At 39.4% G+C, this 57,671-nt stretch carries 51 protein-coding genes (1 of these 51 running past the window's edge); 26 read left to right on the forward strand and 25 right to left on the reverse strand.

Annotation, left to right across the window (positions count from 1 at the left end; all coding sequences use genetic code 11):
* From dnaA to gyrB, 4 genes are all read left to right on the forward strand, one after another.
* Positions 1–1,383, forward strand: a 1,383-nt coding sequence (gene dnaA / locus CC99x_RS00005) for a chromosomal replication initiator protein DnaA (protein ID WP_305790512.1), incomplete at its 5' end; no start/stop codon positions are given.
* A gap of 14 nt (positions 1,384–1,397) precedes the next feature.
* Positions 1,398–2,522: a DNA polymerase III subunit beta gene (gene dnaN / locus CC99x_RS00010; RefSeq protein ID WP_057624405.1), complete on the forward strand. Its 1,125-nt coding sequence runs from the start codon at positions 1,398–1,400 to the stop codon at positions 2,520–2,522.
* 1 nt (position 2,523) lies between these two features.
* Positions 2,524–3,621: a DNA replication/repair protein RecF gene (gene recF, locus CC99x_RS00015; protein WP_057624406.1), complete on the forward strand. Its 1,098-nt coding sequence runs from the start codon at positions 2,524–2,526 to the stop codon at positions 3,619–3,621.
* Between the two features lie 709 nt (positions 3,622–4,330).
* Positions 4,331–6,748: a DNA topoisomerase (ATP-hydrolyzing) subunit B gene (gene gyrB / locus CC99x_RS00020; protein ID WP_057624408.1), complete on the forward strand. Its 2,418-nt coding sequence runs from the start codon at positions 4,331–4,333 to the stop codon at positions 6,746–6,748.
* Here gyrB and CC99x_RS00025 read toward each other — a convergent pair.
* The 5 genes from CC99x_RS00025 to glyQ form a co-directional block, all read right to left on the reverse strand.
* Positions 6,745–7,410 carry a lysophospholipid acyltransferase family protein gene (locus tag CC99x_RS00025; protein ID WP_200953442.1) on the reverse strand — a complete coding sequence of 222 codons (666 nt, stop codon included), beginning with the start codon at positions 7,408–7,410 and terminating at the stop codon, positions 6,745–6,747. The genes gyrB and CC99x_RS00025 overlap by 4 nt on opposite strands.
* Positions 7,411–7,610: 200 nt before the next feature.
* Complete coding sequence (locus CC99x_RS00030; RefSeq protein ID WP_057624410.1) at positions 7,611–9,047, reverse strand: cryptochrome/photolyase family protein; 1,437 nt, start codon at positions 9,045–9,047, stop codon at positions 7,611–7,613.
* Entirely contained in the window at positions 9,022–9,591 is a 570-nt protein-coding gene (gene gmhB, locus CC99x_RS00035) for a D-glycero-beta-D-manno-heptose 1,7-bisphosphate 7-phosphatase (RefSeq protein WP_057624464.1), read from the reverse strand. Before gmhB ends, CC99x_RS00030 begins: the two co-directional genes overlap by 26 nt.
* An 8-nt stretch (positions 9,592–9,599) precedes the next feature.
* Positions 9,600–11,678 carry a glycine--tRNA ligase subunit beta gene (gene glyS / locus CC99x_RS00040; protein ID WP_057624411.1) on the reverse strand — a complete coding sequence of 693 codons (2,079 nt, stop codon included), beginning with the start codon at positions 11,676–11,678 and terminating at the stop codon, positions 9,600–9,602.
* Positions 11,679–11,687: 9 nt separating this feature from the next.
* Positions 11,688–12,593, reverse strand: a complete 906-nt coding sequence (gene glyQ, locus CC99x_RS00045; protein WP_057624412.1) for a glycine--tRNA ligase subunit alpha — start codon at positions 12,591–12,593, stop codon at positions 11,688–11,690.
* 190 nt (positions 12,594–12,783) lie between these two features.
* Between glyQ and CC99x_RS00050 the strand changes: the two genes are divergently transcribed.
* Entirely contained in the window at positions 12,784–13,995 is a 1,212-nt protein-coding gene (locus CC99x_RS00050; protein WP_057624413.1) for a hypothetical protein, read from the forward strand.
* 73 nt (positions 13,996–14,068) lie between these two features.
* Here CC99x_RS00050 and CC99x_RS00055 read toward each other — a convergent pair whose 3' ends face one another.
* The 3 genes from CC99x_RS00055 to CC99x_RS00065 form a co-directional block, all read right to left on the reverse strand.
* Positions 14,069–15,178, reverse strand: coding sequence for an MvdC/MvdD family ATP grasp protein (locus tag CC99x_RS00055; protein WP_057624414.1), 1,110 nt, complete (start codon positions 15,176–15,178; stop codon positions 14,069–14,071).
* A gap of 10 nt (positions 15,179–15,188) precedes the next feature.
* Positions 15,189–16,163: a HEAT repeat domain-containing protein gene (locus CC99x_RS00060; protein ID WP_057624415.1), complete on the reverse strand. Its 975-nt coding sequence runs from the start codon at positions 16,161–16,163 to the stop codon at positions 15,189–15,191.
* A 193-nt stretch (positions 16,164–16,356) separates the two neighbouring features.
* The gene (locus CC99x_RS00065) at positions 16,357–16,545 is read right to left on the reverse strand and encodes a bacteriocin (RefSeq protein ID WP_057624416.1); all 189 of its coding nucleotides are present in this window, start codon (positions 16,543–16,545) and stop codon (positions 16,357–16,359) included.
* 344 nt (positions 16,546–16,889) lie between these two features.
* Here CC99x_RS00065 and CC99x_RS00070 point away from each other — a divergent pair, with 344 nt between their 5' ends.
* Positions 16,890–17,765, forward strand: a complete 876-nt coding sequence (locus tag CC99x_RS00070; RefSeq protein ID WP_057624417.1) for a phosphatase PAP2 family protein — start codon at positions 16,890–16,892, stop codon at positions 17,763–17,765.
* Here CC99x_RS00070 and CC99x_RS00075 read toward each other — a convergent pair.
* From CC99x_RS00075 to def, 5 genes are read right to left on the reverse strand one after another with little or no spacing between them, the layout of a single operon-like run.
* Positions 17,742–19,193 (reverse strand): TrkH family potassium uptake protein, encoded by a 1,452-nt coding sequence (locus CC99x_RS00075; protein ID WP_057624418.1) that lies wholly within the window; start codon positions 19,191–19,193, stop codon positions 17,742–17,744. The genes CC99x_RS00070 and CC99x_RS00075 overlap by 24 nt on opposite strands.
* A 6-nt stretch (positions 19,194–19,199) precedes the next feature.
* A complete protein-coding gene (gene trkA / locus CC99x_RS00080) occupies positions 19,200–20,573 on the reverse strand; it encodes a Trk system potassium transporter TrkA (RefSeq protein ID WP_057624419.1) in 1,374 nt (457 codons plus the stop codon).
* Positions 20,574–20,617: 44 nt separating this feature from the next.
* Positions 20,618–21,919 carry a 16S rRNA (cytosine(967)-C(5))-methyltransferase RsmB gene (gene rsmB, locus CC99x_RS00085; protein ID WP_057624420.1) on the reverse strand — a complete coding sequence of 434 codons (1,302 nt, stop codon included), beginning with the start codon at positions 21,917–21,919 and terminating at the stop codon, positions 20,618–20,620.
* A 6-nt stretch (positions 21,920–21,925) separates the two neighbouring features.
* Positions 21,926–22,855, reverse strand: coding sequence for a methionyl-tRNA formyltransferase (fmt, locus tag CC99x_RS00090; protein WP_057624421.1), 930 nt, complete (start codon positions 22,853–22,855; stop codon positions 21,926–21,928).
* A gap of 29 nt (positions 22,856–22,884) precedes the next feature.
* Positions 22,885–23,382, reverse strand: coding sequence for a peptide deformylase (def, locus tag CC99x_RS00095; RefSeq protein ID WP_057624422.1), 498 nt, complete (start codon positions 23,380–23,382; stop codon positions 22,885–22,887).
* A gap of 142 nt (positions 23,383–23,524) precedes the next feature.
* Here def and CC99x_RS00100 point away from each other — a divergent pair, with 142 nt between their 5' ends.
* From CC99x_RS00100 to CC99x_RS00140, 9 genes are all read left to right on the forward strand, one after another.
* Entirely contained in the window at positions 23,525–24,613 is a 1,089-nt protein-coding gene (locus tag CC99x_RS00100) for a LysM peptidoglycan-binding domain-containing protein (protein WP_057624423.1), read from the forward strand.
* A gap of 54 nt (positions 24,614–24,667) precedes the next feature.
* Entirely contained in the window at positions 24,668–25,846 is a 1,179-nt protein-coding gene (dprA, locus tag CC99x_RS00105; protein WP_057624424.1) for a DNA-processing protein DprA, read from the forward strand.
* Positions 25,847–25,851: 5 nt separating this feature from the next.
* Positions 25,852–26,331 carry a Smg family protein gene (locus CC99x_RS00110; RefSeq protein WP_057624425.1) on the forward strand — a complete coding sequence of 160 codons (480 nt, stop codon included), beginning with the start codon at positions 25,852–25,854 and terminating at the stop codon, positions 26,329–26,331.
* A 40-nt stretch (positions 26,332–26,371) separates the two neighbouring features.
* A complete protein-coding gene (gene topA, locus CC99x_RS00115; RefSeq protein ID WP_057624426.1) occupies positions 26,372–28,660 on the forward strand; it encodes a type I DNA topoisomerase in 2,289 nt (762 codons plus the stop codon).
* A 63-nt stretch (positions 28,661–28,723) separates the two neighbouring features.
* Complete coding sequence (gene hemF / locus CC99x_RS00120) at positions 28,724–29,644, forward strand: oxygen-dependent coproporphyrinogen oxidase (protein WP_057624427.1); 921 nt, start codon at positions 28,724–28,726, stop codon at positions 29,642–29,644.
* Positions 29,645–29,819: 175 nt separating this feature from the next.
* Entirely contained in the window at positions 29,820–31,256 is a 1,437-nt protein-coding gene (locus tag CC99x_RS00125) for a hypothetical protein (protein ID WP_057624428.1), read from the forward strand.
* 97 nt (positions 31,257–31,353) lie between these two features.
* Positions 31,354–32,181 (forward strand): shikimate dehydrogenase, encoded by an 828-nt coding sequence (aroE, locus tag CC99x_RS00130; protein ID WP_077065397.1) that lies wholly within the window; start codon positions 31,354–31,356, stop codon positions 32,179–32,181.
* A 2-nt stretch (positions 32,182–32,183) separates the two neighbouring features.
* The gene (locus CC99x_RS00135; protein ID WP_057624430.1) at positions 32,184–32,498 is read left to right on the forward strand and encodes a hypothetical protein; all 315 of its coding nucleotides are present in this window, start codon (positions 32,184–32,186) and stop codon (positions 32,496–32,498) included.
* A gap of 15 nt (positions 32,499–32,513) precedes the next feature.
* On the forward strand, positions 32,514–33,221 hold the full coding sequence (locus CC99x_RS00140) for a polysaccharide deacetylase family protein (protein WP_057624431.1): 708 nt from the start codon (positions 32,514–32,516) through the stop codon (positions 33,219–33,221).
* 261 nt (positions 33,222–33,482) lie between these two features.
* Here the strand turns inward: CC99x_RS00140 and CC99x_RS00145 are convergent, their stop codons facing one another.
* Positions 33,483–34,022: a gamma carbonic anhydrase family protein gene (locus CC99x_RS00145; protein ID WP_057624432.1), complete on the reverse strand. Its 540-nt coding sequence runs from the start codon at positions 34,020–34,022 to the stop codon at positions 33,483–33,485.
* A gap of 32 nt (positions 34,023–34,054) precedes the next feature.
* Positions 34,055–35,401 carry a glutathione-disulfide reductase gene (gorA, locus tag CC99x_RS00150; protein WP_057624433.1) on the reverse strand — a complete coding sequence of 449 codons (1,347 nt, stop codon included), beginning with the start codon at positions 35,399–35,401 and terminating at the stop codon, positions 34,055–34,057.
* Between the two features lie 95 nt (positions 35,402–35,496).
* Between gorA and CC99x_RS00155 the strand changes: the two genes are divergently transcribed.
* From CC99x_RS00155 to CC99x_RS00165, 3 genes are all read left to right on the forward strand, one after another.
* Positions 35,497–37,539, forward strand: a complete 2,043-nt coding sequence (locus tag CC99x_RS00155) for a M3 family metallopeptidase (protein WP_057624434.1) — start codon at positions 35,497–35,499, stop codon at positions 37,537–37,539.
* A gap of 306 nt (positions 37,540–37,845) precedes the next feature.
* On the forward strand, positions 37,846–38,037 hold the full coding sequence (gene rmf, locus CC99x_RS00160) for a ribosome modulation factor (protein ID WP_057624435.1): 192 nt from the start codon (positions 37,846–37,848) through the stop codon (positions 38,035–38,037).
* Positions 38,038–38,364: 327 nt separating this feature from the next.
* Positions 38,365–39,984, forward strand: a complete 1,620-nt coding sequence (locus CC99x_RS00165; protein WP_057624436.1) for an ABC-F family ATP-binding cassette domain-containing protein — start codon at positions 38,365–38,367, stop codon at positions 39,982–39,984.
* Positions 39,985–40,309: 325 nt separating this feature from the next.
* Here the strand turns inward: CC99x_RS00165 and bioC are convergent, their stop codons facing one another.
* Together bioC and bioB are read right to left on the reverse strand one after the other, a co-directional pair.
* Positions 40,310–41,149, reverse strand: coding sequence for a malonyl-ACP O-methyltransferase BioC (gene bioC, locus CC99x_RS00170; RefSeq protein ID WP_057624437.1), 840 nt, complete (start codon positions 41,147–41,149; stop codon positions 40,310–40,312).
* The gene (gene bioB, locus CC99x_RS00175) at positions 41,139–42,134 is read right to left on the reverse strand and encodes a biotin synthase BioB (RefSeq protein ID WP_200953445.1); all 996 of its coding nucleotides are present in this window, start codon (positions 42,132–42,134) and stop codon (positions 41,139–41,141) included. Before bioB ends, bioC begins: the two co-directional genes overlap by 11 nt.
* A gap of 78 nt (positions 42,135–42,212) precedes the next feature.
* Here bioB and CC99x_RS00180 point away from each other — a divergent pair, with 78 nt between their 5' ends.
* From CC99x_RS00180 to modA, 4 genes are all read left to right on the forward strand, one after another.
* The gene (locus tag CC99x_RS00180; protein ID WP_158003206.1) at positions 42,213–42,923 is read left to right on the forward strand and encodes a ComFC family protein; all 711 of its coding nucleotides are present in this window, start codon (positions 42,213–42,215) and stop codon (positions 42,921–42,923) included.
* 56 nt (positions 42,924–42,979) lie between these two features.
* Entirely contained in the window at positions 42,980–44,434 is a 1,455-nt protein-coding gene (locus tag CC99x_RS00185) for a hypothetical protein (RefSeq protein ID WP_057624440.1), read from the forward strand.
* A complete protein-coding gene (locus tag CC99x_RS00190) occupies positions 44,431–44,766 on the forward strand; it encodes a J domain-containing protein (RefSeq protein ID WP_057624441.1) in 336 nt (111 codons plus the stop codon). Before CC99x_RS00185 ends, CC99x_RS00190 begins: the two co-directional genes overlap by 4 nt.
* Before the next feature lie 122 nt (positions 44,767–44,888).
* Positions 44,889–45,665 carry a molybdate ABC transporter substrate-binding protein gene (modA, locus tag CC99x_RS00195; RefSeq protein WP_057624442.1) on the forward strand — a complete coding sequence of 259 codons (777 nt, stop codon included), beginning with the start codon at positions 44,889–44,891 and terminating at the stop codon, positions 45,663–45,665.
* A gap of 214 nt (positions 45,666–45,879) precedes the next feature.
* On the opposite strand, the gene CC99x_RS00200 is transcribed toward modA, so the two are convergent.
* The 7 genes from CC99x_RS00200 to ftsY form a co-directional block, all read right to left on the reverse strand.
* Positions 45,880–46,632, reverse strand: a complete 753-nt coding sequence (locus tag CC99x_RS00200; protein ID WP_057624443.1) for an SIMPL domain-containing protein — start codon at positions 46,630–46,632, stop codon at positions 45,880–45,882.
* 14 nt (positions 46,633–46,646) lie between these two features.
* Entirely contained in the window at positions 46,647–47,093 is a 447-nt protein-coding gene (locus CC99x_RS00205) for a VOC family protein (RefSeq protein WP_057624444.1), read from the reverse strand.
* Positions 47,094–47,177: 84 nt separating this feature from the next.
* Positions 47,178–47,792, reverse strand: a complete 615-nt coding sequence (locus tag CC99x_RS00210; RefSeq protein WP_057624445.1) for a class I SAM-dependent methyltransferase — start codon at positions 47,790–47,792, stop codon at positions 47,178–47,180.
* Positions 47,776–48,984: an amino acid permease gene (locus CC99x_RS00215; protein WP_057624446.1), complete on the reverse strand. Its 1,209-nt coding sequence runs from the start codon at positions 48,982–48,984 to the stop codon at positions 47,776–47,778. Before CC99x_RS00215 ends, CC99x_RS00210 begins: the two co-directional genes overlap by 17 nt.
* Positions 48,985–49,011: 27 nt before the next feature.
* On the reverse strand, positions 49,012–50,022 hold the full coding sequence (gene ftsX / locus CC99x_RS00220; protein ID WP_057624447.1) for a permease-like cell division protein FtsX: 1,011 nt from the start codon (positions 50,020–50,022) through the stop codon (positions 49,012–49,014).
* A complete protein-coding gene (locus CC99x_RS00225) occupies positions 50,015–50,716 on the reverse strand; it encodes a cell division ATP-binding protein FtsE (RefSeq protein WP_141651896.1) in 702 nt (233 codons plus the stop codon). Before CC99x_RS00225 ends, ftsX begins: the two co-directional genes overlap by 8 nt.
* 134 nt (positions 50,717–50,850) lie before the next feature.
* Complete coding sequence (ftsY, locus tag CC99x_RS00230; RefSeq protein ID WP_057624448.1) at positions 50,851–52,173, reverse strand: signal recognition particle-docking protein FtsY; 1,323 nt, start codon at positions 52,171–52,173, stop codon at positions 50,851–50,853.
* 148 nt (positions 52,174–52,321) lie between these two features.
* Here ftsY and CC99x_RS00235 point away from each other — a divergent pair, with 148 nt between their 5' ends.
* Genes CC99x_RS00235 through CC99x_RS00250 form a run of 4 tightly spaced genes read left to right on the forward strand, consistent with a single transcriptional unit; the run spans position 52,322 to position 56,826 of the window.
* Positions 52,322–53,593, forward strand: coding sequence for a M16 family metallopeptidase (locus CC99x_RS00235; protein WP_158003207.1), 1,272 nt, complete (start codon positions 52,322–52,324; stop codon positions 53,591–53,593).
* An 11-nt stretch (positions 53,594–53,604) separates the two neighbouring features.
* Positions 53,605–55,011, forward strand: a complete 1,407-nt coding sequence (locus CC99x_RS00240) for a M16 family metallopeptidase (RefSeq protein ID WP_057624450.1) — start codon at positions 53,605–53,607, stop codon at positions 55,009–55,011.
* A gap of 14 nt (positions 55,012–55,025) precedes the next feature.
* Entirely contained in the window at positions 55,026–55,568 is a 543-nt protein-coding gene (rsmD, locus tag CC99x_RS00245) for a 16S rRNA (guanine(966)-N(2))-methyltransferase RsmD (protein ID WP_235528079.1), read from the forward strand.
* A gap of 1 nt (position 55,569) precedes the next feature.
* Positions 55,570–56,826, forward strand: a complete 1,257-nt coding sequence (locus CC99x_RS00250) for a multifunctional CCA addition/repair protein (RefSeq protein ID WP_057624452.1) — start codon at positions 55,570–55,572, stop codon at positions 56,824–56,826.
* 44 nt (positions 56,827–56,870) lie between these two features.
* On the opposite strand, the gene CC99x_RS00255 is transcribed toward CC99x_RS00250, so the two are convergent.
* On the reverse strand, positions 56,871–57,671 hold the 3' portion of the coding sequence (locus CC99x_RS00255; RefSeq protein ID WP_057624453.1) for a class I SAM-dependent methyltransferase. 372 nt of this gene lie beyond the right edge of the window; the window shows 801 of its 1,173 coding nt (coding positions 373–1,173); its start codon lies off the right edge, out of view — the gene reads right to left on this strand; the stop codon is at positions 56,871–56,873.

Here is a 57,671-nt window from a genome sequence, read left to right on the forward strand (position 1 = left end):
GTGTCAATTTCACTTTGGCAACAGTGTGTGCAGCGATTAAAAGAGGAGATAGCGCAATCTTCCTTTAATCAATGGATCAGCCCCTTACAAGCAGAAGAGTCTGGTTTGGGGTTAACCTTGTGGGCGCCCAATCAATACGTTTTAGATGGTGTCCTGCAAGAGTATTTGGCACGGATTACGCAGCTTTTAGGTGAGCTGACTCAGGGCAAAGCCCCAAGAGTCATGGTAGGTATTGGGGAAAGACAACATAGTGCTGTTAGCGCTGCACCCAGTGCCGTAGAAGAGGCTGCTTCTAGTAGTGCAGAAGAAATTGCAAAGGTTGAGGTTGCTCATCAGCCAGCCGCGCCAGCAGCGGTATCGCATCAAAGTAATTTGAATCCCAATTATGTCTTTGAAAATTTTGTTGTGGGTAAGTCCAACCAATTGGCTGAGGCTGCTGCAAAGCAAGTTGCTGAGAATCCAGGAGGGGCTTATAACCCATTGTTTCTTTACGGGGGCGTAGGATTGGGAAAAACCCACCTTATGCATGCAATTGGTAATGCCATTTTAGCCAAGAAGAAAAACGGGAAAGTTATTTATCTACATTCTGAGCGTTTTGTTGCAGATATGGTAAAGGCATTGCAGAGCAATACGATTAATGAGTTTAAACGTTTTTATCGTTCAGTAGATGCCTTATTAATCGATGATATTCAATTCTTTGCTGGAAAAGAGCGCTCTCAAGAAGAGTTTTTCCACACCTTTAATGCTTTATTAGAAGGCCAACAGCAGATTATTTTGACCTCTGATAGATTTCCTAAAGAAATCAATGGAATAGAAGAGCGCCTAAAATCTCGTTTTGGTTCTGGTTTGACGGTTGCTGTAGAGCCTCCAGAACTGGAAACACGGGTCGCTATTTTGATTAGCAAAGCAGAGCAATCTAACATTCTACTTCCGCATGAGGTTGCATTTTTCATCGCAAAGCGCATACGTTCAAACGTACGTGAGCTAGAAGGTGCATTAAAGCGCATTATTGCGAATGCGCAATTTACGGGTAGCCAGATTGATATTGCCTTTACTCAAGAATCACTGAAAGATGTTTTGGCAGTGCAAGATAAACTTGTATCGATCGACAATATTTTGAGGACAGTCGCTGAATACTACAAAATAAAGGTATCAGATTTACTGTCGAAAAGACGTAATCGCTCCGTGGCAAGACCACGACAAGTTGCCATGTCTTTATGTAAAGAGCTAACCAATCACAGCTTACCTGAAATTGGTGATGCCTTTGGTGGGCGAGATCATACGACTGTGTTACATGCCTGCAAAACCATTAAAAATTTACGTGAATCAGATGCAGATATGGCTGAAGATTGTTCAAATCTGCTTAGAATTTTATCAACCTGAGGAAGTAGAAAGTAATGCGGTTTTTGATTCACAGAGAAGCACTGCTTAAACCTTTGCAGCGTGTGGCAGGTACGGTTGATAAACGCCCTGTGCAAAAGCCAATTTTATCTAATATTTTAATAACCGTTAAAAGCCAATTACTTTCTTTAGTGGGTACTGATTTAGAAGTTGAATTGATCTCTCGGATCCCGCTTGCAGAAAATGCTGATGCGGGAGAAGTAACCGTTGGTGCAAAAAAATTAATTGATATTTGCAAAGCGCTTCCTGAGAATTCACAAATTGAATTTAATTATCAAAATAATAAATTAAGCTTAAAAGCAGATAGAAGTCGCTATAGTTTGGCTTGCTTGCCAGCGGATGATTTCCCACAAATTGAGCAAAGTTCAGCGGATATAGAAATTTCTTTGTCGCAATCCATATTAAGACAATTATTATCTTCTTGTGGTTTTGCCTTATCTCAATCTTTAGACACAGCACGTTATTATTTAAATGGAATTTGTTTAAGTTTTGAGCCTGATGGTCTTAGGGTAACCGCAACAGATGGGCATCGATTAGCAACCTTAAAAGCGTCTTGTGCCTTAAATATGAGTGAAGCACGAGAAGTGATTATTCCTAAAAAAGCAGTGCTTGAAATGCAGAGGCTCTTTGCTGAAGGTGAAGAAGAGGTTGGTATTGTAATTGGCAAAAACCATTTAAGAACCATCACAACAGGTTATAGCTTTGTTACAAAATTAATTGATGGAAAATTCCCAAGTTATAAAGCAATTCTGCCATCTGCGCCTGGAGAAACTGTTGTTTTAAACAGGGAGCTTTTCAAAAATGCTTTAACCCGTGTGTCCGCTTTATTGTCTGAGAAGCAAAGGGGTGTTCGCTTACATTTTTCGCACAATCTTTTGAAGCTTATTACCATTAATTCAGATAAAGATGAAGGCGTTGAAGAAATGGAAGCAAGCTTTTCTGGAGATGATATCGAAATAGGTTTTAATGTTAGCTATTTGCTCGATTATTTAACCGCTATGCACACTGAAACCATTACAATGACCGTCATTGATCCTAACAGCAGCGCGTTGTTTTCTTGCGCAGAAGGTGAGGGCTTTGCTGACGCTCATTTGTATGTTGTTATGCCCATGCGAATCTAAAATGCGTTTGCAGCGTTTGCGTGCAGAAGGCTTTCGAAATTTAGAAGATATCAATTTTAAACCACATCCATCCTGTAATATTATCGTTGGCGCCAATGGCAGTGGAAAGACCAGCCTTCTTGAAGCTATTCATGTTTTAAGTCTGGGGCGATCTTTTCGAACGCGCGAATTACAACCCGTTATTAATCACCAAAAAACAAGATTGGTTTGTTATGCTGAGGTTGTAGAAAAAGATAAGTTATTTCCTTTAGGGGTGGAGAAGCGCACTGCTGAAACCTTAATTTTACAAGCAAAAGGTGAAATAGGGGTTAAGCTAAGCGATTTTATTGCTAATATGCCGGTTCAGATTATTACACCAGATAGCTTTGATCTCTTAACTACAGGCCCTGAAATAAGAAGACGCTTCATTGATCTCGGGGTGTTCCACGTGGAACATTCTTTTGTGGGATTGAGCATGCGCTTCAAAAAAAGCTTAAAGCAACGTAATGCAGCCCTTAAACAGCAGGCGTCTCCTCAGATTATTAAAGCACTTGATGAGGGCTTTGTATTGAGTGCCGAAGCCATCTCTACGATGCGTCAGCATTATTTAAACGAATATATTCCGATTTTCTATGATATTTTAGCTATTTTTTTACCCAATCTTTGCATTCAGTATGAATATGTACCGGGGTGGGCGCACAAAGGCAATGGCGGCTATGGTGAAGCTTTGCAGAAAGCACTTGAGCAAGATTATCGTTATCGCTCAACAAGCGTTGGACCGCATCGAGCCGATCTTAAATTTACTGTAGAAGGTTTTCCTGCCCAGCATATTCTTTCCAGAGGACAGCAAAAATTATTTGTAAGTGCTTTAATCTTAGCGCAATCTGTTTATTTATCTCGGCAATCATCAATCAAAAGTATCTTTTTAATTGATGATCTTGCTTCTGAATTAGATAAATACAACCTGAGTTTAATCTTAAATTGGCTGCTTGAGAGGGAGCATCAAGTATTTATTACTTCTGTAGAAGAAGATATATGGTCAGAGTTATGTGATGGTGCGGCGCATGAGATGTTTCACGTGAAACATGGTCGTGTTGCTATTCGTAGCTTAGTGAAGTAAGTTGTCACCCATGATCTAGAGCTAATACTTTTGAAGCCATTCATTTATCCACGAAAATATTTCACATATCTGCTCTCATATCTAACATCTTATTCACATAGTTATCCACAAGCGTTGTGGGATAAAATCGATCTAATAGCATGATTCAAAAGAAATTTTTTACTTAAAGCTTGGAAACAGCCAAAGTTATTAAGTGGATCAAATGCTATTTGCTAGACTTAGGTTCATCTTCTTGTTCGTTGGCAAAGCTGTCTCTTCTAAACAAGGGTGCTTAACTGAATAATCAGAGTTTATTTTTATGCTTTATCAGCTATCCTTGCTTCTTGTTGTATATATCCCCGTGTAATGCGTTGCTACAAAAAAGAAGTACTGATTCTTCAGCAAATGAAGATGTGACTAAGAGTTAACGCTGGTAGCAGTAAGAGCCATTAGGTGTTCCACGTGAAACATTTTTTATCCACGCTGACCTAAACATAAGCTTTCTTTTTGCTCATGATGCTTCTTAGACAAATTGTGATTTTAGTTATTTGGGTAATTGTTGCTAAAGCACCAGATTTAGAGACTTTTAGGCTAAATTTTACATAAAGATCATTCGTTTCAGTGAGATATGGGGGAAATATGGTAAAATAGGCTATTAATTGTTTCCACATCCCAGACACGTTTAGATACTTAAGATCTCTGCATGAGATGTAACTTTGGGGAGCCATGAATGACATCTGAAGCAACATATGATTCATCAAATATTAAAGTTTTAAAAGGCCTTGATGCGGTTAGAAAACGTCCTGGTATGTATATCGGTGACACTGAAGATGGCACGGGCTTGCACCACATGGTGTTTGAGGTCGTTGATAACTCGGTAGATGAGGCTTTAGCGGGGCATTGCACGCTTATTGAGGTCACCATTCATCCTGACGAACGTATTTCCGTTAGGGATAATGGTCGCGGTATACCTGTAGATATACATCCAGAAGAAAAGCGTTCTGCGGCTGAAGTTATTATGACCATCTTGCATGCGGGTGGTAAATTTGATGATAACTCCTATAAAGTGTCCGGCGGTTTGCACGGTGTAGGTGTTTCGGTGGTAAATGCATTGTCCGAAGAGCTGAGAATGACCATCCGCCGAGGCCAGAAAGTATATTATCAAGAATATCATCATGGCGAGCCTAAATTTGCGCTTAAGGAAATTGGTGATACAGATACGACTGGCACAGAGATCAATTTTAAACCCAGCGCGAATACCTTTAAGAATATTGAATTTCATTATGATGTACTTGCCAAGCGTTTAAGAGAACTGTCTTTTTTAAATTCAGGTGTGAGAATTAGGCTAACGGATGAAAGAACAGCCAAAACAGATGAATTTTGTTATGAGGGCGGTATTAAAGCCTTTGTAGAATATTTAAATAAAAATAAAACACCTGTACATTCAAAAGTTTGTTATTTTTCTGTTCAAAAAGATAGTGTTCATGTTGAGGCGGCTTTGCAATGGAATGATTCTTATCAAGAGAATTTTTATTGCTTTACCAATAATATTCCACAGCGTGATGGTGGAACACATTTATCAGGCTTTAGAAGCGCACTGACGCGTACATTAAATAATTACATGGAAAATGAAGGCTATTTAAAAAAATCTAAAGTGAGTACTGTTGGAGATGATGCGCGCGAAGGATTAACCTCTGTTTTATCGGTTAAATTGCCGGATCCAAAATTCTCTTCTCAGACCAAAGATAAATTAGTCTCTTCCGAAGTGAAAGCCGCTGTAGAGTCTTCTTTAGCTGAGTTTTTAAATGATTTTCTGATGGAGAATCCTGCAGAAGCTAAAGCCATTGCGAATAAGGTTGTTGAAGCTGCTAGAGCCAGAGAAGCTGCTCGTAAGGCAAGAGAAATGACGCGCCGTAAAGGTGCTTTAGATATTGCTGGGCTACCGGGTAAATTAGCGGACTGCCAAGAGCGCGATCCTGCTTTTTCAGAATTATACTTGGTAGAGGGGGATTCTGCGGGTGGATCTGCTAAGCAGGGACGTAATAGAAAGACGCAAGCGATATTACCGCTCAAAGGTAAGATTCTGAACGTTGAAAAAGCACGCTTTGATAAGATGATTTCTTCACAAGAGGTTGGTACCTTGATTACAGCCTTGGGCTGCGGTATTGGCCGAGAAGAATTTAATGTCGATAAGCTTAGATATCATCATATTATCATCATGACCGACGCGGATGTGGATGGTTCACATATTAGAACCTTATTGCTCACTTTCTTCTATAGACAAATGCCAGAACTGATTGAGCGAGGACACATTTATATTGCACAACCTCCTTTGTACAGAGTAAAACGTGGCAAGCAAGAAAACTATGTGAAGGATGATGATGCGCTTGAGGCTTATTTGCTTCGCATTGCTTTGGAAGATGCAAGTTTGCATGTGAATGATGCTGCCCCCGCTATCCAAGGGACTGCGCTTGAGCATTTGGTCTCTGAATATAGTAAGGCAATGCGGATCGTAAAACGTTTATCTTCGCGTTATCCTGCTATTATTCTAGAAATGATGATGCAAATGCCGGCTTTAACATCTGAGCACTTAAAGGATATGGCCAAACTACAGCAATGGGTTACGACATTATCTGCCAAATTAGAAAGCGAAAAGCAAACCGGACAGTTATACGAAATTAAAGTGGCAGAAGATGTTGAATTAAAAACTTTGCACTTAGAAATTTTAATGAAAGTACATGGAATTGAGAGTAGTTGCCTCATTAAATCAGAGTTTTTCTTGCTCCCAGACTATTTACTGCTGACTTCTGTGGGGGCAGAGATCAATGGTATTTTAGAAGAAAATGCCTATATCACTCGAAATAACAAGCAGAAAGTAGTGACTACCTTTAAAGAAGCATTGAGCTGGTTGATGGAACAAGCCAAGCAAGGTCAGCAAATTCAACGCTATAAAGGCTTGGGTGAGATGAATGCTGAGCAATTGTGGACAACCACCATGGATCCCCAAACAAGGCGATTATTGAAGGTGAATGTGGAAGATGCTGTTGCTTGCGATCAGATCTTCACGACTTTAATGGGTGATAATGTAGAACCCAGAAGAGACTTCATTGAGTTGAACGCTCTCTATGTTGCCAATTTGGATATTTAGAGTGGGAGCTTTTCTTTAATCCAGCTTTCTGTTCGTTGATGTATCTCATCTGTTGTCAGTGTATTAGGGTAAATAGCAGGACCGATATTTACCCTAATAATACCAGCCTTTTTGATAAAAGCATTTCTTGGCCAGCAATTTCCCGCATTATGTGCCATTGGAATAATCGGCATTTGTGATTCTTTTGCAAGCAAGGCACCGCTTTTAGAAAATTTCCCAAGTTTGCCGGGGGCTACACGCGATCCTTCAGGAAATAGTACCACCCATCTGCCTGCCTTTAATTTTGCCTTACCTTGTTCTACCAATTGTCTTAAAGAAGAAGATTTTTTCCGATCAATGGCAATGGGTTCTAATGCCCACAATCCCCAGCCAAAGAAGGGGACGCTTAAAAGTTCTTTTTTTACAACCCAGCATTGATAGGGCAAGATGGTTTGTAAGAAGAGCGTTTCCCAAGCAGATTGATGGTTGCACAGTAAAATAGCAGGGGTTTGAAGCAAATTTTCTAAACCTCTCACTTGATATTCAATACCACAGATATACTTTGCTAGCAATATAACAAATTTAGACCACAGAGTAATAACTTTATAACGAAACTTATAAGGTAAAGGTAGAATGAGCATTGCAATTACACCAAACAAAATGGTTGCAATGGCTTGAAGCATAATGAATATCAAGGAACGGACAAAAGCTACTAAGGTGTGCATAGGTAGTATTTATTGTGGCCTGGAGAAAAACTTAAGATTGCATCTTAGAGCCTTTTCGTCAAAATTGCAAAGCAACATAATAGCCACTTTTATCATAAAACATAAAAATTACCTGGGATTCTTGTTTGAAGGATTTTTCTCAAACATATAGTTAGACCTTAAACGCCTAAATCCTTATACAATAACAAGGCCTTTTCTCTTGCTGTACTGTGTTCTACCATGGGGAAAGGATAGTCTTTGCCTAAGGTGATCCCTAGCTTCTTTAATTCAAGAATGTCCGCTTTCCACGGTGCATGGATAAACTTATCTGGTAAGGCTTGAAGCTCTGGTACCCATCTGCGGATGTAAGTGCCGTTACTGTCAAATTTTTCGCTTTGCGTAATGGGGTTAAAAATGCGGAAATAGGGCTGCGCATCAGCTCCACTCCCTGATACCCATTGCCAGCCAGCCGCATTATTTGCTAAATCGGCATCTACAAGTGTGTTCCAGAACCAATTTTGTCCTTCTGTCCAATGCAGAAATAGATCTTTCGTCAAGAAGGATGCAACAATCATGCGTACACGATTGTGCATAATGCCTGTTTCCCAGAGTTCGCGCATCCCTGCGTCTACAATTGGATAGCCAGTATAGCCTGTTTGCCATTTTTTAAGTGATTTTGAGTCTTTATCCCACTTAAAAGCATTGAATTTTTCTTTGAAATTGTGGTGTGGCAGTTCTGGAAAATGAAATAATAAATAATGACAAAATTCTCGCCAAATGATTTGTGATAAGTATATCTGGCGTGATTTTTGGTTTTGAATAGAAAGCGTTTTTTCATTGATAGCATATACAATTTGGTGTGGGCTGATTTGACCAAAATGTAAATAAGGTGAAAGTTTTGAAACAGAAGAAAGCGCAGGAAAATCACGCTGTTCTCCATAATATTCTATTTGTGAGTTTATGAATGTTTTAAGTAAATGTTTAGCCATCTTTTCACTAGGGGCGTGATATTTCGCTAATTTTTGCGTCCAAGAATGTTGTGGCCAAAGATTCCAATGATGCCAGTCTTCAACAATGTTTTGATTTTTGCAGGAATTTTCTGGGAATTTGCATATTTTTTTGTTGGGAATAATATTTTCAAGCAACGGCAGAATTCTATTTTTAAAAGGCGTATAAACTTTGAAGTAACCGCCAGTGCTATTATGAATCTGCGAAGGTTCAATCAGCAAAGAGCTATTGTAAGTATTTACAATAATACCATTTTGACGTAATGTGGCTTTGATTTTTGTATCTCTATGGATGGAAAATGGATCATAGCAACGATTCCAATAAATGCTGGAAATATCATTTTTTTTGATGATTTCATCTAATATGCTTTGTGGAGATCCTTTTCGAACGATGAGATGTCCCCCTCGTTTTTGGATATCGTGAGTAAGTGACTTAAGGCTCTCGTATAAAAACCATTTTGCTGCTTCTCCGGGTGTCCATGCATTTTTTTTATCTGTATCATAGATATAGAGCAACGTGACAGAATCATTTTCTTGGATGGCGTGTAAAAGTGCAGCATTGTCTGTTAAGCGGAGATCTTGCCTAAACCAGTAGAGCGCTTTTTTCATCGTATTTGCTTGTATAGTACTTTGCAAAGGCCATTAAATTATCAAACACCAGTGTGTTGGATGGTAATTGTGATGCGTATTTTTCCCAGGTGTGATTGCCTTTGCCAGTTTTTACTAGCACGGGTAAACAACCAACGGCGGCGGCTGCCTCTAAATCACGCATAGAATCACCCACAAAAGGAATATCTTTGAGCTGGCATTGATAAAATTGTGAAATTTGCTTTAAAAGACCAGGTTTGGGCTTTCGGCAAATGCAATCATCATCAGGTCCATGTGGACAGTAAAAGATACTATCAATGGCAGCATTCACTTTGGCAAGCGTTTCTTGCATTGTGTAATGTATGAGATCTAAAGTTGCTTCAGAATAAAAACCTCTTGCAAGTCCTGATTGATTTGTCGCAACGGCAATTTTAATGCCGAAACGATTTAATAAAGCAATGGCTTCAGGACTATGGGGCACAGGTATCCATTCTGAAGGTGATTTAATATAGGCATCAGAATCTTCATTAATGACACCATCACGATCTAAAATGACAAGCGATATGGTTTGCATTATATGGCCAGTTTTGAGATATCAGCAATTTGCATAAATAAGGCATACAATTGCGTAAGTAATAGAACGCGATTTTGTTTCAGCGCCTCATTATCTACCATTACTAAAACCTCATCAAAAAACCTATCCACAGGCTGTTTAAGCGCAGCAAGCTGTGTGAGCGCTTCTTGATATTGCCCAGCTTGAAGTAGCGGTGCAGTTTGTTGTTTTAGTGCATTGATTGCCAAAAATAGCTCTTTTTCCGCTGTTTCTGCTAACAAATCATCACGCACATTTGCTAAATTATCCAAAGAAAGATTTTGCTCATTTTTTTGGAGGATATTTTTCACGCGCTTGTTTGCTGCAGCCAGTGCTTGGGCCTCGGGTAATGTTTTGAAATGATTAACCGCAAGTGTGCGTTGGCTCATATCATAGGGACAATCAGGTTGTGTGCTTAAGACCGCATCAATGACTTGTGGAGCAACAGATTGCTCTTGATACCAAGATTTAAATCGTTCTAAACAGAATTTGTATACGATAGGCAGGATGTCTTTACTGACAATCCCTTCGTTAAAGCCTTGTTGGGCTTGTAACAGTAATTCTTGTAAGTTTAGTGTTAATTTTTTCTCAATGATGATGCGCAAAATTCCCATTGCTGCCCGTCTCAGTGCATAGGGATCTTTTTCTCCAGAAGGAATGAGACCTGCGCCAAAAATACCGATTAGCGTATCCAAGCGTTCTGCTAATGCTAAGCAAACGCCTGTTTGTGTTGCGGGTAAAATATCCTTGGCATGCGCTGGCAAATAAACTTCTTTGATAGCAATGGCCACTTCATCTGCTTCGTGATCATTTCTTGCATAATAAGAACCCATGATGCCTTGTAGCTCTGGAAATTCAAAAACCATGTTGGTTACCAAATCTGCTTTGTACAATTGTGCTGCTCTTTGTGCAAAGTTAGAATTGGCTTGAATTTTTGTCGCAATAAACATTGCTAATTCTGCTACACGCAAGGTTTTCTGATAGAGTGTGCCTAGATCTTTCTGATAAATCATCTTGTCTAAGCGCACCAATCTTGATTCTAAGGTAGATTTACTGTCTTGTTCATAGAAGAATTTTGCATCTTCTAAGCGTGCATGCATCACGCGTTGATTGCCCATCACAATATTCTTTGTATCAGCGGCTTCAACGTTACTTACAAGAATAAAATAAGGTAATAAGCGATTATTGGATACAATAGGAAAACATTTTTGATGGTTTTGCATAGAGGATATAAGCGCCTCTTTAGGAATTTTCAAAAAGTCAGCATCAAATTCCGCGACCATAGGTACAGGCCACTCAACAAGACCTATTACTTGGTCAAGGAGTGTATCGTCAATCACTGCTGCACCTTGTAACTTTTTAGCAATCTGAGTAGAGGCTTCAATAATGATATTTTTACGCTCTTGATAATCAACAATCACTTTGACATCACGTAGTACATTTAAGTAATTATCTGCATGATTAATTTTTATTTTGTTTGGGAAATGGGTGCGGTGCCCGTATGAATATTGGCTGCTTTTTAGATTTAGAATATCTGCTTCGATGGCGATGTTACCATGCACCAATGTGATCCAATGAATAGGGCGGATAAACTGGAGAGAAGAATCGCCCCAACGCATTTTTTTAGGATAAGGCAAGCTTTCAATACTTTCTGCAATAATAGCAGGTAAGATCTGTTCTAGTGGTTGACCAGGAATATTTTCCTCAAAGAGCAACCATGCCCCTTGCTCCGTCTCTAAGGTTTTTAGTGCCTGAATGGGTGTGTTACAGCTTTGGGCAAAGCCAATAGCCGCAGGTGTAGGTACGCCATCCTTATAGGCAGCCTTTAGAGAGGGACCACGTTTTTGTGCGATATAATCCGGCTGTTTAGAGGGCACTTGCTGGATTTTAAGCGCTAAGCGTCTGGGCGATGCAAAACAGTCTGTTTTGCCATAAGGGAGATTCAAGTTTTTAAATCTTTTTAAAACTTCATTTTGAAAAGCCGCTACCAACCGATCCAGGTGAGTGGGTGGTAAATCTTCAGTGCCAATTTCGATTAATAAGGTATTTTCCCCGTTCATAATTATGCTCTATTTCTTGTGTAATAGTGGAAAACCAAGTGATTCGCGTTTTTCGTAGTAACATTTGGCTACGGCACTGGCAAGTGTGCGGACTCTTAGAATGTATCGTTGCCTTTCTGTAACGGCAATAGCACTTCTTGCATCTAATAAATTAAAGGTATGAGATGCTTTTAAAACGCTTTCATAAGCAGGGAGTGGTAAGCTTTTTTCAATAAGGCTTAGGCATGTTTTTTCATAATGGTCAAAGTGCTGGAACAACATATCTGTATCTGCAAGTTCAAAGTTATACTGAGACATTTCTACTTCATTTTGGTGGAAGATGTCTCTATAGGTAACATCACCATGGGGTGTACGCGCCCACACCAGATCAAACATAGAGGCTTTATTTTGGATATGCATCGCTAATCTTTCTAGGCCATAAGCTAATTCACCCATCACAGGTCGACATTCAAGACCACCCGCTTGTTGGAAATAGGTGAATTGAATACTTTCCATACCATTTAACCAAACTTCCCAGCCTAAACCCCAAGCGCCTAAAGTAGGAGATTCCCAATTATCTTCTACAAAACGAATATCGTTTTCTTTGGGGTCGATACCCAATGCTTTCAATGATTCGATACAAAGTTCTTGAATATTAGGCGGAGAAGGCTTTAGAACCACTTGGTATTGGTGAAAATGCTGGGTTCGATTTGGGTTGTCCCCGTATCGACCATCTGTAGGGCGACGTGAAGGTTGTACGTGTGCACAATTCCATGGCTCTGGTCCAATTGCCTTTAAAAAAGTGGCTGGGTGAAAAGTGCCGGCACCCACCTCTAAATCGAGCGGCTGCAGTATAACGCAACCTTGCTCAGACCAAAATTGGTGAAAGCCTTGAATAATTTCCGAAAAAGTATAAGGGGATGCTTTGCTTTGCATAATGGATGCAAGTCACATAGTTGGTGTTGATAAACAACGCATTATACACGGAAATGCTTAAGGTCGTGTATTTGATTCTACTGCACCCAGATAGTTGACTTGGAATTCTAACACACATATAATCGGCAACTCATCGTTCTAACTAATCCGTTTGTCGCTTAACGGCGTATTTGAATTACAAAGGTTATTTATGGTTGCAGGTTCTCGTTCTGTTCAGCTTAGGTCAAAAACAGCCCCTAAGCATTCATTAGGCTCTATACAGTTATGGATCGCGCTCTTTGCTTTAGGTACAAGCATTTTAGGTTTAAAGAGCGTTATATTTAACCTTGTCTATAACCACCTCATATTCTTCCAATGGGGAAATTTAGGGCTTCTCATGGTTTCTATGGGCTTGGTGGGACTGAGTTCCTTTTTGCCCGATCAATTCAACCTTTGGTTAAAGATAAAGAAATGGAGCAAAGATCATAAACTGTTTACAAGTTTATTCGTGATCGGGTTGTTAATGCTGAATCCGACCTTCACTGTTCTCATGAGCATGACAGGCTATCTTATTGAAAAGCATTTTTCTAATCAGCTGCAACGGCTTTCTGACTTAATACAAGGCACTTATTTTGCAATGATTGGCTTTTTGGAATTTTTAGGTGGGTTAAGAAATCCTGTAGAATTTATAAAAGGTGTGAAAGAAAATATTGCTAAAGTTATTGCTACTACATTAGGTATTGGCAGTGCATTGGCTTTTTATGCCTCCCTTGGTTGGGCTATTAGACCGATACTCTTCGCAGGGCTTGAAATTTCAGCAAATGCAATGCAAACACTGGGTAGTATTTTAAACTATAGCTTTTCGGGTGGATTTATTCCTATGTTTGTATTAAATGCCTTCGCGAATACCATTGTTTATACAATGGCTGTTTTGGTTCCTCTTTCTATTGTCTTTATTGGTGGCGCAGGTGCGGCATGGTTGTGGGATAATCGCTTATCGATTGCTGACGCTATAGATAAGAAGTTTGATGCAATCATCAAAAATTATTGTGATCCTGTGATTCTTTCGTTGGCGGATAAAACACGCGCGTTTAGAGCCAAATATATGGGCATGAAGTTTAAGGATAAATCAGTTGAGCATACAAAGTCTCCTCTTAGCGTAGAGGGTACAACCTCTGTTGCGACGTCCACGCAAGAAAATCCGAGAAAAAGGGGACTTAATTTTGACGAGGCGCTTTGTGTTTTAGAGGCACATCATAGAACTGTTATGCAGAGCAAAGCTGGAAAGGGGGCACTCACTAAGAAGTGTAAATCTGAATCTGAAAATGATCCGACATCTCTTGGTACAAAGTCCCATCCCATAGAAGTGCTTGATGCACCTGTGCGTCACTCTTCGACCCGAAGTAAACCCACAAAAGCTTAAATCATCCTTGCTCTCGTCGCATATATTCCTGTGCGACGAGCTGCTACAAAATAAATACTGATTTTAAGAGTCTCTATTTCATATTAGATGCCGACGTAGTCTCGATTATTGCGTGATGTATTTTATCATTCTGCAATAAATGTTTATATGTTTCTGAAGTTGTAATTTCATGTAAAGAAAACTTAGTTTTCTCCTGGTTAAGTTGAGATTGTGCACTATCAATTAAAAAATCACAGAATCGATCTACTATTTTCACATTAGGTAACATTTCCTCAATCCATGAAAATTGTCCCATCTCATTTACCTCTAGAAATACATATTCATCTTTTGGTGTTACTATAAAATCAAAACAACCAAAGATGATTCCTAATTTTTGCATTAGTTGTATGCATTTTTTTTCAATCTCGTGTGGCAGTATTGTTAAGTTTATTTTAAACTGAGATGTTCCTGATAGGATACGCCAATCTTGCTCGTCTGAATTATCTATTTTTATAGCAATATACTCTTGCCCGAAAAAGGTTACTCTGATCTCATATTGTTTATCAATGTTTTGTTGATAAATGCCAGGAGTAATTCTCATTATAGATTCATTTGGTAAGATTTCCTTATTAATAACAGAAGTATATAGATTGTAATAATTTTTACTTTCTTCCCAATATGGTGGTAAAAATGTTTTATATATTGTTCGAATACCTAACGCATTATTTTCATCAATGAAATCAATAATGTCCTTTTTATGATTGGTGATTAAAGTCTTGGGTATCTCCATTTTCAAACGAGCAGCCTCTCGTAATTGAACGAGTTTTGAGTTAGATATTCGATAAGATGACAGTGGATTCACCCATGTTGCTTTTTCTTCTAATAGGAGCAGCAATGAGTCCATATGTGCTCGGTTTTCGCGATTGACAAAATCATAATCATCAGGATGCACTAGCTTTGATAAGTTTGGATATTGAAATCGCCTATTCCAAACTACATCAATATTCTCTATGTCTATCGAATCCTGTGAAGAGATTTTTATGTTTACTGTAGCTTCTTTGCTAATAGTGATTTTACTATCCTGATTTATAATATATTCTTCAGGATACCATCTTATTGGCGATGCACCTTTCTTTTTTAAACAATCGAAAACAATTCTAGAGTGAGCATCTTCTACATTAGTTAGTATTAAGATTTTAACCATGCTCGTTACCTTACTTGAGCTTATTAAGAATTTCTTTTGCTTCATCTCTTACATTTTCGAGAATGCTCATTTCGCCAATATGAGAAATTCTATTTATGCATTTGGGATGAATAGAACCAGATAGCTCAGGATATTTATCTATAATTTCATTCATTGAAAATAGAGCTTTATTTCTATCCATATGTGTAGGAAAACTCATCATGTTGCAATAGATTGGGATTAAGCTTTCAAGTGAAGTGATATCTTTTTCCGAAGATATTCTTGAAGAATATGCGCGAGCCAAATTATTTCTTACTTTTGCATCTGGATCAAATAACAATCCCCATTTTACTATGTAAGATAGATTATTTGGATCACATGACCAGGATAATAAAATAGCTGCTTTCCTTCTTTCTTCAATATTATGTGAAAAACGAATAATCTTTAATAACAGGTCATTGTAAATTTGGCATTGTTGTGCAATTTTTTTTGAAATTCCATGTAATATTGGATCTGAAAAATCTAAATAGCAATTGTGGTAGTTTTCATCAATTTCCATATTATTTGTCATAAGAAAAGACAGTCTCTCATCAAATTCTTCATAAAATAAATCAAGTTTTTTGGGGATTTTTAAATTTTTATTTTTGGTAATTGGGATGTCTCTATAAATATTCCCATTATTATTTGATACAACCTCAACATTAAGATACGCACTGCCATCACTATAAAGGAGAAACGAGCAATTTAGATTAATTGAGTTCTCATTAAATTTTTTGCATGATGATTTATATTTTTCTACTTCGCTATATATTACAGGGGTACCAATAGGCAATTTGATGTGGTTTCTTATTTTTTCTGCAGTTTCATGATCAGTGTCAACAACCTCAATACCTGTCCAATTTGCATTAAAAGTTTCATCTATTTTGATGGCATATGCATGCGGTATGTAAAAGAATATAATATAAAAAAAAGATAAAATTGATTTATACTTGTTAAATAAGCACATAGTTTAATAACTTCCCTATTTGAGATATATTGAAAAAGGAATATAAAGCATTACTCTGAATGTTTTGACCTGAATCTGAAAATAATGATGATGCAATCTACATCCAATTAATATGCATTGATTGATGATATTGGGAATAGAATTGCATCATGCATTAATCAATTAAGAGTTTATGAGTGGGATAGCCCCTAATCTAAAGCCCGCAATCCCAACCTTTTACTTTTTTATTATCTGTCCAACCACATTCCCATGCGCCACCAGAAACTTGTTTGAGTTCTTCAGCACTTAATTTTTTGCTTATTTGTCGCGCAAATACTCTATTCTTGTCTGCGCAAAGCTTAGCATTAATTTCTGGTAACTCATTTTGCTGATTCTTTTCCATATCACTATTCCTTCTGTTACTTTACTACATAACTAATTCCAAATATTTATATTAAACTTTTAGTGCCTCCATTCTCTAGTATATTGTAACTTAGTTTTTAATATTATTTTTGTTTATGTATAATTCTTTCAAGGGGGCTGCGAGGATATCATGAAAGGACTTAAAATAAAACTAAGATCGAATATTTGCAGATTCTCTTATATGAGTTTTCAATATGAATGCTTTACTTTAAATATTTTCTGTAGCATAAACCACTCAAATATCACTTTAAAATTTTAGTTTGACACAAACAATCATCTCGCTTTAGTCTGTATGCATTTTCCCTGTTTTCCCAAGGTATTTACATGTTTAGTTACATAGAGCATGAACTTGCACTGATTAGAGTCGTATTGGCGTATCGACCAGAATGTTTAAACCCCCTATTTATCTTTTTAAATCATTTAGACACGGGACCCTATTATATGTTGGTGGGTGTAATTGCCTTTACATTGTTTAACCCCAAATTAGGCAAGCGTTGTTTTTTGCTGTTTGCACTGGTTTTTGCAAGTAATCATTTTTTTAAATATTTGCTGATGCAGCCAAGACCTTTGGTGCTTGATCCTTTATTAGGGTTGATTAAAACAAATTCTCAATATGGTTTGCCAAGTGGGGGCGCGCAAGGTGCAATATCCTTAGCACTGTTCTTTGTTCATTATTATAAAAACACAGCCTTAAAAATATTTGCCATTTTCTATGTTGTTATTGTATGCATTTCTAGAATCTATTTAGGAATGCATTTTTTTAGTGATGTAATAGTCGGTTGTTTGCTAGGCGCATTATTAACGAAGTTGTTTCTTGCCACAATTGAAGATATTGAAGAATATATGAACAAACTGCCAGCCAGCCTATTTTATCTTGGTGGCGCCTTTATCATGGTGATGGCGTTGTATTTTAAGGTGCCAGCCGCTTATGTGATTTCATTGAGTGAGGTGCTGGGTGTCTTTTCTGTCACTTATCTTTTATTTATATTTAAAGTGCCTGAGACCTATTCTTTAAAAATCAGAGTGAGCAATATGATATTAGGTATTTTATCTTTAGTCGCTGTAATGCACGTAAAAGAATATCTGCCCCAAGATGCCGTGAGCGCTTTGATCTTCTTGCAACTCCAGATTTTAGCACTGCTTCATATCAGTGCCAAACGATGGTCAGTGGATCGATTAGCTGCGCCAAAAACTAGGTGAAAATAATACAATAATTGTGAAAATTTCAAGTCGACCCATGAGCATCGCAATACTTAAAATAAGTTTGCTTGCATCAGAAAAAGAAGAAAAATTTTGTGCTGCCTTACCTAAGCCAGGACCACTATTTGAAATAGTGCCTAACAAAGAGGTGTAGGCAGTATAAAAATCATTTTCGGTTAAGAGCATGAAGAATAATAATACAGTAAAGGTTGTGATATAAATGGCCAAAAAGCCCCAAATAGCATCAATAACACGAGGGTTGACAGGTTTGCCACCCACTTTTATCACGTATTGCCCACGAGGATGAACAAGACGTCTGATTTCTCGGGCACCTTGTTTTTGCAGAAGTAAGAGGCGTATCACTTTTATACCACCACTGGTTGAACCAGCGCACCCGCCTAATACGCCACAAAATAAAAGCAGTATGGGAATAAAGCTTGGCCACAAAGAGAAATCTGTGGAGACAAAGCCTGTTGTTGTGCCTAAAGAAACAAGCTGAAAAATAGTATCTACGATGAGATTATTTGTTTTTAGATGCTCTCCAAACATCATATGAGTTATGCAAATAATGCCAAAGCTAATGAGCAGAAATTTAATATAAAACCATAATTCTGGATCTTGGGAATATACCCCAAATTTTTGCTTACCTAAGGCCCAATAATGTAAATTGAAGCTCACCGCACCCAAAAACATGAAGAGGCTTGCCATAATTTTTAAAAAGGGGCTTTGGTAAAAGCCCATGCTGGCATCGTGAGGCGCAAATCCACCCGTTGCTATGGTGGCAAAGGCATAGCAAACAGCATCAAATAGATCCATACCTCCCAGCCAATAACAGAGGATGCATACAAGGTTTAAGAACACATAAATAAGCCAGATTGCTTTGGCTGTTTCCGTAATTCGAGGCGTTAATTTGTTGTCCTTGGAAGGCCCTGTAAACTCTGCTTTGAATAACTGCATACCACCCACCCCCAACATGGGGAGTACCGCAACCGCTAAGATGATAATGCCAATGCCGCCTAAAAATTGTAATTGCTGGCGGTAATACAAAATGGAGTGCGGCATATGATCAAGCCCCACCAAAACGGTTGAGCCTGTTGTTGTGATGCCTGACACGGATTCAAAGAGCGCATCCACAAAAGAGATGTCTGGATAAGGAGACCAATACAAAGGAAAGGCACTTACTAAGCAAAACATAACCCAAAATAATACAACAACGAGGAAGCCATCTCGCGTTCGCAGTTCATTTATTTTTTTTCTAAAAGGGAACCAGGTGATGAGACCGAGGATAAATGTAGTTAGAAAAGATAAATAAAAGGCAGAGTAAGTACCATCTTTAAACCAAATTTCAATTAAGAGTGGAGGGATCAACGTTAAGCTGAGTATGATGAGCAAAAGGCCAAGCACTCGAAAAATAGTACTGTATTGCATAATATCTTATACGAAAGTAATACCGACTTGGAACAGTTTCTCAACTTCAGAGATCTGTCTTTTATCAGTAACAAATAATATTACATGATCTTCTGGTGCAATGGTGAGATTGTCATCGGCAATAAAAACTTCTTCATTACGAACAATTGCGCCGATGGTTGTACCCCAGGGTAGTTTAATCTCACCCATTTTTTTACCAATGACTTTAGATGATTTCTGGTCACCGTGTGCAATGGCCTCTATGGCTTCTGCTGCCCCTCTTCTTAATGAATGTACATTGACAACATCACCACGTCTCACATGGGCAAGTAAAGAGCTGAAAGTGATTTGCTGTGGAGAGATGGCAATATCGATATCCCCTCCTTCAACAACATCCACATAGGCAGGACGGTTAATAATAGCAATCACTTTATGGGCGCCGAGGCGTTTTGCTAAAATAGAAGACATAATGTTGGCTTCGTCATGGTTCGTAACAGCACAAAACACATCTGTTTCATGTATATTTTCTTCTAAGAGTAATTCCTTATCTGCAGCATCACCGTGTAACACAACCGATCTGCGCAGCTGTGTTGCTAACATTTGTGTACGCGCTAATGAATGTTCGATGATCTTGACATTAAAATCAGATTCAAGTGCTTCAGCGAGCTTTGCACCAATATTGCCGCCACCTGCAATAATCACGCGCTTATAAGGTTGATCTAAATGTCTCAACTCGCTCATTACAATATCTAAGTCTTTGGGTGTTGCCAGAAAAAAGATTTCATCATCTGGTTGGATGATGGTATCTGGCGCTGGCATAATGGCTTTATTGCGTCTAAAAATGGCAACGATTTTGGTATTTACTTTAGGCATATGTTTTTTCATATCACCTAGGGCATGTCCTACCAAAGGGCCACCATAAAAAGCTTTTACAGCAGCGAGCTGAATGCGACCATTTGCAAAATTTACGACTTGTAAGGCATCTGGGTGTTCAATTAAACGTTTTATATGTTGCATGACCAGATGTTCAGGGCTGATAATTTTATCAATGGGTAAAGAATCATTGCCGAATAAATCACTATATCCCGCATATTCTGTTGAGCGTATGCGCGCAATCTTGGTTGGCGTTCTGAACAAGCAATAAGCGGTTTGACAGGCAATCATATTGGTTTCATCTGAGTTGGTGACTGCAATGAGTAAATCTGCATCTTCTGCACCTGCGCTCATCAGAATACTGGGATACGCTGCTGGACCACAGACAGTGCGAATATCAATGCGCTCTTGAAGAGATAATAATTTTTCTCCATCAATATCTATCACAGTGACGTCATTGTCTTCTGTGCTCAGATGCTCAGCTAAAGTAGAGCCTACTTGCCCTGCGCCGAGGATAATAATTTTCATTGCTGATTACTCACTCCCTATCACGAAACATCCCCTCTGATTTTCTAGCCAGCCTTTTTGATTTTAGCGTAATAAAATCCATCCATATTTGCTTCGCCAGGTAATATCTGTCGTCCGTAGGGTAACTCGATTCCCCAGTTCGCTTCAATGGGACATGCGACTGCATCAGGATTTGAGTTGAAAAACTCAGCTATTTGTTCTTCGTTCTCAGACATTAAGATTGAGCATGTTGAATAAAGCAAAATACCATTTGGCTTTAACAATGGCCAGAGTGCGCGTAACAACTGTGCTTGCTGTTGTTCAAGTGCAGCAATATCTTGCGCTTGCCGTAATAGTTTAATATCTGGGTGACGTCGAATAACGCCTGTGCCAGAGCAAGGGGGATCGAGCAAAATACGATCAAAAATAGGTGTTTGCCAATGTTGTGAAAGATCAGAGGCATCTGCATTTATCAGTGTGCATTGCAGTTGTAAACGTGCCAGATTTTCTTCCAGTAGGGCAATTTTGTATTTGTTTTTTTCTACCGAGAAAAGCGTAATGGGACCAGGCGCTTTTTCTAAGATATGCGTTGTTTTGCCGCCAGGTGCGCTGCACGCATCGAGAATGGTTTGATTGGGGGCTATATCGAGTAATTCAGCCGCCAATTGTGCGCTTGCATCTTGTACTGAAAATAAACCTTCTTTAAAACCAGGCAAAGCAGAGACTTTGCTGTTCTCTGACAAATGTAAGCCTACTGGACTGCTGGCGATGGGATTCATGTCTATGTGCGCTTCAGTCAAAAGATTGCTGTATTCTGTGCGCGACATCTTGCGTTGATTGACGCGAATGGATAAAGGCGCACGTTGGTTATTTTGTTGTAAAATATCGATGTATCGATCGCCCCAGTCTTTTTTGAGTATTTTCATTAACCAAACGGGATGTGCTGTTCTAATGGGAATGGGATAAGCTTCTACATCTAAGGTTTGTTTGCTTAGTTTGTTTAGGAGCGCATTGACCAAGCCTTTTGCCCATATTTTTTTTAAGGTTTGGCAAGCATTCACACATTCGTTGACAGCAGCATGGGGTGGTGTATGGAGAAAATAGAGCTGGTAGACGCCAATTAACAGTAGTAATTTGATATCAAAGTCCTTTTCTTTTAGCGGTTTTTCCATGGCGCTATTAATAATATGCTCCAATAAATAAAACCAACGTAATACACCAAAAATTAGGCTCGCCGTAAAATTGTGATCAGAGGGAGAAAGATTGGGATATTGTTGAAAAATAGTATCAGCACTAAAGGTTTTTTTATCTTTAATAATTTGTTGCAGCAATAAGCAACTTAATGCACGTAAATTTTGTTTTTTCATAAAATCTTATACGAGAAGGTGTCCGAGCGTAAAAATATCATGTTTGGCATTCATGGCTTCTTTTATCTGAATCCGCTTTTTGCTGGGAAATTGTATTTCAAAGATCTCAAGGCAATTTTCTTTGCAGGCTACCCAAATGCTTTCATCCGATATTTTGAAAATAGTGCCTGGCACATGTGAATGTGTCATCTTATGCGGTATGGCACGATAAATCTTAATCGGATTATTTTGATGCAGCATAAATGCGACAGGCCAGGGATAATAAGCACGTATTTTTCTATCTAAAATAAAAGCATCTTCTTGCCAATCCAAACAGGCTTGGTTTTTTTGGATTTTGGGAGCATGACTTGCATGCTGGTTATCTTGAGGAATGGGTATTGCTTTAACCAGATCATCCAAATGGTGCTTCATGTATTCTGCTGCTAAGCTGCTTAATTTCTCAAATAAGGACTCGGTAGTATCGTCTTTTGCAATGGCTATTTCGAGTTGTTGCAAAATATCGCCTGTATCCAAGCCTTCATTCATTAACATCAGTGTGACGCCTGTTTTTGCATCACCGTTTAATAAGGCAGATTGTACAGGAGAAGCACCCCGCCATGCGGGTAACAAAGAAAAATGAATATTAATACAACCGTATTTGGGTATGGCCAATACTTCTTTAGGTAATAATAAACCATAGGCGGCCACAATCATGACATCCGGCTGGTAAGCTGCAAGCTGTGTAATGGCATCTGAATTTTTTAAAGTAGTGGGTTGTTCAATAATGAGTGCATTTTTCTCTGCCACTATTTTGACAGGGCTAGGTGTCAGTTTTAATCCTCTGCCTTGGGGTCTATCGGGTTGTGTATAAACAGCCCTAACCTTATGGTGCGTCTCGAGTAATGCTTGTAATTGTTGGGCTGCCAGTAAAGGCGTGCCTGCAAAAACGATATTCATAAGTAACTATTCACTTCACACTAGGATATTTAAGCGCCTAAAGATTTTGCTAGCTTTCGGAGCATACGATCTTTCTTTAATTTTGATAAAGTATCAATAAACAGTATGCCATTTAAGTGATCCATCTCATGTTGGACGCAGTTTGCGGCAAGCTCAGTTAAGCATAATTCTTGCTTTTGACCTTTTACATCTTGAAAGGTCACTGTAATTTGTTCGGCTCTTTCAACGCTGGTATAAACACCAGGGAATGATAAACAACCTTCATCTGACATAATAATGCCAGAGCGATGCGTGATTTCAGGATTAATCATGCAGATTGGGTTTGATTTATCACGTGAAGTATCCATCACAAACATTCTTGCAGTAAGCCCAACCTGATTTGCTGCTAAGCCACAGCCATCATCATCGTACATTGTTTCAAATAGGGAGGCGACTTGCTGTTGCAATTGCGCATTGAATTCAACGACTGGGACAGTGATCTCGCGTAATTTTTTATCTGGATAAACCAATATTTTTAGAACACTCATTTATCAACCTAAATAATTTTTTGCTATTCGGAGCAAAGTATATCACGACGGGTGGTGGAGGGATGCGCGTAATCAGTGTAAATTCAAAGGAAGCAGAGATAGGATTATGTGTGCTAGCAAACAAAGGTGAGTGAGGCAGAGAGTGTCAACATATGTTTATCTACAGAGATTTTTGACCATAGCGGTTGTGTTGCTTGGATTTTGTTTCATCGTTGAAGCAAAGCCCGCTTGGATACAAGAAAAGGCTCCCGAAGTTTATGTTGTTAAAAAAGGGGATACCTTATGGGAGATAGCAGGTATTTATTTGAAGGAACCTTGGCGATGGATAGAAATCTGGGATAGAAATCCTAACATAAGTAACCCCCATCTTATTTATCCGGGTGATAAGATTTTACTCAGCTATGATGCGAACGGCACGCCAAAGCTTAGCTTAGAACGTGGTAGCAAGACGCCGAATGCTGCTTACTGGGAAGGAGGAACACGTGTTGTTAAGCTAAGCCCTACTATTCGTGAGGGAGACGCAGAGGGCGCAATTCCAACGGTGCCTACCCGCGTGATACAACCTTTCTTTAATCGTTCTCAGGTTATTTCTCAAGCACATGTGGATTTTTGTCCGAATGTGATTGCCTTGGATGAAGATCATTTGGTTGTGGGGGCGGGCGATCGTATTTATGCCTCAAAGGTAGATGCACATTCTGCAACGGAAATGTTTTCTGTCTTTCGGGTTGAGAAACTTTATAAAGATCCCAAAAGTAATGAGGTGCTTGGTATTGAGGGCTTGATCTTAGGTAATGCCCAAGTAGAGTTCATGGGGGATCCTACCTCCTTGATTCTAAAGCAAAGCTATTCTGAAATACGCGTCGGAGATAAGCTGATTGAACCAACGCGAGAACAAGTAGATGCTTTCTTTTTCCCTAAAGCACCCGATGGCGATCCTACCGGGCAGATTATTTCTGTGTTTGATGGTATTTCACAGATTGGCCAGTATCAAGTGATTGTGATGACAGGTGGTAAAAATCAATTAAGAGAAGTGGGCGATGTTTTAGCGGTCTATCAAAAACAAAAAGACTTGCCCACCCGAATTCGGAATAAGAAAGAAACATCTTATGATTTCCCCGCTTTAAAGATTGGGCGTTTAGTGGTTTTTCGCGTTTTTGATAAAGTGAGTTATGGCTTGGTAATGAATGCGACTCGTCCTATTTATCTTAAAGATGAGGTAGGCGAACCCTAAGTGCTGTGACTATTCGTCTTCTCACATGAATTTTTAAGGATGTTACATATCAAAATGAAATTGCAGACCACTGTCGAAGTAGACGTAAAAGTGCGTGATTTGCCCTTTTGGTTGGCGTTGAATCGTTATCCAGGTTTTGGACCACAGAAATTTAAAAAACTATGTGCCTTGTCAGCGTGTTTGAGTGATTGGTTTATAAACGATAGACCCACAGCGCAATTTACGGAGTGGTTGCGTTCGAATCGATTGCCATTAGTAGAGATGGATTGGAAGGGGGTAGAGAAAGACTTGGCTTGGGCGTTGAAAGCAGATTGCCATATTCTTAGGCTGACAGATTCTGATTATCCTAAGCGGTTACGGCATATACCCTCACCGCCGCCCGTGCTTTTTGTAAAGGGGAATGTCGCTTTGCTTGAGCAGCCTCAAATTGGGATGGTGGGTAGCAGGCACCCAACCCAAGAGGGCTTAGAAAATGCTTTCCAATTTGCGAAGCAGCTTTCTCATTGGGGCCTGATTGTGACCAGTGGTCTGGCGCAAGGCATTGATGGTGCTTGTCATAAAGGCGCATTGCAAGGCAAAAGCCCTACAATTGCAGTTTTGGGAAATGGTTTGAACGAGATTTATCCTAAAAAGCATCATCCTTTGGCTATGAGTATTTTAGCAAATGGGGCTTTGGTTTCTGAGATTCCTATTGATTCTCCACCCAGAAAGGAACATTTTCCAAGAAGAAATAGGATTATAAGTGGATTGTCTTATGGCATTATAGTGGTTGAGGCCGCAAAAAAAAGTGGCTCTTTGATTACAGCGAACTATGCTATTGAACAGGGGAGAGAAGTTTTTGCACTCCCTGGTTCGATACATAACCCACTTGCTAAGGGGTGCCATCAGTTGATACGAGAAGGCGCTATCTGTATTGAAGACGTTAACCAGGTGCTTGAAGTCTTGGCGCCGGTGTTGACTGAATTCCACGGTGATGCGAGTATTAACTTCAATGACACTATTAGCCAGGGTTCAAACCAATTATTTATACAGGAGGAGATCCATTCTCATACACAAGATCCGATGGAAGCGACCTTGATGGCGGCCTTGTCGGATATTTGTACACCCATTGATGTAATTGTCCAGCAAACAGGATTATCGGCCCAACAAGTATCTGTTTTACTGCTCAGTCTTGAGTTAAACGGACAAGTGAAATCGGTACCCGGTGGTATAATCCGTCTGAATAATAGGTGACGACTATGAAAGAGAATGTGATTGATGTACTCATGTTTTTATTCGATAACTACTTCATCTATGAGGAGGGAATGCCTGAGGACGAAATGACTTTGGCGTGCGAATTAGAAGAAGCAGGTTTTGATGTAAAAGAAATCTCCCAAGCATTTGACTGGCTCGGAGAATTAGCCGAGTTACAGCACTCACAACAGGCTGTAGCACTTTTACACAGTCAGGCCATACGTGTATTTACGGCAGCCGAAAGTCGTAAGTTAGAGGTTCCTTGTTTAAGTTATTTGTTACAGCTTGAAGAAATGGGCTTAATCGATGTGCTTGCTAGGGAGGTGATTATTGAACGAGCCATGGCCATACAAGCCCCGCAGATCAATTTACCCGCCTTTAAACGTATCGTTGGCCTTGTCATGATGAATAGTCCACAATACCAGGACAATTTTGCATTTATAGAAGCATTAATTTGCGATGAAGTAGAGGGCGTTATTCATTAACGCCCCGCCCCTCTAAAATAGGTTAGGAGCATTTTAAACCATGAGTCATAGACTCGTCGTAGTGGAATCACCCGCTAAGGCCAAAACAATTAAGAAATATTTAGGGAAAGATTATCAGGTCGTGGCCTCTTATGGCCACGTCCGCGATTTGGTTCCCAAAGAAGGTGCGGTTGATCCCGATAACGATTTTGCGATGAAATATGAAATCATTGAAAAAAATGCTCATCATGTAAAAGTTATTGCGCAATCGTTAAAAACGCATACTGAATTATTACTCGCAACTGACCCTGATAGAGAAGGCGAAGCGATAGCCTTTCATATCGTGGAATTAATGAAAGAAAAGAAGCTCTTGGATGATAAAAAATCTGTCCGTCGAGTCGTTTTTCATGAAATTACCAAGCAAGCTATTCTTGGCGCTATTGACGAATCTAGAGAGCTGTCTATGGATTTGGTTAATGCCCAACAAGCAAGGCGTGCTTTAGATTATCTCGTTGGTTTTAACCTTTCTCCTTTATTATGGCGAAAAATTAGGCCAGGCCTGTCTGCTGGACGTGTGCAAAGCGCTGCTTTACGCATGATAGTCGAGAGAGAGCAAGAGATCGAAGCCTTTATTGCACGAGAATATTGGACCATTGATGCACATTGTGAAAAATCTGAACAAAGCTTCAAAGCTAAGCTACATATTTTAGCAGGAGAGAAGCAAAAGCAATTTTCTATCACAAATGCTGAAATGTCTGCAAAAGCGATTGAAATCCTCAAGCAAGCAAGCCAAGGGATTTTAATTGTAGATAAGATTGAGAAGAAAAAGCGTAAACGCAACCCCTCTCCACCCTTTACAACTTCTACCTTACAACAGGAAGCGTCTCGAAAATTAGGCTTTACTGCAAATCGCACGATGCGCACTGCACAGCAGCTTTATGAAGGTATTGATTTAGGTGATGGAAACGTGGGATTGATATCCTATATGCGTACCGATTCGGTGAATCTTGCAACTGTTGCTGTTGAGGAATTAAGAGAAGTTATTACTGAGAAGTATGGTCAAAAGGCCTTACCTGACAGTGCAGTTGTTTATAAGACAAAGTCTAAGAATGCACAAGAGGCGCATGAAGCAATTCGACCCACCTCGGCCAGAATTGAGCCAGAGTCTATCCGCGCTAAGCTTTCAGATGATCAATTTAAGCTGTATCAGCTCATTTGGAAGCGTACAGTTGCTTGCCAGATGATTTATGCCACCATTGATACTGTCTCTTGCGATTTAAAATGTGGGGAAAACCATATATTCAGAGCCAATGGTTCTACCATAACGGATCCAGGATTTTTGCAAGTATACGAAGAAGGCAAAGACGATAGTACGCAAGAAGCAGAAAGAACGCTGCCAATCATGAAAGAAGGCGATAAGATTAATCTGCAAGATATCAAGGGCGAGCAGCACTTCACGGAGCCACCACCACGCTTTTCAGAAGCGACTTTAGTGAAGACATTAGAAGAATACGGTATTGGGCGCCCTTCAACCTATGCTTCTATTATCGGTACTTTGCAACATCGCGAATATGTAAAAATTGAAAATAAACGTTTTCATCCTACGGATGTAGGTCGTGTTGTCAATCGATTCTTAACAACGTATTTTTCTAAATACGTAGATTATGGTTTTACCGCAAGTTTAGAAGATGAATTGGATGCTGTATCACGAGGTGAACAAGCTTGGAAGCCCGTCTTAGAAACTTTCTGGCAACCCTTTGTTAGCTTGATCAAAGAAATTAGAGACAATGTTAAGCGTCAGGATGTGACACAAGAACCATTGGATGAACAATGTCCAAAATGTAATGCGCAATTGTCGATTCGCTTAGGGAAACGAGGCCGTTTCGTTGGTTGTACCGCTTATCCTGAATGTGATTATACCCGGAGCTTAGAAAATAGCTCAGAAGAAGCGCCAGCCGCTCAAGTGGTAGAAGGTAGATCTTGTCCTGAGTGTAACAGCGCGCTTAACATAAAAAGTGGCAAATACGGAAAATTTATAGGTTGTAGTAGCTATCCAGATTGTAAGTTTATTGAGCCCTTAGAAAAGCCGGAAGACACAGGTGTTACTTGCCCTATTTGCAAGAAAGGCCAAATCTTAAAGCGAAAATCTAAACGAGGTAAGATCTTCTTTTCGTGTGCCAAATATCCAGATTGTGAATATGCATTATGGTATCCGCCGGTGAATCAAGCCTGCCCTGAATGCAGTTGGCCAATCACAATGACAAAGACCACGAAGAAAAATGGCGTAGAAAGAGTATGTCCGCAAAAAGATTGTAAATTTAGCGAACCCTTAGAAGCGCCGGAAGAATAAATAAGTAGTAACCGCGCTTTTTTCTTTGCAGGAAAAAGCGTAATCAATTTAAGCAGGTCGTAGATGAATTTCGAAGCAAAAATATCCGAAGTAAAAGCATTCTTGCTGCAATTTCAAGATCAATTATGCAAAGGATTGGAGCATTCTGAAGCATCGGCGCGCTTTATTTCTGATGGTTGGGAAAGGGTAGAAGGTGGTGGTGGCAGAACAAATGTGTTGTCTGGCGCTGTCATTGAGAAAGGGGGGGTTAACTTCTCTCACGTTTTTGGCGATAATCTGCCCGCCAGTGCTTCAAAAATAAGACCTGAACTGGCCAATGCTTCTTTTGATGCAATGGGTGTTTCTTCCGTCATTCACCCGCTCAATCCTTTTGTGCCCACCGCACACCTTAATATTCGTCTGTTTGTCGCTTATCCTAAAGCGCAAGCGCCTATTTGGTGGTTTGGTGGGGGTTTTGACTTAACACCTTATTATGCCTTTGAAGAGGATTGTGTTAGCTGGCATCAAGTTGCAAAATCTGTGTGCGAACCTTTTGGTGAGACGGTGTACCCTAAGTATAAACAATGGGCAGATGAGTATTTTTACTTGCCACATCGTAATGAGCATCGTGGGATCGGTGGGCTTTTCTTTGATGATTTAAATGAGTCTATGTGGGGGTGGGATTTTGAAAAATGTTTCGCCTTTTTGCAAAATGTAGGGCATGGTTTTATAGAAGCTTATTTACCGATCATTCAGAAAAGGCAAGATATGCCATATACCGCTCATCAGAGAGAGTTTCAAGCCTTTAGGCGGGGGCGTTATGTTGAATTTAATTTAGTTTATGATAGAGGGACGCTCTTTGGTCTTCAATCCAAAGGTCGTACAGAGTCTATTTTAATGTCCTTGCCACCCGATGTGAAATGGGGCTATCAATGGCAGCCTGAGGCTCATACACCCGAGGCCAAGCTTGCGGATTATATTCTTCAGGCTAGAGATTGGGTTTAATTCTTTTCAAAAAATATTCATATAAAAATTCTAAAATTAAGCTCATAGAAAGGTGTATGCATGTAGGTACACTTTTTTATTGCTGAAATAATCAGTGTTTTTTCCTTATTGCTGTTTCTAACTAAATTTAGTTGTGCTACTATCCTCCTCCCCTTTATCTGCTAGGATAGACCAAATGTCTTTAGAAGAAGCATTAAAGCAAGAAAACATAAATCGAATTCAAGAACAATTATTAGAGAATATTGCGCCCAAGGCAAGATCCAAAGGTGAGCCGTTTTGTTGGACAGACAATTATTTGCGTCGAAAAATAAGCGATCATTTTAATTCTGCCGTCTTGGATATGAGTGGTAATTGGGATGGTTTGAGTGAAGATGCCATCATTCGCGATGGAATAAATTTTGTAATTCACAATGATATAAATACCGTTTTAGGTAGATATTTTCTTTCATATGCGCAAAATGTAAGTGCCTATGTTAGAGAAATCCAAACTTCAAAAATTGAAAGTATGAATATCACTGTGCAAGATTTATTCATTGATCCAGCACATTTACACTATTCTTATAAAAGAGCTGAAATTGCTACTTTGAAGATTGCGAAGATAGAGGTGATTAGGTGGTTGGCAGGACTTATTCAAGATTCAAATACCATAGGAAATAAGGTATTGCTCAATACGCAATTAGAAACTGCTTTGAATTCAAATACTAAATTGTCTTTTGCTGAAAAAACGCAAGCATTTTTTGATAAAATAAAATTATTATCCACTGATTTAAGATTATTTTATAGAAGAAGTAGTCATAATAATGTTTCACAAAATTTCGAGAATGCTTGGTCGCAATTACAATTGATAGCGCATGCAGGCAATCAATATGATTTTAGTGTGGGGCGAGCACTTAAGGTTTGGGGTTTTTCCTTTATGACTGGCTTAAAGCTCATTGCATTCTCACCCTTACGTCTTGCTATGTTTGTACATAAAATGTTTGATACGTGGACAGGCATGCCAATTAATTCAATGTATAGTGCCATGAATGCATACACGTCTGTGTCTATATTAAAACCTGCTGTGGATACCTTCGATTTAACAAGAAGGGCTATTTTGCCTTTTGCTGAAGGGGCTTTACTCATTTTTTTGGTACCCGTGAGTCTTATTCCTTATGTGCTGATGCCCATGGTAGGCGCATGTGCTGCTTCTGTGTGTATGAATGCTTACAGTATTTATACGGGGGTACAATCTATCAGTCGTTATATCGCGGGGGGGCGTTTGGAGCCTGAAACACAAGCCCGAGGTTCTATCGATGTATTACTCACAAATCCAAGTATGACGAGTATAGCGCGTATTATTGCTATGCTAAAGTATCAGCATCCAGAATTGATGGCGATTTTATCCGCGTCAGAGATAGATGCTTTGATTGCACAAGCGCAAGCAGCGCAACACAGTGGCGGGGTAGAACCGCAAGCCGATGACGTAGTTGAGGCTGTATTTCATGCTGGACAGCTTCAAGCTTATCTCATTGAGCAACAACCTATCTATGGACCTGGGCATGCCATTGCCTTGCCTGGCACCATCAATCCAGAAAATGTAGTCGCGTGCTCTGAAGTAAATAGACTTAGATAAGCACCATTTTTCTGGAAAGTTGGTTTTTCAACTTGTAGATTGCCACAGCTAGTTTCGTTAAACTAATCACATCTTTTTTCTGTGGAGATGACAGATTATTACGCAGACCAAACTAGCTGTTTTTGGCGATCCCATTCATCAGAGCCTATCCCCTCGCATTCATATTGAATTTGCGCGACAGTTTGCTTTGGATATTGATTATCAGAAAGTATTAACACCTGCTGGTACATTAGCAGAAGCACTGAGTATTTTTTCAAGTGCAGGCGGTATGGGAGCCAATATTACGGCGCCGTTGAAGCAAGAAGCCTTTGCGCTGATCCCTCAACTTTCTCCATGCGCACGCACAGCGGGCACCTTAAATACACTCAAGTGGGATCCCAGCACTCAGCAGTGGTTTGGTGAAAATACAGATGGCCAAGGTTTTCTACAATATTTGCAGAAATATACGAGCATTGATATTGCACCGGCTCGGGTTTTATTGTTGGGGGCAGGTGGCGCTGCGAGAGCACTCATCGATGTCTTGGAGAAAAATGTATCGCAGCCTCTGACGGTCGTTAATCGCGATTTAGAAAAAGCGCAGGATCTAAAAAAATATCCTCGTTTAGAGTTATTATCTTATGTAGCGTTGAATCAGCAAATCCATCAGACGCGATTTGATATTATCATTAATGCAACCAGCAGTAGTTTACATCAGCAATTACCCCCTTTGGATAATGCGTGGCTAAAAAACAGCATTGTGATTGATTTAGCCTATGCGCATGGTTTATCAACACCTTTCATGGAATGGGCACTGTCTCATCACGCAAAAAGCGTGGATGATGGCTTGGGTATGTTAGTGGAGCAGGCAGCTTTAAGCTTTGCGCTGTGGTTTGATCGCATGCCGGACAGCAAGCCGGTTTATCAGCAATTACGATCGAGAGAGTGAAGATGAAAAAATTATTAACACGCGCAGAAATGGATCATATTAAGCGCACTGATTTTGAAGGCTACAAAAAAGAAATCAGCAAAGACTGGGAAACACAGGCACAAGATATTGCCAAAGTTAAATCAATTATTGCCTCTTTTGATGCGCATGAAGCAGATCAAAACTTCTCTTTGGGAGGGCGAGCGTTTCCCATTTGGGCTGTTGATGCCTATCAGTACTTTGATGCAAAGTACGGCAGTCAGTTTGGTAGTGTCATTTTCGAAAAGGTGCTGTCAAAAATATGGGGAGAGATTCCTCATGAGATATCGACTCTTTAAACATTAGGGAACAATATGAAAGGGAAATCAGTTATTTTTCTAGGAATACAGATCTTATTTATGACGTTGTTGTCATGGTCTGCATGTGCACAGCAAGAGAAACCCATTCGATTTATCAAAGCAACGGAAAAAGTAGTTGCTTTGACTTTTGATGATGGGCCTTCGACACCGTATACCGAGCAGATTTTAGAAATTCTTGATAAACACCAAGTAAAGGCTACATTTTATCTGATGGGTGTTAATGTAAAAACCTATCCTTATATTGTAAAAAATATTATTAAAAAAGGACATGAGCTTGGTAATCATACTATGCATCATGATCATTTGAAAAAAAAATCAGTGAAACAAATTGAAAATGATATCTCCCAAGTGGATCAATTAATTCGCAAACAAGGTTATGAAGGGGAAATTACCTTTCGCTCACCCTATGGACAAGTATCTGATAATATTCAAAAAGCAGTTGGAAATTTGAATAAGAAAAATGTATTGTTCAGCTATTTACCGAGAGATTGGGAAGGACCGCCCGCCAAAGAAATACATGATCGCATTATGAAACGTGTACGACCAGGATTTATTATTACTTTGCATGATGGTGGTAAACATAGACAAACAACTGTTGAGGCAACAGAAATGCTGATAGAAAGCTTAAAAGCACAAGGTTATCGCTTTGTTGTGGTACAGGAGTTGTTGAAGATGGGGCCTGCGCAATCTGTCTTCCATTAAAGTGATTTGTATTGTCATGCCAGCGAAGGCTGGCATCTAATACATATCAAGAATTAATTTTTTAATGCTTTATTGAACTACTAAAGGAAAACGTAGAACAAGCTTTGAATACTGCTAATCAAGATAAATCCTGGATGCCAGCCTTCGCTGGCATGACACAACCTATTCTACTGTTTAAATAAAATGTGTGCAGTTCGTAGCAGAATTGGTAGAGGTGTTTGGATTCGTTTCACTCATCGGGAATTCTGATAGAAAAAAACTTTAGCCTGTCAAATACTGATTCTTTAATTTAATGTAATTTTTTGCGCTATATTCAAAAAAGCTTAGCTCTTCTTCGGTAAGTGGACGTTTCATTTGAGCAGGACGCCCTGCCCATAAGTAGCCACCCTTCAGTACTTTATTAGGTGCGACTAAGCTACCTGCCGCCAGCAAAACTTGTGATTCAATCACCGCACCGTCTAAAACAATGGAGTCCATGCCGATGATACAGTAGTCATGAATGGTGCAACCATGCAGTGTTACTTTATGTCCAATGGTTACAAAATTTCCTACTGTGGTAGCAAAACCTGCGGGATTATACTTACTGGCATGTGTGACATGGATAACCGAGCCATCTTGAATGCTTGTTCCTTCGCCAATTCGAATGCGATGCATATCGCCTCGAATAGATACATGCGGCCAAACAGAGCTGTCTTTGCCAATATGGGCATCTCCAATAATGGTGCACATGGGATCAATATATGCGCTGGGATCGATGGCTGGCTGATGGCCTTGAAAAGAACGGATATTATATGTATTCATGGTCTTGTCGTACCTTTAATTTTTTATGGGTGCTATCTTAATGTGACTAATTCTTCTGCAATGGTTGGATGAATGGCAATAGTTTCATCAAAATCAGCCTTTGTTGCGCCCATTTTTATAGCAACCGCAAAGCCTTGTAATATTTCATCTACTTGTTCTCCTATCATATGACAACCCAGGATTTTGCCGGTTGATTGCAGAGTGATAAGTTTCAAGCAACAAGTTGACGGATGCGGAGAAAAAGCTGCTATCATTGGCGTGAATTGAGCTTCATAGCATTTGATATCGTCTGGATATTGAAGGCGGGATTGTGCTTCACTCATGCCAACCGTTGCAATAGGAGGATGACTGAAGACCACGGTAGGTATCAAGGAATAATCAACCTTAGCATCGATTTTATGATTGAATAAGCGCTCTGCTAATTGGCGACCTGCTTTAATTGCAACAGGCGTTAATTGCCATGTGCTAGCAACATCTCCAACAGCATAAATGCCTGGAACAGAAGTGTTTTGATAAGCATCCACTTGAATGAGACCCTTTTTATCAACTAAAACCCCACTTTTCTCAAGTTGTAGATCATTGATATTGCTCTTGCGACCGATTGCCCAGATAAGACAATCAACAGCGGGGAGATCTTTTTGATTTTCACATTCTAATATCAGTCCATCCGCATTTTCTTTGAGTGCACGTGGCGTGTGTTCTGGATATATGTTTATGCCATTGCTTTGGTATTGTGCTAATAGATTTTTGCTTAACATCGCATCGAAGTTTTTTAAGACGCGATCGCTTCTGTATGCCCAAGAAACATCACAACCAAAGCCATGCAGCATGCCGGCTAATTCGGCTGCAATATAACCTGCACCGACAATTGCAACACGCTTAGGCAAGGCTTTTAGTTCAAAAAAGCCATCAGAGTCGATGCCTAAATTATATCCAGGGATTTGGGGCCAGGCAGGTTGTGAGCCTGTGGCAATTAGAATATGGGGGGCACTGTAGCGTGTGCCATTAACGTCGATAGTATTTGTGTTATGAAAACGGCCTTTACCTTTTTGCACAATCACTTTGTTATTTTTAAGTTTCTTCTCATAGCCTGCATGTAATTTGTGGATATAGGCTTGTCGCTTTTCTATTAAAGTTTGCCAATCTAATTGAGGACTAAGCACCGTGAAGCCTAAGCCATTTGCTGTTTGGATTTGGCTGTATCGCTGACTAGCCATCCACATGATTTTTTTAGGAACACAGCCAACATTGACGCAGGTTCCACCTATGAGGCTTGCTTCAATCAGCAGTACTTTTGCCCCATATTCTGCTGCACGATTGGCTGTCGCAATTCCACCTGAACCACCGCCGAGTATGATTAAATCAAAGGTATTTGGCATTTTTATAACTTATTAAGGACTTCGTAGATCTTGGTGGGTATGTTAATCTTATTCTATGAGCACTGTCACCCATACAAAAAAATAAGGAGCATTGAATGTCTAACCCTTTGCTAACTGAATATGAATTACCACCTTTCAAATCCATTAATGTGCAAGATATTATGCCAGCTATTGAAAATGTTTTAGATGATAACTTAAAAAAAATAGAAAAACTAACCACAGAGCAGCCAAAAACTTGGGCTGATCTGATTAAGCCCTTAGAAGCATTAGACGATCGATTGCACCGAGCATGGTCTCCCGTTCGGCATTTAAATGCTGTCATGAGTTCAGAAGCTTTAAGAAAAGCATATAACGAATGTTTGCCTAAAATTTCCGATTACTCAACCCAAGTGGGACAAAACAAAGCCTTATATGAAGCTTTTTTAGCAATAAAAAATGCTCCAGAATTTTCCAATTTGGACAGTGCTCAAAAGAAAGTGATTCAAAATGCTTTGCGGGATTTTAAATTACAAGGTATTGCCTTATCTCCTGAAAAACAAGCGCAATTTAAATCTTTAAAAAAGCAACTGTCAGAATTGGAAAGTAAGTTCCAAGACAATGTATTAGATGCCACCGATCATTGGCATATGGATATTGAGGATAGTGCAAAACTAGCAGGTGTGCCTGAGGCTGATTTGGCACTTTTTGCTCAAAAAGCCACAGAAAACAAGGTGTCTGGTTATCGATTAACTTTGGATTTTCCTTGTTATTATGCAATTGCTACTTATGCGAAGGATAGGAAATTAAGAGAAACAATGCATGAGGCCTATGTCACACGCGCCTCTGATCAAGGGCCTTCAAAAGGTAACTTTGATAATAGTGCTATTATTGTGAGCATTTTAAAGATTCGAGATGAACTTGCAAAGTTATTAGATTATCCTACTTATGCGCATTATTCGCTTGAGAAAAAGATGGCACCTTCTGTCAATGCTGTTATGAGTTTTCTTGAAGAGTTAGCGTTGAAAGCAAAGCCATTTGCCCAAAAAGAGATAAATGAATTAGAAACCTATGCAAAAAAACAAGATAATATTGATCGCTTGCAACCTTGGGACACCAGTTTTTATTCGGAAAAATTACGTGAAGAGCAATTTTCTATCTCTCAAGAAGAATTAAGACCTTATTTTCCTGCGCATAAAGTAATAGAAGGGATGTTTAAAATTGTCAATAAAACCTTTGGCATTAGTGTTAAACCGATTCATTCTTTTGATGCCTGGCATGACAGTGTGCAGTTATTTGAGGTGATTGATAAGGATAATCTCTTAAGAGGTAAGTTCTATTTAGATTTATATGCACGCCCTAAAAAACGTCAAGGTGCGTGGATGGACGATGCCATTGGTCGTCGAAAAAAAGTAGATGCAAGTTTACAGACGCCAGTTGCCTATATAACCTGTAATTTTCGCCCAGGTATGGGAGATGAACCTGCATTATTAACGCACGATGAAGTAGTGACTTTGTTTCATGAGTTTGGTCATGCCCTTCACCATATGTTGACGCAAATTGATCACCTAGATATTTCTGGTATCAGCGGTGTGCCATGGGATGCTGTTGAGTTACCGAGTCAGTTTTTAGAAAATTGGTGTTGGCAAAAAGAGGCACTACCGATTATCTCTTCTCACTATCAAGATCAAAAGCCCTTGCCGGAGGAAATGTTTAATAAGCTATTGAGGACAAAGAATTTTCTCTCTGGTATGCATATTGCTAGACAGATTGAATTTGCGCTCTTTGATTTTCGCATTCATTTAGAATTTGATAGTCAGCAGAAAAATCAAGTGCAAACAATTTTAGATGAAGTGCGAAAAAAGGTTGCGGTTGTGCCAGCAGCATCCTATAACCGATTTCAGAACAGTTTCACACATATTTTCTCGGGTGGTTATTGTGCGGGTTATTACAGTTATCTTTGGGCTGAAGTTTTGGCCAGTGATGCCTTCTCTCGTTTTAAAGAGGAGGGTTTATTTAACCCACAAGTGGGCGCTGCTTTCATGCAACATATTTTGGAAAAAGGTGGTTCTGAGGAGCCTGAGGTCTTGTTTAGGCTTTTTAGGGGTAGAGCACATAAAATTGATTATTTGTTAGAGGATTATGGATTGTTGGTTTCATGAATGATTATCATCTGAAGCCGTAGAAAGGGGTTTTTAAGCCCCTATTCTATGCAGCATGGATCATTGGGCAGCTTGTGCTTTGTCTTTTCCGCTGCCATATTCAAAGTAGGATGCATTGAATTTTGTTTGAGTACCACTGAGAGAGGATATGTGTTGGTTCACTTTCTATTTTGGTTATAAAAACATATAATGAAAAAGTAAAAATAAGAAATACATTCTGGAATCATGTTAAAGCTACTTAAAAACTACCTTCCTGCAAACCTGTCTTTCGTCCTATGTCACATTCTGGCAATCGTGAGGTTTATTATGAAAAGAGCAAAACGCAGTAAAACGGAACGCGCTTTTAGACAAGGTTATCAACAAGGGGTGCATGGTCACCCTAAAGAAAATTGTCCTTTCCAATCGTTAATTGATGAACGAGAAAAATGGATGAGTGGTTGGAGGGAGGGCCACGCTGCATATGTAGCGGGCTACAGATTAGCGGACAATTTTCTCTAATCATGGACGCAAAGAAGGTAGTAAAAACCCCCAGATTTGGGGGTTTTTTTTGATATATACCCACAACAGATGATTCTTACCCGTAAAGGGCACAATGTCGGTTAGGCGGCAAGCGTTCGAGCAATAGGAGTGTATACAAAATACATGACTATTGTGAGATACGCGAAGCCAACAACACCGAAGATTTATCTGTGAAGGGGATACCCACAACCATGCTTAAATTTAATCAATCTAGATTACAGCTAAGAAACTCAAATATATTTTTATTGCCTTGCGCCAAGACAGATTAAAAATATATAATTTATCCTTTTGTAAGAAATTTTTAAAATGATTTTTATTAAAGATCTCGCCATTCAATACGGCGGCAAGTTGTTATTTGAAGGCGTTGATTTGCTCTTAAACCAAAGTAATCGCTACGCTATTGTAGGCGCTAATGGTACGGGTAAAAGTACTCTGCTACGTTTAATGATGCAAGAAGAATCGCCCAGCTTAGGTGAAATTGTTATCACCAAAAGTAAACAGGTTGGTTGGGTTAAGCAAGATCATTTTCATTATGAACAAAATAGAATTATTGATGTTGTATTAATGGGTAAAAGTGAGTTATGGAAGGCTCTTGCCGATAAAGATGCTTTACTCAATGCACCTTGGACAGATGCTTCAGCGGATCAGCTTGGGCACTTAGAAGAAACGATTGCGCATTACAATGGCTATGCGGCAGAAAGCCTTGCACATATTCTGCTGGAAGGTTTAGGCATACCACAATCAAAACATTTTGATACACTGAGTACGCTTTCTGGTGGTTATAAGATGCGGGTTCTTTTGGCACAAGCCTTATTTGAAGAGCCAGATATTTTATTATTAGATGAACCGACCAACCATTTGGATATCATGACCATTGCGTGGTTAGAGGCTTATCTGATTAATGAATTTAAAGGTTTATTAGTTTTTGTTTCGCATGATATTAAATTCTTAAATAAAATATCTACACATGTATTAGACATTGATTATGGTGAAGTCAGAGAATATGTGGGTGACTATAATCTTTTTTTGGTGAAGAAAAAAGAAATTGCAGAACAAAAATTGAGTGAGAAAAAATACGCAGAAGACAAGTTGGCGCATATGCAAAAATTTGTTGAGCGTTTTGGTGCAAAAGCAAGCAAGGCCCGTCAAGCACAATCACGCGTTAAAATGATGGAAAAAATAGAGCTGCCAGACATTAAAAACAGCTCCAGAATGAGCCCAAATTTCCATTTTGAATGCAAAAGACCTTCTGGGAAAGTAGTGTTAACGCTAGACAAAGTTGTCAAAACATATGGTGAAAAGAATGTTTTAAACAATGTCTCATTTTCTGTAAACAAAGATGAAAAAGTTGCTATTATTGGACATAATGGAATTGGTAAATCAACACTCTTAAAAATAGCAATGCAAGCTTTAGAACCTACTTCAGGAAAGAGCGAATGGGGCTATGAAACGCATGTATCCTACTTTGCACAAGATCATCATGAACAATTAAGCCAAAGCATGAGTGTCTTAGAGTGGTTAACACAGCAATGCCCCAAAGAGTCAAGCGCCAGTATTCGTAATGTATTAGGCCAAGTATTGTTTGTCAAAGAAGAGGTTGAGAGCAATATCTTACATATCAGCGGTGGTGAAGCTGCTCGACTTCTCGTTGCTAAAATGATGCTGGAAAAACCAAATGTTTTGGTCTTAGATGAGCCTACGAACCATTTGGATATTGAAGGCATTGAGGCATTGATTAAAGCTTTAAAAGCTTACAAAGGTACATTGATTCTGGTGAGCCATGATCGCCACTTCGTTGGACAGATTGTTAATCGAGTTGTCGCATTGTCTGAAACAGGCTACAAAGATTACAAAGGGACTTATAATCAATTCTTAAAATATTATGGAGAGGATTATCTTTCCCAGAGTTTTCTTGCTAAGAAATAGTAAGCATAGGCTTCGCAGCTGTTATGCCAGTGAAAACTCATAGGCGTCAACTTAAGCAATTTCTGGGATTCGATAAAACATTAGCACTTATATAAAAGATGTGATTTGGTGCGAAGCACCCTACGCCCACTTTGTTATCAAAGGGGGCAGCCGCTTGCGGCGGGGGATTTTAAAAGCAAAGATTAAAAAAATCCATCTGCTCACTAAAGCGAGCCTCTTCCCTTGACATCAAGGGAAGATAATCATTCACTTCGTTCATTTTTTTAGTATAAAAATTTTGTAAAGATCAGATAGAGCCTAGATATTTGTCTTCAGATCATCGCCCTTAAGCCGGCACAACCGTTAGAGGAATACAATTTTTGATGCGTTGCTCTTTTTTGATAGGGCAGATCGCATGGCCAAAAATGACTTCAAAAGTAACAGGATACTTATTGTCTTGTTGGCTATAGGTTTCTGAGAGCTTATCTAAATGTGAGCGTGGGGTAATCTGTTGTCTACGGTTTTGATGAATATTCCTTACGCCGGTGTATTTCAAATCTTTGAGTAATTGCCATACGCTCTCGTATTCGAAAATAATTTTTTCCATATCCATGACTACATTTTGAAACTGTAATTTTTGCAAATGATCGCCATAATCATGCATATCTGAAAATGAATTCACATGAGAGAAATTGTCTATTTTCTCAAAGGCCTTAAACAGCTCAAATAAAGTATCAGGCCCTGGTATGGTAAAGAGTAGCATGCCACCTGGCTTTAATACACGTTTAAAACTCTCCAGCGCACGCCCAAGATCACACCAGTGCAAAACAAGGTTACAAAAAATTAAATCAAATTGATTATCATCAAAGGGCAAGGTTTCAATATCGGCATGTACATAAACAGGTTTTTTTTGAAGCCAGGCATTTTTTTTACTTTGTGCTTGAGCCAGCATCTTTTGTGCAATATCTACACCCGTTATATTGCTTTTTGGATAAAGCTTTCTAAGCTGTTGTAAGAAATGACCTGTGCCACATCCTGCATCTAAGATATCTGTAAAAGAGCTTGTGATAAAACCAAGTCTCTCTATTAAGCGAGCGCCAATGACATTCTGTACAAAGGCATGTGCTTCATATTGAAAGGCTGCCTTATTAAAAGAGGCAATAACTTCTTTTTTACTATTCTGCATGCTGTACGCAAACCTGTGTTGGAATATAAGCTGTTTGATTATCAAATTGCATGCCAAGACTTTTTAGTAAAGCTTTGTCTGCAACCTGATCTCTATTATTAACGGTCAGTAATTTCTCGCCTAAAAAGAATGAATTCCCACCTGCGAAAAAAGCCAATGCTTGTGCTGCATCTGATAGTCTTTCTCGACCACATGAAAGTCGAATATAGGATTGTGGCATCATAATTCTGGCCACAGCAATTAAACGAATAAAGGCAATATCACCAATTGGTTTCTGGTTCTGATGTTCGAGCGGTGTGCCGACCACAGAAGTTAAATTGTTAATAGGCACGCTTTTGGGCTGAGGTGATAAATTGGCTAGATTCATAAGCAACGTCATTTGATCTTCAATGCTTTCTCCCATACCGACAATGCCACCGCAACAGGTCTTCAAACCAGCTGTTTGTACATTATGAATCGTTCTGAGTCTATCTTCGTAGTTCCGAGTGGTTGTCATTTCTGCAAAATATTCAGGAGAAGATTCTAAATTATGATTGTAATAATCTAAACCAGCATCCTTTAATTCATGCGCTTGCTCTGTTGATAATTGTCCAAGTGTTACGCAGGCTTCTAGATCGAGAGATTTAATAGTGGCAATCATTTCTTTAACTTTGCCTAATTGCGAGGCCGTAGGTTTGCGCCATGCAGCACCTAAGCATACGCGACTTGCACCCATTGCTTTAGCTTGTTTTGCTTTATGAAGTACTTCATCCGTTTTCATGAGCGGATAAACTTCAATTTTAGTATTATGATGTACACTTTGTGCACACCACTTACAATCCTCTGGGCATCCGCCTTGTTGAATATTGACCAAGGTTGAGGCTTGAATTTCATTTGGATTGAAATGCTGCCGATGAATAGTTTGCGCTTTAAACAGCAAATCCATCAATGGTAATTGATATAAATCAAATACCTGCTGAAGAGACCAAGTAGGAGTATGTGTCATAGTGCAGCTTACATAGTTCATTTTGATGTGGCTAGCATCATAAATTTATTAACTGAAACTTCAATGAGCGAGTGTGGAATGGTGAACAAGTGGTCAAAAATTATACAGAACTTAGTTGGCTTTTGTAAATCATCGATAGACAATACTTGCCATATTTGTTATCAAACAAACACAAATAATACAGAAATATGTGATACTTGCTGTCAGTGGTTGCCCTGGCTAAGAGAGGCTTGTCAGCATTGTGCTTATCCTCTTGTGGATGCTTTGCTGTGTGGGGCTTGTTTAGGGAAGAGGCACGACTTAGATCATTTGAAAGCTTTGTTTCGTTATGAACGCCCTATTAAGCAATTTTTGCTTAACCTTAAGTTTCAGCAAAAATTATATCCTGCACGGTTATTTGCTCAGTACTTTCTTGCGCATTTTGAACCTAATTTTTGTATGGATGCGATTATCGCGGTTCCGCTTGCGAAGGAGCGCTTAAAGGCACGAGGCTATAACCAAAGCATAGAAATAGCGAAAGGGCTTTCTAAGCAGTTGGCAATCCCATTATATACAGATGTTTTGTACAAAGAGCGGGATACGAAAAGCCAATCTGATTTGAATAAACAGCAACGTGAGCATAATCTTAAATATACTGATTTTAAGCTCTCTAGCTCATTCTCTGGCAAGCGGGTACTATTGATAGATGATGTTTATACCACGGGTACAACCTTGCGCTGTGTTGCAAAACAATTGAAAGCACAGGGTGTTGAGTATGTAGAGGCGTGGGTCATTTGCCGTTCATTGTGAAAAGTGCATTGGTTTGTGCTAATTCTTTAGATAAGAGGGATAATAAAGAGTGATATATGTCAATCAGATTACAAAGAAGCTTGCCACTGAATGCTAAATTTGGTTTTCATTATGGACATTTTGCAGAACTGCCAACAATAGAAGAGTTTTTTCGTTTTCAAAGTCGTTTGCCACATTTAAAAAATCAGCTTTATGCCTTAGATATTGCGGATGTTATGTCGTTACTGAATAAGGCGCATGGCTGTGTTTTTGAGCTGGAAATACCTGTATTAGGCTTCACAGATCCTGCGCTTGATTATGATCTGAATCCTTGGTTTGCTATCCCCATTGCTTTAAATGGTTTTGTTGCGAATGCACAAAGCCCTGAGTTATCCAAGGCACAGGTTTGGGTCAAAGATCTCGTAGACAATGAATATCCACTTTTGCAGGATAAGATGTGCCGAGTAGATTATGAGCAAATATTTCAAAAATTATCCACAGGATTTTATACTACGTTGAATTCAGTTTGTTATCGCTATACACGAGAACAAATCTTAGAAGGCAAAGACTTAGCGGTGCTTCCACAAGGCGAGTACTATCGAAATAAAATTTTGCTCTTTTTACCAAAAGCAAATATTGCATTTAAATTAAAAATTCTGATTCGAAATAAAGAAGGGATAGAGGTATTTAAAAATGAATTATATCTTTCTGCTGCACAAGAAAATGAAGTATCGGTAGAAACAAAATCACAATGGCGCGGCATGTCTGATAATGGAACCTTACAGATTGATTATTGTGTTTCAGAAAAAAGTAAATTAGAAGGCGCGCAGCACGTTATTTTGCATCTTTTATTACCGGAAAATAAAGGACTAAAATGGATGTTGTTCGGTAGTTCTGAGTGGACAACGACACATGAAGAAAAGCAATCTTGCTTAACACAATATTTCGGCTTAACAACACAAGCAACGCTTGATATATTAAAGCAGCTCATTCCCTATTCTTATTTTAGACAACAGATTACAAAAACGAAGCCTAAAGATACAAAAGGATTATCTTTGCCGATTAATGATTTCTCTACTTCTGAAAATGCTGCACAGATATTGTATCAGTATGTTATGTCCGGTATTCTGAATCGTTCGATACCACTCTATGCCTTAAGTGAGTATATTAAAAACAAGAGAAAAATATATGAACTACTTGAGCAGATTAATATTAATCATTGGTCTTTGAGTGATCAAATTGTTTTCAAACATTATCTTTTCCAACTTTCTTTTGGCCAGATTACAGCAGAGAGAGTGCTGGATAGTTTGGATTCATGTTTAAGTTTTGGACCCACGCATATAGAAGGTAGCATTATTGTGAAAACCAGTGGCGTCGCATTGGCAAAAAATCCAAATATAACCGCAAAGCTAGAAGTTTTAACGCGATCGCAAATTTTTCCACTTGAAAATGGTTTCGTTTTTGACTCATTTGCACCCACAGATCTGACAATTCAACATGAAGATATCCGTTTGAAAGGCAAAGATTTATGACAGCCACACAATTTGATATTGAAGTGGTGACCAGCTACTATCGCATTTTAGGGTTACCGCTCACGGCAACCCGAGAAGATATTCGACGTTCACGTAATCGACTCATTATGAAGTTTCATCCAGATAGACATATCAAGGGTTGGATTGCGGATGAAGTATCATTGGCGGATAGGGTAAGGTTGGTGCAAGAAGCTTATCAATACCTCATTGATCATTATGAGGAAATTGCCAAAGAGTTAAAAATTCTAGAAGAGAGTGTGTTATCGTCTCACACGCCAGATGCGATTCGCAGCCATTGGATCTATGCAGAAGTGAGTAAAATTAAAGGTTAATTTATTTTCTTCCTGTTGTTCTGGTGATAAGTTACCTGCTTTTGATGAAGCGCATTAGTTGTGTTTCTGTAAAAAACTGGGCATGATATGCATTAAGAAGTATCAGACAAGGATGTCTTGAGATGAACTGCCCTAAAATACTCATTTGGCTTTTATTTTTCTTCTTCTCTTCTGTTAATGCAAATACTGCTCATCAAACCGTGCAAATTGCGCTTTCTGCAAGCATTAAAGCCCCACTGGAATCAATCTGTGAGAAATTTGAAGAAGCAACGAAGTTTAAATGTAAGATTATTTCTGCATCTACAGGGCATTTGTATGCTCATGTGATGCATGGCGTGCAATATGATCTATTAGTTTCCTCAGATGAAACTTATTCTCAAGCACTTATTAATGCGGAGCGAGCACAGAGTGATAACCGTTTTATTCTAGCGGTAGGACGATTGGTTTTATGGAGTGCTGATAAATCATTCAGTAAAGATCAGCTTAAGCAAAAACTCATGGATGATAATACGGCTATTGCAATTGCAAATCCAAGTACTACCCCTTATGGTTTGGCAGCAAAAGAAATTCTGCAAGGCTACAATATATGGCATCGCATGCAAGGGCGTATCGTTTTTGGTTTAAACTTAAGACAGACTTTTCGTTTAATAGAAGAACAGCAAGCACCCTTGGGTTTTGTCGCATTGTCTCAGCTTTCAGAGCAAGACCGGAAAAATAAGAATTTCTGGGAGCCTGATCCTAATTCTTATCATCCAGTATTACATGAAGTATTGGTTTTAAAGCCGCTTGTTAAGAAAAGCGCAACAGAAGCCTTTCTTAACTTCATGCAGTCCAAAGATTCTTGTTCTGTGTTACGTGCAGCAGGATATGAGTGTTGGACTGAGTATTCCTCTATTTAATGAAAAATTAACGAATAGACGGTAACATTAGGTTTTGTAAATGAATGAACGAAGTGAATAATTTTCTTCCCTTGGTTTCAAGGGAAGAGGCTCGCTAAAGCGAGCAGAAGGATTTTTTTAGAATATTTGAAAATCCTTCTGTGCACCTAACGGCGCCTCTTTCTTTGATAACAAAGAAAGAAGTGATTCGCTACGCTCATCAGGAACACTATAATCAGTATTCAAAAGTAGCCATAATTTGCTTTTCGATGACAGAATTTTCAAAGCTGACAGGTGCGGATGCACTGGTAGCATTGGCAAACGACATCATACGTTCAGAGCGCATCATCGGCATGGCTTGGCCTTGCATTGCTTCATACATCTCAATGAGTTTAAGACTTGTGGCACCTTCATTTTTGGTTAATTGACTTGCCTTTTCTTTTGCATTTTGTAATGCATTTTCAAGCGCAGAAATTTCAAGTTGCCGTGTTTTCGAAAAAGATAATTTTGGCAATGGTTGATTAAGTGTCACAAAAGTAATTTGTGTTTGCACAGCTTGTATTGGCATAGAGGCTTCCTGATAAGCAATATCTTGCACTTTATTAAAAAGCTCTGAAAATCCATCCACTTTGGTAGTGCTAATTGAAATTTGCGTTGTTTTTTGAAAAGTGTTTTGGCATGCCGTTTCCGTGCCGTTTCGAGGCGTTATTCCGTAAAAAAGCTGAGTGTAGCCACCTTGTGTTGTAATGTGGTTATTGTTATCTTTTTGCGGAAATAAAACATTGAGCTTTTGATAGAGTTCAGCTGCCTTCTGATCGGCCGCATTACTGGCTTCAGACACAGTAGGATAACATTGGGCTTGTATGCTAAGTGTTAATTCAACAGAATCTGGCTCGCTGCTTGTTTTTCCAGTACCTATTACTTGAATTTTGCCAGCCAACGCCAAAGAGCAATAGCATGATAGAATCATGATCAATATTTTTTGCATAATAATGTACTCGTTTACTTAGGCATGTTCTTAGGATCAAAGTCAGCAACATTGGTTGCAAAACTCCAGTCATAGCCGTCTTTGTCTTTGAAGCTACAGACTCTATCACCCCAAAACATATCTGTCGGTTCAAAGAGTATCTCAGCACCTTGTGTTTGCGCATGTTTATAGAAAGCCTCAACATCTTTCACATAAACATAAAACCCAATGGGAGACTGAATATTTTGAGAGGCTGGTGTTTGTTTTGTCATGCCCCAAGCGCCTTCTGGTGCTAGCGTTATTCGAGCATCATATAATTTCAGCTCTGCATGCATGATCTCACCATTGAAACGTATAGGCTGTTTAACTAATTCGAACATAAACATTTCTCTATAGTAATGAATGGCTTTATCAGCATTTTTGACTGTAAGATGAGGGATCATGCCAGGTGAGTCAATTGGCTTGTAGGGACGTTCATCCATTTGTAAGGCTCCATATTTTACGTCTGTACACCAAAGTATATCAGATCAGACGGGATATTATAGATGCTATATTTAACAGAGAAACTAACAAACATATACATCAAAGCGATGTGCGCGAGCCTTATACTGCATGGTTGGCTTTTTGATGAGTACCGGACTTTGTAAAGGTCTTTTTACAACAACGCGGTTCTTTGCTTTGGAGAGCGCTATTTCAATGAGTGTTTCGGCATCTTCATCGGCGCCAATGATGGACTGTAAATATTGGCTTTCTTTCTTGGGCAATGCAGACTTCGTTTTTTTAGGGAACATTGGATCACAATAAATAATCTCAAAGTCAGGTCCTGAATAGGTTGTTAGAAACTCAATGGCACAAATATGGATGAGTTCTATTCTTTGCAATAATGTTTGTAAGGATTCAACATTACGGGCTTGCGTCAATGTTTGTTCTAAACCTTGAAAGATTTTTGGATGTCTTTCCAGTAAAACGATTTTTTCACTGACGCTTGCCATAATCAGAGCATCACGTCCTAAACCTGCGGTTGTATCAAGCACGGTTTTATAGCGCCCCTTACCAATTGCTTTGATCAGCAGTTCTTGTGGAATATTGGCGCGCGTCAATCGTTGGTTGAGTGTGGGCTTCTCATCCAAATAGAGTGAAGAAAATATTTTCTCCCATTCAAATTTAGTAGATGAGTTCATATACGTTATGGCATTCAATAGTAATGACAATTAAGAAAAATAAAATGGTAATGCTGAGCAAGGCTTTGTTAGCAACCCAGCCAATGATTTTCTTTTCGCTTTGGTGATTGCTAAGGCGCCACACCATCAGTGCTGGCAAAATACCCAGTAACAAGGATACGAAGATACCGGCGAAACTCAGCGCGAACGTAAAACCTTGTGGGAAAAAATAGACAAAGAGCAGTGGCGGCAAGAAGGTAATCGCCGATAATCCTATTTTTCCACCAATATTTCTTTTAATTTTCAGGCCATCTGCTAAGAAATCAAACAAAGATAAACACACGCCCAAAATAGAAGTAAATAAAGCAAACACAGAAAAATAGCTCATTCCCTGTGTGATGAAAGGATGATTGAATTTTTGATGGAGTTGTTTTGGTAGCTCTGTGACAGGGTTACCACTCATTCCTACCGTAGTAAGAGAAATATCACCTGAGAAAGGTAGGGTTCCTAAAATGAGTAATTCCCATAAGAGATACATAAAAAGTGGGATAATACTGCCAACAATGATAACACGATACAATTGTTGATGATTGCCTTGTAGATAATGTGTCAGGGTTGGCACAATGATGGCATAGCCAAAAGCAGTAATAATCAAAGGCAAAGGCTGTAAATCAAATTTAGGTTTGATGGCAAAGAGCAGTTCTGATTCAACATGTTGCATGGTAACCAGCGACAGTAAAATGAAGGCGGCAAATAAACCCAACATGAGAATTCTGTTGATAAGGTCGGTGATGTAGGTGCCACAGAAAATAATTGCCATAATAGAAATTGTTGCAATAATGGCCGCAGTATTGCTGCTGATGGGGTTTTGAAAATATTCAAAGAAATGCATGACCCAGCTGCTTGCACCTGTGAGATAGGAGGCAGATAAGGCATAAAAGAGTATTAAATAAGTGCCCCATGTAATCCACTTGCCCATCTTGCCCAGATAAAGCTCACTCATGCTGACCATGTTGGTGCCAAAGCCAGCGCTTAAATTGGCTTCTAGGACACATAAGGCGCCAATGGTCATAAAGAACCAGCAGATAAAATAAGTAAGTGTTGCGCCAATGAAACCTAATTGTGCGGTAGCAATGGGTAAAGCTAATACAGCAGCGCCTACGGATGTTCCAATAATGAGTAACACCGCACCAACAGAATTCTTAAGAGACATGACAACTTATCCTATTTTAATACTACTTTAGGCTAATGTTTTTTGTTGTTGATAAAAAGCTAACCAAGCACCAAACCATCCAAGCAAGCAGCTATAAAAGCAGAGAGATAAAATTTCACTCAATTTCAGTGCTTGAATAGAGATCACCCCATCGTAAAGGTGGGTCAATGTTTGCGCTGGTTCTTTAATAACAAGTGTTGCAGCACTGATGATTAGGGTGCCGATGATTGCACCTAATATGCCGTAAAATAATCCACGATATAAGAAGGGGCGACGTATGAATGCACGTGTTGCGCCAATCAGATTGAGTACCTCGAGTTCTTCTTTATGTTTTTCTAAGGCAAGGCGCATGGTATTTCCAATGATAAATACTACGCCTAAGCCTATCAGTATACCCAAGCAGTTTGATAAAACCTGACCCAAGCGAATAATAGCATGAAGCTTTTCCACCCATTCATAATCTAAATCAACGGATTTTACAAAGGGAAAAGCAGATAAAGTATTTTTGATATTCATGGCTTGTTGGTACTGTGTCAGACTCGGATCGAGCTGCACGATGACCATGCCTGTTAAGGGGTTTTCAGGGAGTAACGCTAAGATACTGTCGATATCAACTTGTTGCTTAAATTCATCCAAAGCCTTGTCTGCAGGAATATAGGCTATAGATACTATTTCTGGATATTTCTCTTTTATCTTAGCTTGGAGGCTTAAGATTTCTGGCTGCGGTGTGTTGTGACTGAGATAAAGCGTCAGTGAGCCTTGATATTCAAAGTGAGAGGCAACGGATTGAACATTCTTAAGCAAGGCATGTAATCCCAGAGGCAAGCTCAGCGCAATACCGATTGCCAGTACCGTCATAAAGGTTGCAAAAGGTGTTTGTGCTAGATTTCTAAAGCCTAATTTAAAAGCAATAAGATGCGAGCCGAGAATTTGCGTTGATACTTTTCTAGGACTCCAAATGCTAGAATAGGCGCCTCTTTTATGTGCATTATTACTTGCTTGTTCTTTTCTGCGAAACTGTTTGAAGCGCTCAGCCATGTTGAGCCTCCCATTTGGTAGCCGGTTGGATATTGGTTGGGCTGGGTAATAGTTTTCCTTGCGCAATATGAATAGAGCGAAATGGCAAGTGTTTGATAAGTCCTGCATCGTGTGATGCAATCAGCAGCGTCACGCCTACTTGGTTAAATTGTGCAAACAATTTGAAAATTTCTAAGGAAAGTTCTGGATCAAGGTTACCCGTTGGTTCATCTGCCAAAACGATTTTGGGTTTATGCACAATCGCGCGCGCTATCCCAACACGCTGTTGCTCGCCTTCTGATAATTGTAAAGGCTTCTGTAATTCCTTGTGTAGGAGGCCGACACGATTTAATGCCGCTCTTACACGTTTGATCAATTCTTGTCTTTCAAAGCCTGCAATCACCAAAGGCATGGCAACATTTTCAAAGACGCTATAGTGGTTCAATAATTTGGGATTTTGACTAATGAATCCAATTTGTCTGCGATAGTAAGGGATATGGTGCTGGTTAATTTGATTTAAATTTTTACCGCCCACAATGATTTGCCCTTTGGTAGGACGTTCTAGAAGCGCAAGCATTTTCAAGAGTGTACTTTTGCCAGCACCAGAATGACCTTGCAAAAAGACCATTTCTCCAGACATGATTTGCAATGACATATCATCCATTGCAACATGACCGCTGGGGTATTTTTTTGTTACATTTAGTAAAGTGATCACATTGATTTACCTGTTATTGAGCTTCTATTCTTGCCATTTTGCGCTCCCTGCCTGCGCTACTCCCAACTATACTGCCAAACTAAGCCAGGTGACAATGACTATTTCTGAGACAGCGACCCATGTTTTAGTTAGAATTATATCTTTGTGCTGGTTGTGATATTACTTGTATTTTCAAACAATGCATCCACAAATGCCTGCGCTTCAAAGGGCCTTAAGTCATCAATGCTTTCACCCACGCCAATAAATCGGATAGGCAGCTTTAATTCATTGGCAATCGCAAAAATAATGCCCCCTTTTGCTGTGCCATCCAGTTTCGTGATGACAATGCCAGTTAGATTAAGCAAACTGTGAAAAACCCGAGCTTGTTGTAAGGCATTTTGACCGGTTGAGGCATCTAAAACCAACATGACCTCATGAGGGGCGTTGGGTATAATTTTTTGTGTTACACGCAAAATCTTTTTTAACTCTTCCATTAGATTTTCACGGGTATGTAGTCGGCCAGCTGTGTCAGCGATCAGAACATCAACATTTTTTGCAGTGGCAGATTGAACAGCGTCGTAAATCACAGATGCGCTGTCAGCGCCGGTATGTTGTGCAATGACAGGCACTTGGTTACGTTCGCCCCAGACTTGTAATTGTTCAATAGCGGCGGCTCTAAAAGTATCGCCAGCTGCGAGCATAACAGATTGCTTGTTTTGTTTGAATTTTTGTGCAAGTTTTCCGATTGTCGTCGTTTTTCCTGCACCATTTACACCAACCATGAGTAACACAAATGGTTTTTGTGAGGGTTGTAAATTGAGGGGCTTTTCACAAGGCTTTAGAATGTCTAGTAAAGCTTGTTGGAGTGCCTGATAAACTGCTTGGGGATCTTTGAGCGTTTTGCGTGAGATTTGTTGGGTGAGAGAATCAATAATCTTTTGAGTTGCATCTACCCCAACATCTGCAACCAATAATAATGTTTCCAAATCTTCCAAAAGCTCAGCATCAATGGTTTTTTTGCCTAAGAATAAATTAGCTAAGCCTTCGGTTAGGGTTGTTCTTGTTTTGGTGAGTGATTGTTTAAGCTTTTGAAACAATGAAATTTTTGTTGGTGTTTCGACGGGTGCTTCGACAGGCATTTCAGCTTGTCTTTCGATAGGCGCTGCCGTTGGTACTTCAACGAGTGATTCTTCAGTGGTTATGGGTGGCTGAGCAAATGCTTCCGTTGCGATGTGTTCGTTTGTGTCCGCTGCCTTATCGGAGCTTGGAACTTCTGGGATAGTCGTTGTATCCTCTGTTTCTTCAGTTTTTTCTACCGCGAGGCCTGTTTGAGTGGCTATATGTTCTTCAACATGCGTGTCTGTTGAAATTGTTTCGAGGCTTTCTACTGAATCATTTGAATCATTGGGGATGCTGGCCTGCGCTTCTGGTGCAGGTGTTTCAGGTGCTTTCACCATTTTACGGAAAAATTTTAACATAGCGTAACTACATTCTTTTTAAGTCTATTTATTGTAAGGTATTGTATCCTATCATCCAGAGTAGATAGCACCAAGCAAGAGATCAGTCACCATGAGAAATATTTTGTTAACTGTCTTATTTATGGCGCCCATTGCAGTAGGATATTGTATGCAAAAAAGTGTTACACAAGAATTCAAGTTAGATAACGGCCTTGTATTAGTGGTACGAGAAGATCACCGCTCACCCTCGGTTGTTGCACAAATGTGGTATCGCGTTGGCTCTGCAGATGAGCACGGTGGTATCACTGGTATCTCTCATGCGCTTGAGCACATGATGTTTTTGGGTACTCAAGCGGTTCCAAACGATCAATTCTCAAAGAAAATTGGCAGCTTAGGTGGCTATGAAAATGCCTTCACCTCAGAAGATCAAACAGTGTACTACGAAGAAATTGGCAAGCAACATTTAGAGACCTGCTTGCAGTTAGAAGCAGATCGCATGAAACATTTGCAGTTTAAGCCGGATGAGGTGCTTCGCGAATTAGAAGTGATTAAAGAAGAGCGGCGCTTGCGTGTCGAGGATGATCCACAAAGCCTAACATGGGAACGTTTTATGGCCGCTGCGAATGTTGGGGGCGCCTATCATAATCCTGTTATTGGCTGGATGGAAGATATCACGCAATTATCATTGCAGGATTTAAAAGAATGGTACGAAAAATGGTATGCTCCTAATTTTGCAACCTTGGTGGTTGTGGGGGATGTAAATGCAGAAGAAGTCTATGCATTGGCACAAAAATATTTTGCACATATTCCTGCCTCTTCAGCCATAAAGCCAAAAGCAAAACCGCAAGTCGCACCATTAGGTAAACGCACCATTGAGGTACATGCAAAAGCGAATTTGCCATTTCTCATGTTGGGTTATGATGTGCCCAGTTTTTCAAGCAAAGCACTAGAGCAAAGAATATATGCATTGATGGTGTTACAATCCGTGCTAGATGGTGGTTTGAGTGCGCGTTTTGAAAAAGAATTAGTGCGTTCTCAAGCAGTGGCTGCTGAAGTGGGGGCGCATTATGATCCCTATCAACGTTACAATACACAATTTGTGATCAATGCAACGCCCAGTGAAGGCACAGACAATGCACTTTTGCTAAAAAGTATTGAGACAGAGATTGAGAAATTGGCTGAAACGCTGGTTTCTGATGATGAATTAAAACGCGCTAAAATGAACCTTGTGTCTGGGTATATTTATGAAAAAGATTCAACAAGCCAGCAGGCAATGCTGCTTGGTAAATTAAAAACTTTAGACTTGAATATTGATATGATGGATACCTTTGAGTCAAAGATTCAATCGATCACAGCAGAGGACGTTCAGACTGTTGCGAAAGAGTTTTTTACTGATAAAAGACAAACCATAGCGTGGCTTATCCCTGAAACACTATCATAACGGAAGCGCAAATGCTTAGATCATTCACAAAGAAAAATTTTATCGTTGGGGCTGTATTAACAGCCATTGTTGCGATCGTGATTGGGTTTAAATATTTTTCTGACCAGGCAAAAGAAGGAAGTAACATGAAACTGCTTTCCCCTCAAGCTTTCAAAAGCTATCAATCCTTAGAGGGTGTTATTAACATTCATCATTGGCAAAATAAATGGGGTACAAATGTATATTTTGTTAGAGCACCAGAATTGCCTATTGTAGACGTGCGCGTCATTTTTGATGCGGGTAGTGCACGTAACCAAAATGCTATTCCACTGGCATATTTTAGCAATTTCTTATTGAATCATGGAACAGCTGCTCACAATGCAGATAAAATAGCGGCAGAATTTGAAATGTTGGGTGCTCAATATTCTGCGGGTGCTTATCGTGATATGGCTTTTGTGAACATAAGAAGTTTATCTGAAGCAAAGTACTTAGATAAGGCGATTGCACTGTATGCTGACGTTATCAGTAAACCACAATATGATGAAGCTTCTTTAAGCAGAGAGAAGCAAAATGCTATTTCTATGTTAAAACTCCAAGCGCAGACACCGCAGTCTATTGGTGAGAAAGCTTTTTTTGAAGCACTTTATCCTGAAAATACTTATGCTTATTGGGAATTAGGAGATGAGAAAAGCATTCAGAAAATTAAGCCCAAAGATTTAAATCTTTTTCATCAAAATTTTTATGTACAAAATAATGCGGCCGTTATTATTGTAGGTGATGTATCTTTAGAAAATGCCAATGCCATTTCTGAGCAAGTATTGGAAGGATTGCCTGCAGGACAAAAAGCACCTACCTTGGCATCTGTGAAGATGCCAATCAAACAGATAGAGAAGAAAATAAAATTTTCTTCTACGCAAACCCATATTATGTATGGTATGCCGGTCTTAAAGCGCCAAGATCCTGATTATTATTCTTTAGTTGTGGGTAATCATATTTTAGGTGGTAACTCTCAAAACAATCGTGTCTTTGATACTGTGCGTGGCAAGCATGGTTTGGCATATTCTGCGTATAGCTATTTCCAACCGATGGCAGAAGCTGGGCCTTTTATGATGGTGTGTCAAACACGCGCAGAAGAAGCAGCACGTGCTAAAGGCTTATTAGAGAGTCTCTTAAAAGATTACATAGCGCATGGGCCAACGGAAGATGAATTGGCCGAAGCTAAGCAAAATCTATTGGGCGGCTATCCTTTATTATTTGATAGTAATAGTAATATTGCATCACAATTATCTATCTTAGGGTTCTATGATTTACCCTTAGACTATTTTAACCAATATCAAAATAACGTAGACAAAGTAACAACAGCCTCTATTAAAGATGCTTTTGCACGACGTATTGATTTGAAGAAGATGGTTACGGTAATGGTAGGAGAGTCAACATAGGTAAGCTCAGAATTATTGCAGGCAAATGGAAAGGGCGCAAAGTAGATGTTTTAGAAAGCAATCAATTGCGCCCTACTGCAGATAGAGTGCGGGAAACATTGTTCAATTGGTTGATGCATGACATTGTTTCTGCTCATTGTTTAGATTTATTTGCAGGTACGGGCATTTTAGGGCTTGAAGCATTGTCTCGTGGTGCTGCTTTTGTGAGCTTTATTGAGCAAGATAAGGTGTTGACGCAGCATTTAAAGATTTTATTGCAGCGTTTGACCGTGACAGCAGAAGAAATGGAAGTGATATCAAGTGATGCGCTACATTGGTTGGATAGACAGTCCGCTGCCAAGCGCTATGATATTGCTTTTGTTGATCCTCCTTTTGCTTTCGATATTTATCCTATCTTAAACAAAATTGCTGAAAATAAGATCATGAATGAGAATGCTATAGTATATATAGAGCAAGGTGAGGCATTAGTGCCTGAGCATTTGCCTAAATCATGGCATTTATATAAGCATCAAAAGAGCGGTCAGGTTCATTACCATTTAATTCGGTGCGGGAGGTAAGGTGGAAGTCTTTTTAGTTGGCGGTGCTATTCGGGACGAATTACTCGGTTTGCAGATCAAAGAGCGTGATTGGGTTGTGGTGGGTGCTACTGTTAAAGATATGCAGAAAATGAATTTTAGACAGGTTGGAAAATCCTTTCCTGTCTTTTTACATCCTGATACAAAAGAGGAATTTGCATTAGCTCGTACTGAAGCTAAAGTGGGGCCTGGTTATCATGGTTTTAAATTTAATTTTGCGCCTACGGTAAGCTTGGAAGAAGATTTGGGACGCAGAGATCTCACCATTAATGCCATTGCAAAAAATGAAGCGGGCGATCTCATTGATCCTTATGGGGGATTGCAGGATATTGGTGATAGAATTTTAAGGCATGTTTCACCGGCTTTTAAAGAAGATCCCGTGCGTGTACTACGCGTAGCACGTTTTGCTGCCAAGTTAGAGCATTTAGGTTTTCAATTAGCACCAGAAACGGAAGCACTCATTAAAGAGATGGTTCAAGCCGGTGAGCTTGAGCATCTTGTGCCAGAACGTGTTTGGAAAGAAACAGAGCGCGCATTACAAGAAAAAGGGCCTGTTGCATTTATAAAAGTTTTAAGAAAAACGCATGCGCTGAGAGTGATTTACCCAGAATTAGATAAGCTCTATGGTGTGCCACAATCTGCAGATGTGCATCCAGAGATTGATACCGGCTTGCATAATGAAATGGTACTTTGGCAAGCTGCGCGCCTTTCTGGAGTAGCCGAGGTGCGCTTTGCTGCACTCATGCATGATTTGGGTAAGGCATTGACCCCTGAAGATAAATTGCCTAAGCATCCAGGTCATGAAGAAACAGGCCAAAAAGTATTAGAAGGCTTGTGTGATAGACTTAAAGTCCCAAGTAAATTCAAAGAATTGGCTGTTTTGATGATGCGCTATCACGGTGACTGTCATGATGCTTTGAGCATGTCAGCACAAGAGATCCTCATTTTTCTTGAAAGGGCCGATGCCTTTAGAAGGCCAGAACGATTTAGGCAATTTCTCATTGCTTGTGAAGCAGATTCTCGTGGTCGTTTAGGTTTTGAACATGTGAAATATGAGCCTCGCGCTTTATTAGAAGAAGCTTTTTATGCAGCTGATTTTATAAATGCACGCGAAATTCTAAAAGACAAAGAAATCAAAGCAGAGCAAATAAAAGAAGCGCTTTTTAATGCGCGCGTGAATGTGATCGAAACAGTGAGACAGCGCCGATTGAAAGATAGAAAAACGACTGAAAAAGAGTAAAATTGCGTGTGTGAAAAATACTGCCTGTGGGAAGTCAGTATTTTTCACAGTCTGTGTTGATAATCTCGAATTGAAAAACCTTGTAGTGCGCCCTCAAATTTCTTTCCAAGAGCAATCACTTTAAAGAGTTCACCCATTTCATGGGGTTGCAATAGCATTTGTAGCGCATGGGATTGAACTGCGCGTTGTTTCTCATCTTGAGAAATACTTATGTTTTCTAAAATATTTAAGGCTAATAAAAAACTAGCCTGATTGGTATAGCCTAGGGTATTTAATCCCAATGCCTGTGCGGCATTATGTAATTGGCTGAAATTCACGTGTGCTGTGATATCTTGTTCTCCTACTTGGCTAAAGTAATTGGCATGTGTTTGATGTTTGTAGTGGCACATTAGGGTGCCTTCTGAGCGATCAGGATGATAAAAAGTGTGCCTATCAAAACCATAATCAATAAACAGCATAACGCCTTTTTCAAGGACAGTGGACAATTCACTTATCCATGTATCAATATTGGTATTAATTTCACTGATATAATTGCTTGGTAGAGCTTCTTCGAGTTGCGACATCTCTCTTTCTACACAATGGATGAATGTTGGATCGGTGCTTTTTTCAAAAAATAATACAAAATCGCCGTCTTGTTGCCGATCTTTTACATCGACAAAACCTTGTAATGCTTGCGTGTTATGGGAGTGTTGAAAAATTTCTATGGGTAAGGCATCTAAAAATTCATTACTGATAATCGTGCCCTGAAAAGCTTTAGGTAAATCGGAGAGTTGTTGTACCCATTCTATATGGTGTGCTAAATCGGGTATTTGTCTTGAAAGATACTCTTTTTGTTTGGTAATCAG

Origin of the sequence: Candidatus Berkiella cookevillensis, assembly GCF_001431315.2 — a bacterium.
GTDB lineage: Bacteria > Pseudomonadota > Gammaproteobacteria > Berkiellales > Berkiellaceae > Berkiella_A > Berkiella_A cookevillensis.

Excerpts from the sequence above, each read along its gene's own strand:
- ftsX (WP_057624447.1), bottom strand. The coding sequence starts at position 50,022 with ATGGCTGAGCGCTTCAAACAGTTTCGCAGAAAAGAACAAGCAAGTAAT.
- fmt (WP_057624421.1), bottom strand. The coding sequence starts at position 22,855 with ATGAATATCGTTTTTGCAGGCACGCCTTTACTGGCAGCCCAACAATTA.
- CC99x_RS00145 (WP_057624432.1), bottom strand. The coding sequence starts at position 34,022 with ATGAATACATATAATATCCGTTCTTTTCAAGGCCATCAGCCAGCCATC.
- modA (WP_057624442.1), top strand. The coding sequence starts at position 44,889 with ATGAACTGCCCTAAAATACTCATTTGGCTTTTATTTTTCTTCTTCTCT.
- CC99x_RS00110 (WP_057624425.1), top strand. The coding sequence starts at position 25,852 with ATGAAAGAGAATGTGATTGATGTACTCATGTTTTTATTCGATAACTAC.
- bioB (WP_200953445.1), bottom strand. The coding sequence starts at position 42,134 with ATGACACATACTCCTACTTGGTCTCTTCAGCAGGTATTTGATTTATAT.
- dprA (WP_057624424.1), top strand. The coding sequence starts at position 24,668 with ATGAAATTGCAGACCACTGTCGAAGTAGACGTAAAAGTGCGTGATTTG.
- ftsY (WP_057624448.1), bottom strand. The coding sequence starts at position 52,173 with ATGTTAAAATTTTTCCGTAAAATGGTGAAAGCACCTGAAACACCTGCA.
- CC99x_RS00240 (WP_057624450.1), top strand. The coding sequence starts at position 53,605 with ATGCTTAGATCATTCACAAAGAAAAATTTTATCGTTGGGGCTGTATTA.
- CC99x_RS00060 (WP_057624415.1), bottom strand. The coding sequence starts at position 16,163 with ATGTGCTTATTTAACAAGTATAAATCAATTTTATCTTTTTTTTATATT.
- CC99x_RS00070 (WP_057624417.1), top strand. The coding sequence starts at position 16,890 with ATGTTTAGTTACATAGAGCATGAACTTGCACTGATTAGAGTCGTATTG.
- gyrB (WP_057624408.1), top strand. The coding sequence starts at position 4,331 with ATGACATCTGAAGCAACATATGATTCATCAAATATTAAAGTTTTAAAA.
- CC99x_RS00215 (WP_057624446.1), bottom strand. The coding sequence starts at position 48,984 with ATGTCTCTTAAGAATTCTGTTGGTGCGGTGTTACTCATTATTGGAACA.
- glyQ (WP_057624412.1), bottom strand. The coding sequence starts at position 12,593 with ATGCAAAGCAAAGCATCCCCTTATACTTTTTCGGAAATTATTCAAGGC.
- def (WP_057624422.1), bottom strand. The coding sequence starts at position 23,382 with ATGAGTGTTCTAAAAATATTGGTTTATCCAGATAAAAAATTACGCGAG.
- rmf (WP_057624435.1), top strand. The coding sequence starts at position 37,846 with ATGAAAAGAGCAAAACGCAGTAAAACGGAACGCGCTTTTAGACAAGGT.
- CC99x_RS00200 (WP_057624443.1), bottom strand. The coding sequence starts at position 46,632 with ATGCAAAAAATATTGATCATGATTCTATCATGCTATTGCTCTTTGGCG.
- glyS (WP_057624411.1), bottom strand. The coding sequence starts at position 11,678 with ATGAACGGGGAAAATACCTTATTAATCGAAATTGGCACTGAAGATTTA.
- CC99x_RS00165 (WP_057624436.1), top strand. The coding sequence starts at position 38,365 with ATGATTTTTATTAAAGATCTCGCCATTCAATACGGCGGCAAGTTGTTA.
- CC99x_RS00180 (WP_158003206.1), top strand. The coding sequence starts at position 42,213 with ATGGTGAACAAGTGGTCAAAAATTATACAGAACTTAGTTGGCTTTTGT.
- CC99x_RS00235 (WP_158003207.1), top strand. The coding sequence starts at position 52,322 with ATGCAAAAAAGTGTTACACAAGAATTCAAGTTAGATAACGGCCTTGTA.
- topA (WP_057624426.1), top strand. The coding sequence starts at position 26,372 with ATGAGTCATAGACTCGTCGTAGTGGAATCACCCGCTAAGGCCAAAACA.
- CC99x_RS00030 (WP_057624410.1), bottom strand. The coding sequence starts at position 9,047 with ATGAAAAAAGCGCTCTACTGGTTTAGGCAAGATCTCCGCTTAACAGAC.
- gorA (WP_057624433.1), bottom strand. The coding sequence starts at position 35,401 with ATGCCAAATACCTTTGATTTAATCATACTCGGCGGTGGTTCAGGTGGA.
- CC99x_RS00050 (WP_057624413.1), top strand. The coding sequence starts at position 12,784 with ATGGTTGCAGGTTCTCGTTCTGTTCAGCTTAGGTCAAAAACAGCCCCT.
- bioC (WP_057624437.1), bottom strand. The coding sequence starts at position 41,149 with ATGCAGAATAGTAAAAAAGAAGTTATTGCCTCTTTTAATAAGGCAGCC.
- CC99x_RS00210 (WP_057624445.1), bottom strand. The coding sequence starts at position 47,792 with ATGAACTCATCTACTAAATTTGAATGGGAGAAAATATTTTCTTCACTC.
- CC99x_RS00190 (WP_057624441.1), top strand. The coding sequence starts at position 44,431 with ATGACAGCCACACAATTTGATATTGAAGTGGTGACCAGCTACTATCGC.
- recF (WP_057624406.1), top strand. The coding sequence starts at position 2,524 with ATGCGTTTGCAGCGTTTGCGTGCAGAAGGCTTTCGAAATTTAGAAGAT.
- CC99x_RS00125 (WP_057624428.1), top strand. The coding sequence starts at position 29,820 with ATGTCTTTAGAAGAAGCATTAAAGCAAGAAAACATAAATCGAATTCAA.
- CC99x_RS00135 (WP_057624430.1), top strand. The coding sequence starts at position 32,184 with ATGAAAAAATTATTAACACGCGCAGAAATGGATCATATTAAGCGCACT.
- hemF (WP_057624427.1), top strand. The coding sequence starts at position 28,724 with ATGAATTTCGAAGCAAAAATATCCGAAGTAAAAGCATTCTTGCTGCAA.
- CC99x_RS00205 (WP_057624444.1), bottom strand. The coding sequence starts at position 47,093 with ATGGATGAACGTCCCTACAAGCCAATTGACTCACCTGGCATGATCCCT.
- dnaN (WP_057624405.1), top strand. The coding sequence starts at position 1,398 with ATGCGGTTTTTGATTCACAGAGAAGCACTGCTTAAACCTTTGCAGCGT.
- CC99x_RS00185 (WP_057624440.1), top strand. The coding sequence starts at position 42,980 with ATGTCAATCAGATTACAAAGAAGCTTGCCACTGAATGCTAAATTTGGT.
- CC99x_RS00075 (WP_057624418.1), bottom strand. The coding sequence starts at position 19,193 with ATGCAATACAGTACTATTTTTCGAGTGCTTGGCCTTTTGCTCATCATA.
- CC99x_RS00155 (WP_057624434.1), top strand. The coding sequence starts at position 35,497 with ATGTCTAACCCTTTGCTAACTGAATATGAATTACCACCTTTCAAATCC.
- CC99x_RS00065 (WP_057624416.1), bottom strand. The coding sequence starts at position 16,545 with ATGGAAAAGAATCAGCAAAATGAGTTACCAGAAATTAATGCTAAGCTT.
- CC99x_RS00025 (WP_200953442.1), bottom strand. The coding sequence starts at position 7,410 with ATGCTTCAAGCCATTGCAACCATTTTGTTTGGTGTAATTGCAATGCTC.
- trkA (WP_057624419.1), bottom strand. The coding sequence starts at position 20,573 with ATGAAAATTATTATCCTCGGCGCAGGGCAAGTAGGCTCTACTTTAGCT.
- CC99x_RS00055 (WP_057624414.1), bottom strand. The coding sequence starts at position 15,178 with ATGGTTAAAATCTTAATACTAACTAATGTAGAAGATGCTCACTCTAGA.
- rsmB (WP_057624420.1), bottom strand. The coding sequence starts at position 21,919 with ATGAAAAAACAAAATTTACGTGCATTAAGTTGCTTATTGCTGCAACAA.
- CC99x_RS00140 (WP_057624431.1), top strand. The coding sequence starts at position 32,514 with ATGAAAGGGAAATCAGTTATTTTTCTAGGAATACAGATCTTATTTATG.